This window comes from Pseudomonas sp. 910_21, assembly GCF_052850735.1.
Genome location: NZ_VXCY01000003.1, coordinates 338081 through 393343, shown reverse-complemented (window position 1 = coordinate 393343; position 55263 = coordinate 338081). Strand labels below are relative to the sequence as shown.

General features: G+C 61.5%; 52 protein-coding genes, 1 other RNA gene and 1 pseudogene (1 of these 54 running past the window's edge). 29 read left to right on the top strand and 25 right to left on the bottom strand.

Going from position 1 to position 55263, the window contains the following annotated elements:
- From rbbA to FW796_RS11795, 3 genes are all read right to left on the bottom strand, one after another.
- A protein-coding gene (gene rbbA / locus FW796_RS11805; protein WP_446439386.1) for a ribosome-associated ATPase/putative transporter RbbA crosses the window boundary here: on the bottom strand, positions 1-2113 show its 5' portion. 605 nt of this gene lie to the left of the window's left edge; 2113 of the gene's 2718 nt are visible here — the first part of the coding sequence; the start codon lies at positions 2111-2113; the stop codon falls past the left edge of the window.
- Positions 2110-3075, bottom strand: coding sequence for an HlyD family secretion protein (locus tag FW796_RS11800; RefSeq protein WP_446439385.1), 966 nt, complete (start codon positions 3073-3075; stop codon positions 2110-2112). The genes rbbA and FW796_RS11800 overlap by 4 nt, the downstream gene beginning before the upstream one ends.
- 184 nt (positions 3076-3259) lie before the next feature.
- Positions 3260-3709, bottom strand: a complete 450-nt coding sequence (locus FW796_RS11795; RefSeq protein WP_346633335.1) for an EVE domain-containing protein — start codon at positions 3707-3709, stop codon at positions 3260-3262.
- A gap of 47 nt (positions 3710-3756) precedes the next feature.
- Between FW796_RS11795 and FW796_RS11790 the strand changes: the two genes are divergently transcribed.
- On the top strand, positions 3757-4053 hold the full coding sequence (locus tag FW796_RS11790) for a hypothetical protein (protein ID WP_446439468.1): 297 nt from the start codon (positions 3757-3759) through the stop codon (positions 4051-4053).
- A gap of 33 nt (positions 4054-4086) precedes the next feature.
- On the opposite strand, the gene FW796_RS11785 is transcribed toward FW796_RS11790, so the two are convergent.
- From FW796_RS11785 to FW796_RS11770, 4 genes are all read right to left on the bottom strand, one after another.
- Positions 4087-4692: a 5-formyltetrahydrofolate cyclo-ligase gene (locus tag FW796_RS11785; RefSeq protein WP_446439384.1), complete on the bottom strand. Its 606-nt coding sequence runs from the start codon at positions 4690-4692 to the stop codon at positions 4087-4089.
- Between the two features lie 89 nt (positions 4693-4781).
- A non-coding RNA gene (gene ssrS, locus FW796_RS11780) (6S RNA) lies at positions 4782-4960 on the bottom strand.
- A gap of 23 nt (positions 4961-4983) precedes the next feature.
- Positions 4984-5307 carry a cell division protein ZapA gene (locus FW796_RS11775; protein WP_016962902.1) on the bottom strand — a complete coding sequence of 108 codons (324 nt, stop codon included), beginning with the start codon at positions 5305-5307 and terminating at the stop codon, positions 4984-4986.
- A complete protein-coding gene (locus FW796_RS11770) occupies positions 5304-5513 on the bottom strand; it encodes a TIGR02449 family protein (protein WP_011064144.1) in 210 nt (69 codons plus the stop codon). Before FW796_RS11770 ends, FW796_RS11775 begins: the two co-directional genes overlap by 4 nt.
- A 235-nt stretch (positions 5514-5748) precedes the next feature.
- Between FW796_RS11770 and FW796_RS11765 the strand changes: the two genes are divergently transcribed.
- From FW796_RS11765 to gcvH, 9 genes are all read left to right on the top strand, one after another.
- Complete coding sequence (locus FW796_RS11765) at positions 5749-6306, top strand: YecA/YgfB family protein (RefSeq protein ID WP_123726759.1); 558 nt, start codon at positions 5749-5751, stop codon at positions 6304-6306.
- Positions 6307-6329: 23 nt separating this feature from the next.
- On the top strand, positions 6330-7664 hold the full coding sequence (pepP, locus tag FW796_RS11760; protein WP_346633333.1) for a Xaa-Pro aminopeptidase: 1335 nt from the start codon (positions 6330-6332) through the stop codon (positions 7662-7664).
- Positions 7661-8848, top strand: a complete 1188-nt coding sequence (gene ubiH / locus FW796_RS11755; RefSeq protein WP_446439383.1) for a 2-octaprenyl-6-methoxyphenyl hydroxylase — start codon at positions 7661-7663, stop codon at positions 8846-8848. Before pepP ends, ubiH begins: the two co-directional genes overlap by 4 nt.
- Positions 8841-9326, top strand: coding sequence for a DUF4442 domain-containing protein (locus FW796_RS11750; RefSeq protein WP_346633331.1), 486 nt, complete (start codon positions 8841-8843; stop codon positions 9324-9326). Before ubiH ends, FW796_RS11750 begins: the two co-directional genes overlap by 8 nt.
- Positions 9327-9335: 9 nt before the next feature.
- The gene (locus tag FW796_RS11745) at positions 9336-10553 is read left to right on the top strand and encodes a 2-octaprenyl-3-methyl-6-methoxy-1,4-benzoquinol hydroxylase (RefSeq protein WP_346633433.1); all 1218 of its coding nucleotides are present in this window, start codon (positions 9336-9338) and stop codon (positions 10551-10553) included.
- A 137-nt stretch (positions 10554-10690) separates the two neighbouring features.
- The gene (locus FW796_RS11740) at positions 10691-11692 is read left to right on the top strand and encodes an extracellular solute-binding protein (protein ID WP_346633330.1); all 1002 of its coding nucleotides are present in this window, start codon (positions 10691-10693) and stop codon (positions 11690-11692) included.
- A gap of 110 nt (positions 11693-11802) precedes the next feature.
- The gene (locus FW796_RS11735) at positions 11803-13419 is read left to right on the top strand and encodes an ABC transporter permease (RefSeq protein WP_346633329.1); all 1617 of its coding nucleotides are present in this window, start codon (positions 11803-11805) and stop codon (positions 13417-13419) included.
- A 154-nt stretch (positions 13420-13573) separates the two neighbouring features.
- Complete coding sequence (gcvT, locus tag FW796_RS11730) at positions 13574-14656, top strand: glycine cleavage system aminomethyltransferase GcvT (protein ID WP_346633328.1); 1083 nt, start codon at positions 13574-13576, stop codon at positions 14654-14656.
- Between the two features lie 51 nt (positions 14657-14707).
- Complete coding sequence (gene gcvH / locus FW796_RS11725) at positions 14708-15091, top strand: glycine cleavage system protein GcvH (protein WP_346633327.1); 384 nt, start codon at positions 14708-14710, stop codon at positions 15089-15091.
- Positions 15092-15151: 60 nt separating this feature from the next.
- Here gcvH and FW796_RS11720 read toward each other — a convergent pair whose 3' ends face one another.
- Positions 15152-16291, bottom strand: coding sequence for a DegT/DnrJ/EryC1/StrS family aminotransferase (locus FW796_RS11720; RefSeq protein WP_346633326.1), 1140 nt, complete (start codon positions 16289-16291; stop codon positions 15152-15154).
- A 191-nt stretch (positions 16292-16482) separates the two neighbouring features.
- Between FW796_RS11720 and gcvP the strand changes: the two genes are divergently transcribed.
- Positions 16483-19356 carry an aminomethyl-transferring glycine dehydrogenase gene (gene gcvP, locus FW796_RS11715; protein WP_346633325.1) on the top strand — a complete coding sequence of 958 codons (2874 nt, stop codon included), beginning with the start codon at positions 16483-16485 and terminating at the stop codon, positions 19354-19356.
- Between the two features lie 7 nt (positions 19357-19363).
- Here the strand turns inward: gcvP and FW796_RS11710 are convergent, their stop codons facing one another.
- The 6 genes from FW796_RS11710 to FW796_RS11685 all read right to left on the bottom strand — a co-directional run bounded on the left by FW796_RS11710 (position 19364) and on the right by FW796_RS11685 (position 25718).
- Complete coding sequence (locus FW796_RS11710) at positions 19364-20296, bottom strand: fumarylacetoacetate hydrolase (RefSeq protein ID WP_346633324.1); 933 nt, start codon at positions 20294-20296, stop codon at positions 19364-19366.
- Positions 20297-20302: 6 nt separating this feature from the next.
- Complete coding sequence (locus FW796_RS11705; RefSeq protein ID WP_346633323.1) at positions 20303-21580, bottom strand: MFS transporter; 1278 nt, start codon at positions 21578-21580, stop codon at positions 20303-20305.
- 112 nt (positions 21581-21692) lie between these two features.
- Entirely contained in the window at positions 21693-22742 is a 1050-nt protein-coding gene (locus tag FW796_RS11700; protein ID WP_346633322.1) for a type III polyketide synthase, read from the bottom strand.
- A gap of 208 nt (positions 22743-22950) precedes the next feature.
- Positions 22951-23391, bottom strand: coding sequence for a Zn-ribbon domain-containing OB-fold protein (locus FW796_RS11695; RefSeq protein ID WP_446439382.1), 441 nt, complete (start codon positions 23389-23391; stop codon positions 22951-22953).
- 12 nt (positions 23392-23403) lie between these two features.
- Entirely contained in the window at positions 23404-24600 is a 1197-nt protein-coding gene (locus FW796_RS11690) for a thiolase family protein (RefSeq protein ID WP_346633321.1), read from the bottom strand.
- Between the two features lie 29 nt (positions 24601-24629).
- A complete protein-coding gene (locus FW796_RS11685) occupies positions 24630-25718 on the bottom strand; it encodes a hydroxymethylglutaryl-CoA synthase (protein WP_404937875.1) in 1089 nt (362 codons plus the stop codon).
- Between the two features lie 461 nt (positions 25719-26179).
- On the opposite strand from FW796_RS11685, the gene FW796_RS11680 reads away from it, so the two are divergent.
- A complete protein-coding gene (locus tag FW796_RS11680) occupies positions 26180-26782 on the top strand; it encodes a TetR/AcrR family transcriptional regulator (protein ID WP_346633319.1) in 603 nt (200 codons plus the stop codon).
- 52 nt (positions 26783-26834) lie between these two features.
- Here FW796_RS11680 and phlG read toward each other — a convergent pair whose 3' ends face one another.
- Entirely contained in the window at positions 26835-27719 is an 885-nt protein-coding gene (gene phlG / locus FW796_RS11675) for a 2,4-diacetylphloroglucinol hydrolase (protein ID WP_346633318.1), read from the bottom strand.
- Between the two features lie 142 nt (positions 27720-27861).
- Here phlG and FW796_RS11670 point away from each other — a divergent pair, with 142 nt between their 5' ends.
- Positions 27862-28536 carry a TetR/AcrR family transcriptional regulator gene (locus FW796_RS11670; RefSeq protein ID WP_346633317.1) on the top strand — a complete coding sequence of 225 codons (675 nt, stop codon included), beginning with the start codon at positions 27862-27864 and terminating at the stop codon, positions 28534-28536.
- Positions 28537-28610: 74 nt separating this feature from the next.
- Here the strand turns inward: FW796_RS11670 and FW796_RS11665 are convergent, their stop codons facing one another.
- The 7 genes and pseudogenes from FW796_RS11665 to FW796_RS11635 form a co-directional block, all read right to left on the bottom strand.
- A complete protein-coding gene (locus tag FW796_RS11665; RefSeq protein WP_016966055.1) occupies positions 28611-28928 on the bottom strand; it encodes a DUF2388 domain-containing protein in 318 nt (105 codons plus the stop codon).
- Positions 28929-28999: 71 nt separating this feature from the next.
- Positions 29000-29449, bottom strand: coding sequence for an NfeD family protein (locus tag FW796_RS11660; protein WP_346633316.1), 450 nt, complete (start codon positions 29447-29449; stop codon positions 29000-29002).
- A 10-nt stretch (positions 29450-29459) separates the two neighbouring features.
- Complete coding sequence (locus FW796_RS11655) at positions 29460-30380, bottom strand: SPFH domain-containing protein (RefSeq protein WP_102862164.1); 921 nt, start codon at positions 30378-30380, stop codon at positions 29460-29462.
- A gap of 130 nt (positions 30381-30510) precedes the next feature.
- Complete coding sequence (locus FW796_RS11650; protein WP_430962719.1) at positions 30511-31224, bottom strand: methyl-accepting chemotaxis protein; 714 nt, start codon at positions 31222-31224, stop codon at positions 30511-30513.
- Between the two features lie 141 nt (positions 31225-31365).
- Positions 31366-31692 (bottom strand): annotated as a pseudogene (locus tag FW796_RS11645) (HAMP domain-containing protein); the annotation flags it as partial.
- 506 nt (positions 31693-32198) lie between these two features.
- Positions 32199-33977, bottom strand: coding sequence for a GspE/PulE family protein (locus FW796_RS11640; protein WP_446439381.1), 1779 nt, complete (start codon positions 33975-33977; stop codon positions 32199-32201).
- A 111-nt stretch (positions 33978-34088) separates the two neighbouring features.
- On the bottom strand, positions 34089-34418 hold the full coding sequence (locus FW796_RS11635) for a hypothetical protein (RefSeq protein ID WP_346633313.1): 330 nt from the start codon (positions 34416-34418) through the stop codon (positions 34089-34091).
- A 124-nt stretch (positions 34419-34542) separates the two neighbouring features.
- On the opposite strand from FW796_RS11635, the gene FW796_RS11630 reads away from it, so the two are divergent.
- Positions 34543-35013: an Lrp/AsnC family transcriptional regulator gene (locus FW796_RS11630; protein WP_065902318.1), complete on the top strand. Its 471-nt coding sequence runs from the start codon at positions 34543-34545 to the stop codon at positions 35011-35013.
- Positions 35014-35022: 9 nt separating this feature from the next.
- Here the strand turns inward: FW796_RS11630 and FW796_RS11625 are convergent, their stop codons facing one another.
- The gene (locus tag FW796_RS11625) at positions 35023-36390 is read right to left on the bottom strand and encodes a CYTH domain-containing protein (protein WP_346633312.1); all 1368 of its coding nucleotides are present in this window, start codon (positions 36388-36390) and stop codon (positions 35023-35025) included.
- A 159-nt stretch (positions 36391-36549) separates the two neighbouring features.
- Between FW796_RS11625 and argE the strand changes: the two genes are divergently transcribed.
- The 11 genes from argE (at position 36550) to coaA (ending at position 47942) form a co-directional block, all read left to right on the top strand.
- The gene (argE, locus tag FW796_RS11620; protein WP_346633311.1) at positions 36550-37707 is read left to right on the top strand and encodes an acetylornithine deacetylase; all 1158 of its coding nucleotides are present in this window, start codon (positions 36550-36552) and stop codon (positions 37705-37707) included.
- 136 nt (positions 37708-37843) lie between these two features.
- Positions 37844-39142 (top strand): amino-acid N-acetyltransferase, encoded by a 1299-nt coding sequence (gene argA / locus FW796_RS11615; RefSeq protein WP_123726743.1) that lies wholly within the window; start codon positions 37844-37846, stop codon positions 39140-39142.
- A gap of 499 nt (positions 39143-39641) precedes the next feature.
- The gene (locus FW796_RS11610) at positions 39642-41003 is read left to right on the top strand and encodes an OprD family porin (protein ID WP_346633310.1); all 1362 of its coding nucleotides are present in this window, start codon (positions 39642-39644) and stop codon (positions 41001-41003) included.
- Between the two features lie 274 nt (positions 41004-41277).
- Positions 41278-41916, top strand: coding sequence for a peroxiredoxin (locus FW796_RS11605; protein WP_161753053.1), 639 nt, complete (start codon positions 41278-41280; stop codon positions 41914-41916).
- 313 nt (positions 41917-42229) lie between these two features.
- Positions 42230-42823: an NADPH-dependent FMN reductase gene (gene ssuE / locus FW796_RS11600; protein ID WP_123726740.1), complete on the top strand. Its 594-nt coding sequence runs from the start codon at positions 42230-42232 to the stop codon at positions 42821-42823.
- Positions 42824-42914: 91 nt separating this feature from the next.
- Positions 42915-43880 (top strand): sulfonate ABC transporter substrate-binding protein, encoded by a 966-nt coding sequence (locus FW796_RS11595; RefSeq protein WP_346633309.1) that lies wholly within the window; start codon positions 42915-42917, stop codon positions 43878-43880.
- Between the two features lie 24 nt (positions 43881-43904).
- Positions 43905-45053: an FMNH2-dependent alkanesulfonate monooxygenase gene (gene ssuD, locus FW796_RS11590; RefSeq protein ID WP_446439380.1), complete on the top strand. Its 1149-nt coding sequence runs from the start codon at positions 43905-43907 to the stop codon at positions 45051-45053.
- Between the two features lie 9 nt (positions 45054-45062).
- Positions 45063-45851 (top strand): aliphatic sulfonate ABC transporter permease SsuC, encoded by a 789-nt coding sequence (gene ssuC / locus FW796_RS11585; RefSeq protein ID WP_346633307.1) that lies wholly within the window; start codon positions 45063-45065, stop codon positions 45849-45851.
- A complete protein-coding gene (gene ssuB / locus FW796_RS11580) occupies positions 45848-46654 on the top strand; it encodes an aliphatic sulfonates ABC transporter ATP-binding protein (RefSeq protein ID WP_346633306.1) in 807 nt (268 codons plus the stop codon). Before ssuC ends, ssuB begins: the two co-directional genes overlap by 4 nt.
- Before the next feature lie 34 nt (positions 46655-46688).
- Positions 46689-46904: a TOBE domain-containing protein gene (locus FW796_RS11575; protein ID WP_011064106.1), complete on the top strand. Its 216-nt coding sequence runs from the start codon at positions 46689-46691 to the stop codon at positions 46902-46904.
- A gap of 120 nt (positions 46905-47024) precedes the next feature.
- Positions 47025-47942, top strand: a complete 918-nt coding sequence (gene coaA / locus FW796_RS11570) for a type I pantothenate kinase (RefSeq protein ID WP_346633305.1) — start codon at positions 47025-47027, stop codon at positions 47940-47942.
- 4 nt (positions 47943-47946) lie between these two features.
- Here coaA and FW796_RS11565 read toward each other — a convergent pair whose 3' ends face one another.
- Complete coding sequence (locus FW796_RS11565; protein WP_346633304.1) at positions 47947-48585, bottom strand: TetR/AcrR family transcriptional regulator; 639 nt, start codon at positions 48583-48585, stop codon at positions 47947-47949.
- A 136-nt stretch (positions 48586-48721) separates the two neighbouring features.
- Positions 48722-50098: a glutamine synthetase family protein gene (locus tag FW796_RS11560; RefSeq protein ID WP_346633303.1), complete on the bottom strand. Its 1377-nt coding sequence runs from the start codon at positions 50096-50098 to the stop codon at positions 48722-48724.
- 278 nt (positions 50099-50376) lie between these two features.
- Between FW796_RS11560 and FW796_RS11555 the strand changes: the two genes are divergently transcribed.
- The 4 genes from FW796_RS11555 (at position 50377) to FW796_RS11540 (ending at position 55260) form a co-directional block, all read left to right on the top strand.
- Positions 50377-51159, top strand: coding sequence for a gamma-glutamyl-gamma-aminobutyrate hydrolase family protein (locus FW796_RS11555; protein WP_446439379.1), 783 nt, complete (start codon positions 50377-50379; stop codon positions 51157-51159).
- 38 nt (positions 51160-51197) lie between these two features.
- Entirely contained in the window at positions 51198-52556 is a 1359-nt protein-coding gene (locus FW796_RS11550; RefSeq protein ID WP_346633301.1) for a glutamine synthetase family protein, read from the top strand.
- Between the two features lie 56 nt (positions 52557-52612).
- Entirely contained in the window at positions 52613-53977 is a 1365-nt protein-coding gene (locus FW796_RS11545) for an aspartate aminotransferase family protein (protein WP_346633300.1), read from the top strand.
- 185 nt (positions 53978-54162) lie between these two features.
- Entirely contained in the window at positions 54163-55260 is a 1098-nt protein-coding gene (locus FW796_RS11540) for a polyamine ABC transporter substrate-binding protein (protein WP_102862145.1), read from the top strand.
- Positions 55261-55263: the final 3 nt, after the last annotated feature.

Genomic DNA, 55263 nt, shown 5'->3' with positions numbered 1-55263 from the left:
CGTCCTGGTTGTAGCGAAAGCGTGTTTCCAGCTTGGCTGCGGGCCTTGAGTTAAGTGCCGGACTGCTTTGTTCAGCCAGGCGCTCGAGGTTGGCCTGGTGCACTGCCTCGACGTAGTTGCGGCTGGTTTCCGCGCGAAACGGCATGCCGCCATCCAGCCAGGCCGCCACCGCCGGTTGGCGGCCGGCATACAGGTCACGGCCAAAGCCGGGAGGGATTTCCAGGGCCAGCTTGATCTCCGAACGCTGCAGGCGCCGATGCAGTTCGGCGGAGCTGCGGATGGTGGGTTTTTCCTCGAAGTAGCGTGAGCTGCGGAAGGCCTCCAGGTAGGCGCGGCTTTGCGGCGTCTGGTCCTGGTCGTAGACGGCGAAGGCGAGTTTTTCCACATCCAGGGAAATGCCGTAGCCAAAGATCACCATCATGAAGATCGCCCCTAGCAGGGCAAAGCCCAGGCGCACTTTGTCCCGCAGTAGTTCCTTGCCCTCCCGGGTCGCCACCGCCAGCAGTCGGGCCAGGCTCAGGCCCGAGCGCGGAGGCGCGATGGTGCTGCCGGCGGCTGCGGGTTGCGGAGGCGGCGGTGTGTCCGCAGGCCCTTGGGCCTCTTCCAGGCAGCGGACGAAAGCCGCCTCCAGCGTTTCACCGGCAAATTGCTGTTGTAGCGCCGCCGGAGTGTCGCAGGCCAGTACCTTGCCGGCGTGCATCAGCGAGATGCGGTCGCAGCGCTGGGCCTCGTTCATGAAGTGGGTGGAGAGGAAGATCGTCACCCCCTGATCTCGGGACAACTCGATCAGCAGGCGCCAGAAATCGTCACGGGCCGCCGGGTCGACCCCGGAGGTGGGTTCGTCAAGGATCAGCACTTCCGGGCGATGCAGCACCGCCACCGCCAGGGACAGGCGCTGGCGCAGGCCCAGGGGCAGGGCGCCGGATTGCTGCTCGGCGATTGCGCCCAGGTCGAAGCGCTGGATCAGTTCCTCGATGCGTGGGCCGCTCTCGGTTTTCGGCAGGTCGAACAGGCGGGCATGCAGCTCCAGGTTCTGGCGCACGCTGAGTTCGCCATAAAGAGAAAAACTCTGGGACATGAAGCCGACCCGCTTGCGGGTGGCCAGGTCCTTGGCGTCCACCGGATTGCCCAGCAGTTTGGCGCTGCCTTCAGTGGCGGGCATCAGCCCAGTGAGGACTTTCATGGTGGTGGTCTTGCCGCAGCCGTTGGAGCCGAGGAAGCCGAAGATCTCTCCGCGACCAATGGCGAAGCTCACCTTGTTGACTGCGGTGAAGTCACCGAAGCGCAAGGTCAGTTCGTGGGCTTCGATGGCGATGTCCTGAGCGTCGCCGGAGCGGGGCGGGATCACCAGGGGCTGGTTGTCGTGGCCGCTGTCACCCTGGAAATGGGTGAAGGCATCGTCCAGCTTGCCGCTGCCCGTCACCTGCGCCAGCTCTCGGCTCAGGCCCTGGGCGATCAATTTGCCCTGGTCGAGCATCAGGCAATGCTCGAACTGTTCGGCTTCTTCCATGTAGGCGGTGGCCACCAACAGGGTCAGTTGTGGCCGTTGCTGGCGCACATCCTCCACCAGTTCCCAGAAGCGTCGGCGGGAAAGCGGATCGACCCCGGTGGTGGGTTCGTCGAGGATCAACAGATCCGGTTCGTGGATCAGCGCGCAGCACAGACCGAGTTTCTGCTTCATCCCACCGGACAGCTTGCCCGCCGGGCGTTCGGCAAAACGCAGCAGGTCGGTGGCCAGCAGCAGGCTGTGCATGCGCTGGTCGCATTCGTCACGGGGCAGACCGAACAGGGTGGCGAAGAAGCGGATGTTTTCGCTGATGGACAGCTCGGGATACAGGTTGCCCCCCAGCCCCTGGGGCATGAAGGCGATACGCGGGTAGAGGCTGCTGCGGTGGCGGCGCTGGGAGATGGCTCCGCCGAGTACCTCGAGCTCGCCTTGCTGAAGCTTCTTGACCCCGGCAATCAGCCCGAGAAGGCTCGACTTGCCGGCACCGTCAGGACCGATCAGGCCGCAGCGCGTGCCTGCCGGGAGGCTGAAGCTGATGTCGATCAGGGCCTGTTGGGCGCCGTAGCGATGGCTGATGCCGGTGGCGTGCAGCGCCAGGGCACTCATTGCAGGTTAGCCGGCCAGTCCACGGGGGCGGTGCGCACATAACCGGCACCGGGCATGCCCGGTTTGGCCTGGGGCACGGCGGTGGGTTGAGTCAGGCGCACCTTGACCCGGAATACCAGTTTCTGGCGTTCGTCCCGGGTTTCCACTTCTTTGGGGGTGAATTGCGACTTGGCCGCGACGAAGCTGATCTTCGCCGGCAGTGGCTGGTTGGGCAGGGCGTCGAGAACAATCCGCGACTCATCGCCCACCGTCAGGCGTCCGGTGACCGAGGCTGGCAGGTAAAGGTTCATGTATTGGTCGTTGGGATCGATCAACAGCAGTACTCGGCCGCCGGCCCCCAGTACTTCGCCAGGTTCGGCCAGACGCAGTTGGATGATGCCGTCGATGGGGGCTCGCAGGCTGCTGTCGTCGATCTCGCTGGTGAGCTGGGCAACCTGGGCCAGGGCGGCGCCGATAGCGGCCTTGACCGCTGCAACCTGAGCCTGGGCCGCCAGCACGGCTGCATTTCCGGTGTTCAGCCGAGCCTGTTGCTGATCGATGATCTGTTGGCTGGCGAAGCCGCGCCTGAACAGTTCCTGGGAGCGCTTGAGTTCCTGATTGGCCAGGAGCAACTCGCTCTGGCGCAGTTGCACGTTGGCTTCTGCGGCGGAGAGGTTTTCCCGGGCGCGCAGCACTTCGGCTTCGGCCTGGCTGCGCTGGGCCTCCAGGGTGCGGGTGTCCATGCGGGCCAGCAGTTGGCCCTGGAGCACTTTGTCGCCTTCATTGACCCGCACTTCCGCCAGCCGCCCGGGAATCTTGCTGGCGATCTGCACCTCGGTGGCTTCGAGGCGGCCATTGCCCATGCTCAACCCTTCCGGCAGACGGTCCTGGAGGGATTTCCAGTAACCGAAGCCACCAGCGGCGAGCAACAGAATCAAGAGGGAAACAGCGAAAAGGCGGGAAGAACGGTGGTTCGTCGACATGTGTTCTGCGTCCTGCGGCTATAGCGTCCTAGTCTGACGGATCAAGGCTTTTACCCGCTTGATGCTCGTCAAATGAAAGGGCCAAGCCTAAACCTATTGTTCGCAGGCTGCATGGCGATCGGGGCAAAAAACTGGAGCGAGTGCCGTGGCGCTTGCCAGGCCACGGCACGCCGGGGTGGGTGGGTCAGCGTAGAGAGAGCACGGTTGCCCATTGTTCTGTGGTCACTGGCATGACGGACAGGCGACTGCCTTTTTGCACCAGGGGCATTTCAGCGAGGGCTGTCTGCTGCTTGAGATAGTCCAGGCGCAGGACCTTGTTGAAGGTTTCCACGTGGGCTACGTCGATTGCGCTCCAGGCATTTTTCTCGGCGCTGGACTTGGGGTCGAAGTAGACGCTGTCCGACTCCAGGGCCGTGGGGTCCGGGTAGGCCGTCTTGATGATTCGGCCGATGCCGGCGATGCCCGGCTCCGGACAACTGGAGTGGTAGAAGAAGAACTCATCGCCGACGGCCATGGCGCGCAGAAAGTTGCGTGCCTGGTAGTTGCGCACCCCGTCCCAACGAGCCTGGCCAAGCTTGTTCAGGTCCTGGATCGAGAGTTCGTCTGGCTCGGATTTCATCAGCCAATAGGCCATCTTTCTTACCCTCCAAAGGGTGGTTGGGCAGGTTGTCGGAGGATTTTATGACAAACCGACAGTCGGTTGACGCCAGCATTTGCGTGTCGGTTCACGTTATCGCAGAATGCCGGGATTTTAAGCTTGACGCTGCTGCACGGCCTGTTATGGAAACCGTTGCTGTCATCGTGTGTGACTTGCCCGAGGGGGGGCAATCGATGAAACGCCAACCGGATTTACTATGGGTTTTGGTTATTTTGTTCGGTTTGGGCGTCGTGACCACCGGTTATGCGCAGAGCTTGTGGGCCAACAAGACCGATGCCCCGATCGAGATTGCCCAACAGCCGCAACCCTTCAAGCGCTGAATCTGTCCCGGCGTCGCTGAGCGAACGCGACGTCTATCGGGCGCAGTACCATCCCTGATCAGTCACGGTGCCCTGTAGCGGCACATCCCAACTGGCCTGATCCAGTCTCGCGACTTTCTGACATTCATGGGCCAGCCCCAGCAGCTTCGGCTTGCGCCAGCTCTTGCGCCGCGCCAGGTAGGCCAGGCTGCGGTCGTAGAAGCCGCCGCCCATTCCCAGGCGCCCACCGTCTTCGTCGAATCCCACCAAGGGCAGGAGCACCAGATCCAGCGCCCAGACTTTGCGTTGGCATGCGACGTTGATCCTGGGTTCGAGGATACGAAAGCGGTTAGGGCGTAGTTTTTCTCCGGGGCGCACGCGCTGGAAGACCATTTTGGTCCGCGGCCAGGCACTGAGCACAGGCAAATAGGTGGCCTTGCCCCGACGTTGCGCGGCACGCAGCAGCAGGCGCGGATCGATTTCTCCGTCAGTGGGCAGGTACAGGGACAGGTGTCGGGCTCGGCGAAATACCGGATTCTGCGCCAGTTGGCGGTACAGCCCGCAGGCGGCCTGGCGTTGCTGGGCAGGTGTCAGAGCACGACGGGCTTTACGCAGCATGCGTCGAAGTTGCGGGCGGGAAAGCGGCGCAGGTTCGGTCATGGAAGAGGCTATGGAAGGTCGGACATGGCAGAACAGCCTACCCGGAAAAACCAATGCCAGCATGGATAACTGGCATTGGGTGACAATTCAGGCTCCCCAGGTGAACCGCTGTCGACTTAGCCCTTGAACCCGAAAGTTCAAGGCGGAAGATGCAGCAGGCTTTAAGGCTTTCCGTCTAGCGGACATGCACACCAGCCCAACGTGCAACTTCCAGGGTAGTGCGAATCGGCTCAGGGACATCGCCAACTGGCAAGCACCCCAGGGAGTGGCGCAAGTATACCGCAAGCGTTATCAGGAATCAGCCTTGCTTGCGTCCGAATCGGTGGCCAGGACCAGATCAACACGTTCCAGCAGATCTCGTACCTGTTCGCGGGTGGTGGCACTGGCCTGCACATCTGGACGTTCCTGGCGATGCAGCAGGTCGTGGGTGATGTTCAAGGCGGCCATGACGGCGATGCGATCGGCGCCTATGACTTTGCCGCTGCTGCGGATCTCGCGCATCTTGCCGTCCAGGTAACGGGCGGCGCTCACCAGATTGCTGCGTTCTTCCTGGGGGCAGATGATCGAATATTCTTTGTCGAGGATCTGCACGGTAACGCTATTGCTTGAACTCATGAGTCTTGCTCCAGGGCCTTGAGGCGCGAAATCATCGATTCGACCTTACGCCGGGCGATTTCGTTTTTTTCAATGAGGTGCGCGCGTTCCTCGCGCCAGGTCTTTTCCTGAGCTAATAAGAGTGCGTTTTGACTCTTTAGTTGCTCGACCCGGGTAATAAGCAGTTCGAGTCTGGCCATCAGTGCGTGCAGGTCGGTGTCTTCCATTGTGTCCCACTGAAGTTGGTCTAATGAGTGGCAACTGGCTGGGCAGCGCCTGGACGGCCTGAACGGTCCTGGCGCATCGGGTGCTGTCCGGTCGGCAATCTGTCCGTCGCCCAAGGCCCCGCGGACCGCTGTAACGGGGCGCAAGGCGCAACGCGGCGCTGGCAATGAATGATGACACGCCCTACGATACAAGGCCTTCATTCTAGACATTGCGCCGCTTGGCGCCTAGCTGCCCATGCCCATTCAGAATTCCCCGTACAACGCCTTCGCCACCCTGCTCAGCAGCAGCGGTCATCCTGTTTCTCCTGCCGAATTGCACGGCCTGTTGCTGGGCCGTAGCTGCGCCGGCGCCGGCTTCGAGGTCGACGGCTGGCTGGTGGACGCTTCCGAGCTGCTCGAAGGCGAGCCACAAGACAACGTGCGCAATGCCTTGATCGGCCTGCAGGAAATGGTCAAGGGCGAGCTCACCAGCGACGACATGACCGTGGTCCTGCTGCTGCCCAGCGACGACGCGCCATTGACCGAACGTGCCGCGGCCCTGGGCCAGTGGTGCCAGGGTTTCCTCGCCGGTTTCGGCCTCAACTCCCGTGACAGCAGCGCCCTGAGCGTCGAGGCCACGGAAGTGTTGCAGGACCTTGCAGCCATCGCTCAGGTACAGGATGCGCTGGAAGAGTCCGACGATGGTGAAAGCGACTACATGGAAGTGATGGAATACCTGCGGGTCGCGCCATTGCTGCTGTTCACCGAAACCAACAAGACCGTTGCACCGGCTGCCAAGCCTTCTCTGCACTGACTGACAGGGAACTGCATCTGCCCATGATTCATATCCCTAGAGCGGAATACAGCCGTCGCCGCAAGGCGCTCATGGCGCAGATGGAGCCCAACAGCATTGCGATCCTGCCGGCGGCGGCCGTGGCCATTCGCAACCGCGATGTGGAGCACGTCTACCGTCAGGACAGTGATTTCCAATACCTCAGCGGTTTTCCCGAGCCCCAGGCCGTGATCGTGCTGATGCCCGGTCGCGAGCATGGCGAGTACGTGCTGTTCTGTCGTGAGCGCAATGCCGAACGGGAACTGTGGGATGGCCTGCGGGCCGGCCAGGAAGGCGCGATCCGTGACTACGGCGCGGACGATGCATTTCCCATCACCGATATCGACGACATTCTCCCGGGCCTGATCGAAGGTCGTGACCGGGTCTATTCGGCCATGGGCAGCAACCCGGAATTTGATCGCCACCTGATGGACTGGATCAACGTGATCCGCTCTAAAGCGCACCTTGGCGCCCAGCCGCCGAACGAATTTGTTGCCCTGGATCATCTGCTGCACGACATGCGTCTGTATAAATCGGCGGCAGAAGTGAAGGTGATGCGCGAGGCTGCGCGGATTTCCGCCCAGGCCCATATCCGGGCCATGCAGGCCAGTCGCGCCGGGCTGTACGAATTCAGCCTGGAAGCCGAACTGGACTACGAGTTCCGCAAGGGGGGAGCGAAGATGCCGGCCTATGGCTCCATCGTCGCGGCGGGGCGCAACAGCTGCATCCTGCACTACCAACAGAATGACGCCCTGCTCAAGGACGGTGATCTGGTGTTGATCGACGCCGGTTGTGAAATCGACTGCTACGCCAGCGATATCACCCGTACCTGGCCGGTCAATGGCAAGTTCTCTCCCGAGCAGAAGGCGATCTACGAGTTGGTGCTGGCGTCCCAGGAAGCGGCATTTGCCGAGATCGCCCCGAACAAGCACTGGAACCAGGCCCATGAGGCGACGGTTCGGGTGATCACAGCCGGCCTGGTGAGACTGGGCCTGCTGGAAGGCGAGGTCGACGAACTGATCGCCAGCGAGGCCTACAAGGCGTTTTACATGCACCGCGCCGGGCACTGGCTGGGCATGGATGTACACGATGTCGGCGAATACAAGGTCGGCGGCGAGTGGCGGGTGTTGGAGGTCGGCATGGCGCTGACCGTGGAGCCGGGCATCTACATCTCCCCGGACAACCAGCAAGTGGCGAAGAAGTGGCGCGGCATTGGCGTGCGCATCGAGGACGACGTGGTAGTGACCAAGCAGGGCTGTGAAATTCTGACAGGTGGCGTGCCGAAAAGCGTCGCCGAGATCGAGGCGCTGATGGCTGCTGCCCAGGTCCAGGCCTCATGAGCCGGGTCAATCTGGCAATCATCGGCGGCGGCCTGGTCGGCGCCAGCCTGGCCCTGGCCCTGCAGGCCGGAGCCAAAGCCCGGGGCTGGAAGATCGTGCTGATCGAACCCTTTGCCCCCGGCGACAGTTTCCAGCCCAGCTACGATGCCCGCTCCTCGGCCCTGTCCTTTGGCGCCCGGCAGATCTATCAGCGCCTGGGCCTGTGGCAGGCGATTTCCCGGCGCGCCGAGCCGATCAAGCAGATTCACGTGTCCGACCGCGGGCGGTTTTCCACCGCGCGCCTGTCGGCCATGGAAGAAGGGGTTCCGGCCCTGGGTTATGTGGTGGAAAACGCCTGGCTCGGCCAGTGCCTGTGGCAAGGTCTGGACAAGGACGTGATCAGTTGGCGCTGCCCGGCGGAAGTCACCCGCCTGGAACCTCTGGAAGGCGGCTATCGCCTGACCCTGAATGACGAAACCACGCTGGAATGCGACCTCGCGGTGCTCGCCGACGGTGGCCGCTCCGGCCTGCGTGAACAGTTGGGTATCGGGGTCAAGAATCGCCCCTATAACCAGAGTGCGCTGATTGCCAACATCACCCCCAGCGAAGCCCACAATGGCATGGCCTTCGAGCGCTTCACCGATGACGGGCCGATGGCGTTGCTGCCATTGCCGGAAAATCGCTGCGCGTTGATCTGGACCCGCCAGGGCATGGACGCTCAGCGTCTGGCCGACCTGGATGACCGTAGTTTCCTCAGCGAATTGCAGGGCGTATTCGGTTATCGCCTGGGCACCTTGAAGCAAGTGGGGGCGCGGCATCTGTATCCGCTGTCTCTGGTAGAAGCCGAAGAGCAGGTACGCCCCCATCTGGTGGTGCTGGGCAATGCCGCCCACAGCCTGCATCCGATTGCCGGGCAGGGTTTCAACCTGTCGTTGCGTGATGCCCAGGCCCTGGCGGATGCCTTGTTGGCCAGCGAGCAGCAGCCGGGCGACTTTGCCGTGCTGCAGGCTTATCGCGAGCGCCAGCGCCTGGACCAGAACCTGACCGTGGGTTTCTCCGATCAGGTTACGCGGCTGTTCGGTAGCAAGCTGCCGCTGCTGTCGGTGGGGCGCAATCTTGGTTTGCTCGGGCTGGACCTGTTGCCCCCGGCCAAGCGCTGGTTCGCGCGCCAGGCCATGGGTCTGGGCACTCGTCCGGATGCGTGAGTGGTTGACCCGACGCGTCGGTAAGGCGCGTCTTTTGCGCTGGGTGTTGAACCTGTATCCACCCTACCTTGGGGCCGGTGTACGGATTCGCCAGATCAGTGCGGATTTCCGCGAAGTCCAGGTCTCCATGGGCCTGGGCTGGTACAACCGCAACTATGTCGGCACCCAGTTCGGTGGCAGCCTGTATTCGATGGTGGACCCGTTCTTCATGCTGATGCTCATGGAGAACCTGGGGCGCGACTACATCGTCTGGGACAAGGCCGCAGCCATCGATTTCATCGCTCCGGGCAAGGGCCCGGTGTTTGCTCGGTTCAGCATCGACCAGGCGTTGCTCGACGAGGTTTGTCGGCAGACTGCCAGTGGCGAGAAGTACCTGCCGCAGTTGCAGGTCGAGATTCATGACGGCTCCGGCACCCTGGTGGCGCGGGTCGATAAAACCCTTTATGTGCGGCTCAAGCCGCAAGCGAGACAGGCCTAAAGCATGGAAATGCGCGCAGATGTGCTGATTGTCGGAGCCGGAATGGTCGGCAGTGCCTTGGCGTTGGCATTGCAGGGCAGTGGCCTGGAAGTGCTGCTGCTCGATGGCGGCTCCCTGAGTGTCAAACCCTTCGACGCCGAGTCGCCGTTCGAACCGCGGGTCAGTGCCTTGTCGGCCGCCAGCCAGCGGATTCTGCAGCGCCTTGGCGCCTGGGACGGTATTGCCGGACGGCGCAGCAGCCCCTACTGCGACATGCAGGTCTGGGACGGCAGCGGCACCGGGCAGATCCATTTCTCGGCCTCCAGCGTGCATGCCGAGGTGCTGGGGCATATCGTCGAGAACCGCGTGGTGCAGGACGCCTTGCTCGAGCGTTTGCACGAATGCGACATCGGTTTGTTGGCCAACGCCCGCCTGGAGCAGATGCGCCGCTCAGGTGATGACTGGTTGCTGACCCTGGCGGACGGCCGAGTGCTGCGCGCGCCGTTGGTGATCGCCGCGGATGGTGCCAATTCGGCCGTACGTCGCCTGACCGGCTGCGCCACCCGCGAGTGGGATTACCTGCACCACGCCATTGTTACCAGCGTGCGTAGCAGTCAGCCGCATCAACTGACGGCCTGGCAACGTTTCACCGATACCGGCCCACTGGCGTTTTTGCCGCTGGTACGGGATGGGCAGCACGATTGGTGCTCCATTGTCTGGTCCACCACGCCCACCGAGGCCGAACGCCTGATGGCTCTGGATGACACGGCGTTTTGCGCTGAGCTGGAGCGCGCCTTCGAAGGCCGTTTAGGCAAGGTGCTCGGTGCCGACCCGCGGCTCTGTGTACCGCTGCGCCAGCGCCACGCCAAGCGTTACGTGGCCGAAGGCCTGGCGCTGATCGGCGATGCTGCCCACACCATTCATCCGCTGGCGGGGCAGGGGGTCAATCTGGGCTTCCTCGATGCTGCGGTGCTGGCCGAAGTGCTGCTGCAAGCGGCCAGCCGTGGCGAGCGCTTGGCCGAGGTCAAGGTGCTGAGCCGTTTCGAGCGCCGGCGCATGCCTCACAACCTGGCGCTGATGGCTGCCATGGAGGGCTTCGAACGGTTGTTCCAGGCCGACCCGCTGCCCATGCGCTGGCTGCGCAACACCGGCCTCAAGGTGATCGACCAGATGCCCGAGGCCAAAGCGCTGTTCGTGCGTCAGGCACTGGGCCTGAGCGGCGATCTCCCGGAACTGGCCAGAGCGTAGGAGCCGGCTGGCCGGCGAAGCGTCTGAGAGGACGACCCTACGCAACATCTGGTAACTCCTCGGCGCCGGGTTCGGTTGAGATGGCAAATGGGAGTCCTTATCATTTCGCCTCATTTTGAAATCGAGAGACTGCTCCCATGTTGGCACCGAAGCGTCTACTGACCGCCCTGGCACTCACACTCATCGGCGGCACCGCCCATGCTGCCGATGAAGTCGTGGTCTACTCCTCGCGTATCGATGAGCTGATCAAGCCGGTGTTCGATGCCTACACCCAGAAGACCGGGGTGAAGATCAAGTTCATCACCGACAAGGAAGCGCCGCTGATGCAGCGGATCAAGGCCGAAGGCGAAAACGCCACCGCCGACCTGCTGCTCACCGTGGACGCCGGCAACCTCTGGCAAGCCGAGCAGATGGGCATCTTGCAACCGTTCACCTCCAAGGTCATCGACAGCAACATTCCCCTGCAATATCGCTCTTCCAACCACGCCTGGACCGGCCTGAGCCTGCGGGCGCGGACCCTGGCCTACTCTACGGACCGGGTCAAACCTTCCGAACTGACCACCTATGAAGCCCTGGCCGACAAGCAGTGGGAAGGCCGTCTGTGCCTGCGTACCGCGAAGAAGGTCTACAACCAGTCGCTGACCGCCACCCTGATCGAAACCCATGGTGCCGAGAAAACCGAAGAGATCGTCAAGGGCTGGGTCAACAACCTGTCCACCGATGTGTTCTCCGATGACATCGCGGTGCTGGATGCGATCAACGCCGGTCAGTGTGACGTTGGCATCGTCAACACCTACTACTACGGCCGCCTGCACAAGCAGAAGCCAGATCTGGCGGTGAAGCTGTTCTGGCCGAACCAGGGCGATCGCGGGGTGCACGTCAACCTGTCGGGTATCGGCCTGACCAAGCACGCGCCGCATCCGGAGGCGGCCAAGGCGCTGGTGGAGTGGATGACCACGCCTGAAGCGCAGAAGATCTTCGCCGACGTCAACCAGGAGTTCCCGGCCAACCCGGCGGTGGCGCCTTCTGCGGAAGTGGCCAGCTGGGGCAAGTTCGTCGCCGATACCTTGCCGGTTGAGATCGCCGGCAAGCGCCAGGCCGAAGCCATCCGCTTGATGGACCGCGCTGGCTGGAACTGAGCCTGCCGTTATACTGCGCCCCGCTTTTGCGGGGCGTTTTCTTTAACGGCCCTCGCCACCAACGCTGTCCGCAAGCACGTTTGTCTGTCCCATCTGCCCGAGAGCTTTTTGTGGCCCATCCCGCCCAACGTCGCTGGTATCCCCTGGTCTTCGCCGTAGCGGCCCTGGTCCTGCTGCCGCTCAGCGTGTTGCTGTTGTCCTGGCAGGCCGTCGATCAGCAGATCTGGTCCCACCTGTGGGATACCCAGATGCCGCGTCTGCTGAGCAACACCCTGACCCTGGTGCTTGGGGTGGGTGTGGGCGTGACCCTGCTGGGAGTGAGCCTGGCCTGGCTCACCAGCCTCTGCGAGTTTCCCGGGCGGCGCTGGCTGGATTGGGCGCTGATGCTGCCTTTCGCGATCCCGGCCTATGTACTGGCCTTTGTCTTCGTCGGCCTGCTGGATTTTTCCGGACCGGTGCAAAGCCTGCTGCGGGATTGGTTCGGCACCGGGTTGCGGCTACCGAGAGTGCGCTCCACCGGCGGTGTGATCCTGGTGCTGGTGCTGGTGTTCTATCCCTACGTCTACCTGTTGGCACGCAACGCCTTCCTGGCCCAGGGCAAAGGGTTGATGGAGGCCGCCCGAGTGCTTGGACAGTCGCCCTGGCAGGCCTTTTGGCGTGTGGCGCTGCCCATGGCGCGGCCGGCCATCGGCGCTGGGGTCGCCCTGGCACTGATGGAGACCCTGGCGGATTTCGGCGCGGTGTCGGTGTTCAACTTCGATACCTTCACTACCGCCATCTACAAGACCTGGTACGGCTTTTTCAGTCTCTCCAGCGCCGCACAGCTGGCCAGCCTGTTGCTGCTGGCGGTGATGCTGGTGCTGTACGGCGAACGACGCGCCCGTGGCGCCAGTCGCACCGGCCACGAGCGGCCACGGGGCAAGGCGTTGTACCACCTGTCTGGACTCAAGGCCGTTGCGGCCACGGGCTGGTGTCTGCTGGTATTCGCCTGTGCCTTCGTGATCCCGCTGCTGCAATTGCTGGTGTGGTTCTGGCAGCGCGGGCGCTTCGACCTGGATGAGCGCTATGCCGGGCTGATTGTCCACACCCTGTACCTGGGAGGGATGGCGGCGCTGATCACCGTCAGCGTGGCGTTGCTGTTGGCATTCGCCCGACGCCTGGCGCCGACCCGAGGCATCCGGGCCGGGGTCAGCCTGGCCAATCTCGGTTACGCCTTGCCCGGCTCGGTGCTGGCGGTATCGATCATGCTGGCTTTCAGCTACCTGGACCGGGAACTGGTGATCCCGCTTTCCGGCTGGTTGGGCGGGGCCGGCAAGCCGCTGTTGCTGGGCAGCCTGTCCGCCTTGTTGCTGGCCTATCTGGTGCGTTTTATCGCGGTGGCCTACGGGCCCCTGGAAAACAGCCTGGAGCGGATTCGCCCCTCGTTGCCTGAAGCGGCGCGCAGCCTCGGAGTCAGCGGCCCGCGACTGTTTTTCAAAGTGTATCTGCCGCTGTTGCTGCCCGGGACCTTGAGCGCCGCCTTGCTGGTGTTCGTCGATGTGCTCAAGGAAATGCCCGCCACCTTGCTGATGCGCCCGTTCGGCTGGGACACGCTGGCGGTGCGGATCTTCGAAATGACCAGTGAAGGGGAGTGGGCGCGAGCTTCGTTGCCGGCACTGACCTTGGTGCTGGTGGGGCTGCTGCCGGTGATTGGCCTGATTCGTCGCTCGGCCCATCGAATCGGTTAGGTGCCAGCCTTCCACCTTGCGGCTACAATGCGCGGCATTCGGTGCGGCCTGTTGTTTGGCCGGGACGCTGAAATCGGCTGTAAGCCATCTATTTCAAGGCTTTCACCCTAGCAGCGCCAGTCCGCACCCTCGCCACGCCCGGAAGGAGAAACCCATGGGACAGCGTACGCCTCTGTATGACCTGCATCTCGCCCTCGGCGCGAAAATGGTCGATTTTGGCGGTTGGGATATGCCTTTGCATTACGGCTCGCAGGTCGAGGAGCACCATCAGGTGCGACGTGATTGCGGTGTGTTCGATGTATCCCACATGACCGTGATCGATGTCAGCGGTGCCCAGGCCAAGGCCTGGCTTCAGCAGTTGCTGGCCAATGATGTCGAGCGTCTGCAAAGACCCGGCCAGGCTCTGTACAGCACCATGCTCAACGAACATGGCGGCATCGTCGACGACATGATCGTCTATCGCCTCGAAGACGCTTATCGCCTGGCGCTCAACGCCGCGACCCGTGACCAGGACCTGGCCTGGATGCAGGCGCAGCTGGGGGATTTCCAGGTGCAGTTACGTGAGCGCCCGGAGCTGGCGATGCTGGCGATCCAGGGCCCACAGGCGCGCAACAAGATTGCCGAACTGGTGACCCAGTCGCGCGGTACGCTGATCCAGCAGCTCAAGCCATTCGAAGCCGGTTTCGACGGTGACTGGTTCATTGCCCGCACCGGCTACACCGGTGAGGACGGTCTGGAGATCGTCCTGCCCGCCGACCAGGCACCGGCCTTTTTCAACGATCTGGTGGGGGCGGGGATCTCGCCCATCGGTCTGGGCGCTCGGGATACCCTGCGTCTGGAAGCCGGCATGAACCTCTATGGCCAGGACATTCACCAGGACGTCTCGCCCCTGGCGGCGAACATGGCCTGGAGCATTGCTTGGGAACCGGCCTCGCGCAAATTCATCGGCCGCACCGCCCTGGAGGCCGAGCGAGCATCTGGGATAAAGCAGAAATTGGTGGGCCTGGTCCTGGAAGAGCGCGGGGTTTTGCGCGCACATCAGGTGGTTCGCATCGCCGATGTTGGCGAAGGTGAGATCACCAGTGGTAGTTTCTCCCCTACGCTGAGTAAATCGATCGCACTGGCGCGGGTGCCGATGGCCACCGCCGACCGTGCTGAAGTGGAAATCCGTGGCAAGTGGTACCCGGTTCGGGTGGTCAAACCGACTTTCGTGCGCCATGGCAAAACCTTGATCTAACTTTTTGCACCGGCATTGCGCCGCTGACATTTCTTCTTGAGGACACTGAACATGAGCGATATCCCTGCCCACCTGCGTTTTGCCGATAGTCACGAATGGGCCCGTCTGGAAGCCGACGGCAGTGTGACCGTGGGTATTAGCGACCACGCCCAGGAAGCCCTGGGCGATGTGGTATTCGTCGAGCTGACGGAAGTTGGCAACGTGTTTGGCGCAGGGGACCAGGCGGGTGTGGTGGAGTCGGTCAAGGCCGCTTCCGACATCTATGCCCCGGTGGCTGGTGAAGTGATCGCCGTCAACGAAGAGTTGAGCGCCAGCCCCGAGCTGCTCAACAGCGACCCCTACGGTGCCTGGATCTTCAAGCTCAAGCCAAGCAACCCGGCCGATCTGGACAAGCTGCTGGACGCTGCCGGCTACAAGGCTGCCATCGGCGAGTAAGCCGTTCCTGCAAGCAGGCCCGCTCCCGTTCTGCAGGAGCGAGCTTGCTCGCGAAGATGCTTAAGCCTGCAACACCTCTTTCACTGCCGCCACCGCACGTTCCACGTCGGCCTTGCTCATGGCAGTGAACATTGGCAACGAGACGATCAGACGACCGACCCGTTCCGCCACCGGGAACATTCCCTCCTTGAAACCGCGCTCGCGGTACAGGCTCAGCAAGTGGATCGGCGGGTAGTGATAGCCGATGCCGATGCCCCGTTCCTGCATCTGCTCCATGAAGGTGGCGCGAGCCGGCTTGCCGTCCTTGCGCTCCGGCAGCACCAGTTGGAACAGGTGCCAGTTACTGTTGCTGAAATCCGCCGGCGGTAGCTGGGCGCCATAGCGGGCCTCGAAGTCGCTGCCGAAGCATTCGAAGTAGTGCCGGGCCAGCTCACGGCGGTGGGCGGTGATCGCCTCGATATGGGCGAACTGGCCCAGGCCGATGGCAGCGGCGACGTCGGTCATGTTGAACTTGCCCCCCAGCACATCCACATCCAAGCCGTCGAAGCCGTTGCGGGTCACGCCTTGCAGGCGGTACTTCTCGGCCAGGCGCACTTCCTCCGGTGTGTTGAGTACCAGGCAGCCGCCCTCTGAAGAGGTGACGTTCTTGTTGGCCTGGAAGCTGAAGGACACGAAGTCGCCACCGGCGCCGATGCGTTGGCCATCCCAGCTGGAGCCCAGGGCCTGGGCGGCATCTTCGACCACCCGCAGGCCGTGCTTCTTGGCCAGGGCATAGAGGCGGCTCATGTCCACCGGCAGGCCGGCGAGGTACACCGGGATGATGGCCTTGGTACGCGGGGTGATGGCGGCTTCGACTTGATCCAGGTCGATATTGCGGGTGATTGGATCGATATCGGCGAACACCGGCGTGGCTCCGACTTCGAGGATCACGTTGGCGGTGGCCACCCAGGAAATCGGCGTGGTGATGACTTCATCTCCAGGGCCGATGCCGGCAATGCGCAAGGCGATCTCCATGGTGCAGGTGCCGGAGTTGAAGGTGCGTACCGTGCGTCCGCCGAAGAACTCCGAGAGCTGGGCCTCGAAAGCCTGGACCTTGGGGCCACTGGTGATCCAGCCCGAACGCAGCACTTCGCCGACGGCGGCGATGGTGGATTCATCGATGGTGGGTTTGGAGAACGGCAGGAAAGGCTGTTGGTTCATGACGATGGGGCACCCGATAAGCGGACGATGAGAGCAGGGGTTGAGGCGCACCGGGGCCGGCGCGCGAACGCTGTGCATGATGGTACCGATTGCCTCGGGATGCCAGCGCGTCGACGCGGGGAATCGGCTGCTATGCTGCTTGGCACCCTGTTGCATCGACGCTGAGCGCCGCTTATCGGAGAGAGCCTGCCATGTCCCCGTCGCCATCCCTGAGCCAGTTACGCGAGCCCAACGCATTTCTCCACCGGCACCTGGGGCCCGATGCCGAGGAGCAGCAGGCGATGCTCGCCAGTCTCGGGCTGGGCAGTCGGATCGAGCTGATCGAGCAGACGGTGCCGCCGGGAATCCGCCTCAACCGCGCCCTGGACCTGCCGCCGGCACTGGACGAGCAGGCGGCCCTGGCCAAGCTCAAGGGTTATGCCTCGCAGAACCAGGTCTGGACCAGCCTGATCGGCATGGGTTACCACGGCACCCTGACGCCGACGGTCATCCTGCGCAACGTGTTGGAAAACCCCGGTTGGTACACCGCCTACACGCCCTACCAACCGGAAATCGCCCAGGGCCGGCTCGAAGCCCTGCTGAACTTCCAGCAGATGACCATCGACCTCACCGGCCTCGATCTGGCCAATGCCTCTTTGCTGGACGAGGCCACCGCAGCGGCCGAGGCCATGGCGCTGGCCAAGCGCGTGGCCAAGTCCAGGAGCAATCTGTTTTTTGTCGATGAACACTGCCATCCCCAGACTATCTCCGTGGTGCGCACCCGGGCCGAGGGTTTCGGTTTCGAGGTGATCGTCGACGCTGTGGATAACTTGTCTACGCATCAGGTGTTTGGCGCGCTGTTGCAGTACCCGGATACCCACGGCGAGATCCGCGACCTGCGGCCGTTGATCGATCAATTGCATGCCCAGCAGGCCCTGGCCTGTGTGGCCGCCGATCTGCTCAGTCTGCTGGTACTGACCCCGCCCGGCGAGCTGGGGGCCGATGTGGTCCTGGGTTCCTCCCAGCGCTTTGGCGTGCCCATGGGCTACGGCGGTCCTCACGCAGCGTTTTTCGCTTGTCGCGACGAGTACAAGCGGGCGATGCCCGGGCGCATCATCGGCGTGTCCAAGGATGCCCGGGGACAGGTGGCCTTGCGCATGGCCCTGCAAACCCGCGAGCAACATATCCGCCGCGAGAAGGCCAACTCCAATATCTGCACCGCCCAGGTGTTGTTGGCCAACATCGCCAGCTTCTATGCGGTCTATCACGGTCCGGCCGGCCTCAAGCGCATTGCCCAGCGGGTGCATCGCTTGACTTGCATCCTCGCTGCGGGCCTCGAACGTCACGGCATAGCGCGGGTCAACCGGCACTTTTTCGACACCTTGACCCTGGAGGTGGGCGGTAGCCAGACCGCGATCATCGAGAGCGCCAAGGCGCTGCAGATCAACCTGCGGATTCTCGGTCGTGGCCAGTTGGGCCTGAGCCTTGATGAGACCTGTGACGAAACCACCGTGGCCCGGCTGCTGGACGTGTTTCTCGGCGCGGACCATGGGTTGGACGTCGCCGAACTGGATGCCGAGTCGCTGGCCTCGGGTCTTCCTGACAGCTTGTTGCGCCGCAGCCCCTACCTGACCCATCCAGTGTTCAGCGCCCATCACAGCGAAACCGAGATGCTGCGCTACCTCAAGCAACTGGAGAACAAGGACCTGGCGCTCAACCAGTCGATGATCCCCCTGGGCTCCTGCACCATGAAGCTCAATGCCAGCAGCGAGATGATCCCCATCACCTGGCCGGAGTTCGCCAATCTGCACCCCTTCGCCCCCCGGGAACAGGCCGCTGGTTACACCTTGATGATCGAGGAACTGGAGCGTTGGTTGTGCGCGATCACCGGCTTCGATGCCATCTGCATGCAGCCCAATTCCGGTGCCCAGGGCGAGTACGCGGGGTTACTGGCCATTCGTCGTTACCACGAGAGCCGCCAGCAAGGCGGGCGGCACATTTGCCTGATACCGGCCTCGGCCCATGGCACCAATCCGGCTTCGGCGCAGATGGCCGGGATGCAGGTGGTGATCGTCGAGTGCGATGAGGCCGGCAACGTCGACCTGGAGGATCTGACGGTCAAGGCCCAGGCCGCCGGCGATCGGCTGTCCTGCCTGATGGCCACTTACCCCTCGACCCATGGCGTCTATGAAGAGGGCATCAGCCAGATCTGTGAAGTTATCCACAGCCACGGCGGCCAGGTGTACATGGACGGCGCCAATCTCAATGCCCAGGTGGGCCTGGCCCGACCTGCGGACATCGGCGCCGATGTCTCGCACATGAACCTGCACAAGACGTTCTGCATTCCCCATGGCGGCGGCGGGCCGGGGATGGGACCCATCGGCGTGCGCGCCCATCTGGCGCCCTTTGTCGCCAATCATCCGGTGGTGCCGATCGACGGGCCGCTTGCAGAGAATGGCGCGGTCAGCGCGGCGCCCTGGGGCAGCGCCAGTATCCTGCCAATCAGCTGGATGTACATCGCCCTGATGGGGCCGCAACTGGCGGATGCCAGCGAGGTGGCGATCCTCGCCGCCAATTACCTGGCCGCCCAGCTCAGTGGTGCCTTCCCGGTGCTCTATAGCGGGCGCAATGGCCGAGTGGCCCACGAATGCATTCTCGACCTGCGGCCGCTCAAGGCCCTGACCGGGATTACCGAGGAGGATGTGGCCAAGCGTCTGATGGACTACGGTTTCCATGCCCCGACCATGTCGTTCCCGGTGCCGGGCACGCTGATGGTGGAACCCACAGAAAGCGAGTCCAAGGCCGAGCTGGACCGCTTTGTCGAGGCCATGCTGAGCATTCGTGCCGAGATCGCCCAGGTCCAGGAGGGCAATTGGCCGGCCGAAGACAATCCGCTCAAGGGCGCGCCCCATACCCTGGCGGACATCACCGGGATCTGGGAGCGGCCCTACAGCATCGAGCAGGCGGTGCTGCCCAGCGCCCACGCCCGGGCCCACAAGTACTGGCCGGCGGTGAACCGGGTGGACAACGTCTACGGCGATCGCAATCTGTTCTGCGCCTGTGTTCCGGTGGAGGCCTATCGCTGAATTCGCCTCAGTAGGGGGGGTGTAGCCGCGTCGGACGACTGCCTTGGGTGTTGCGCCGTAATGGTTGAGTTTCCAGGGGATAGAGGTGCAGCAGTTCTTCTTCGATGACCTGGTTGCTCAGGCCCAGTTCCAGTTCCGGGCAGTCCAGGTCCAGCCAGTCGCCGTGTTGCAACTGCAGTTCGCTCTCGCGCCGGCAGGCACTGTGAAACACGTAGTGGACCATGCCCGGTTGCAGGAACTGCTCATGCTGTTCGAGGAACGCCTGGGAGTATTTGCGGATCGCCCACCAGTTCTGCAGATCGAGGCGATAGCTGAGGTAGGACAGCTGCACACCCTGGCGTTCAACCCGTACATTGAGTGACAGGCTGCTCTGCAGCTCGCCGAGGATCAGCGCCGGAGTGATGGCGCACTGGCGCAGGCGTGATTGTGCGCAGGAACTGGCGTCCTGGCGGCTGAGCAGCGGGTCATGGATGTCATGACCCAGGCTGAAGCCGACAAAGCGCAGTTGCTTGAAGTGGTCCACCAGATACACGCACATCACGCCTGGCTGACTGCAAATACTCAGGGCGTGATACGGGATCATCAGCGCCTCGCCGTCGGTCTTGAGCAGGCTGCCGTTGCCCTTGTAGAACCAGCCCTGGCGGGTGTTCGGGGTGTTCAGGGTGACCTCGCTGACCTGGGCCAGCAGGCTGTCGCTGGGCTTGAGTGGCGGACGCAGCGGCCCTTGCGGGTGTCCCTCGGGAGGCTGTTGCGGATGGGTTGGCAGGCTGCGCAGGTACTCGCCCCAATCCAGGTGCCGGCGGGCGCAGAAATGCAGGGTTTCGTATAACCCACCGTGTTCGGACAGGGCGTGCATGCTGCGACCATTGTGAAAGTCGAACAGCCCGATGGTGCGCTGTTCCTTGTGGCAGACATCCAGCAACAGCAGGTAATCGTCCATGATTCTCTAGTCCTTCAGGGGCAAGGGGGCGGGGAGGATGGGCAGCGGCTCGGGGGCTCGCGTCCGGCGAGGTTCGAGCGCACTTTCCTTGAGCAGAAATGACATCAGCAAGCCGATCAGGCTGCCGCTCAGGGCCACGTACAGGATCGACGGCAGGCCGAAATGGCTGGCGGCAAACCCGGCCACGGCCGGGGACAGCCCGCCCCCGAGAATTTCGCCGAAACCCACGACAATCCCGGTCGCCGTCGGCAGCAGGGCCGGGGCCACGGATTCACTGGTCAGCGGGCCGACCGTCATGCAGATCAGACTGAAATTGAAAAACGACAGCAGGAACAACAGCAGAAACAGCAGCCAGGGAATCGCCGGGCTGACGATCAGCAGGCCCACCAGGGTGCTGCTGGTCATGAAACAGGCCGATACCACCGGTTTGCGTCCGAGGCGGTCGGACATTCCGGGAATGATCAATTGGCCGATGAAACCGCCCAGGCCAATGGCCGAAATGACAAAGGCCATTGACAGGGTTTCCAGGTGCAGGTGGTCGGTCAGGTAACTGGGCAGCATGGCGCATAGCACGAACTGGCAAGTCAGGATGCAGAACATCATGAGGATGTTCAGGCGAACATTGCCGCTCTTGAAGGCCGCTAGCCAGTGGCTTCTGGCAGTACCGGCGAGTTGCACGCAGGGCGCCGCGGGCAGCGGTCGGTAGACCTTCCACAGGTAGCCGGCCAACAGCAGGCCGGGCAGGGCGATGATCGCGAAGACCGCACGCCAGGAGCCGGTAAGTTGCAGCAGGCTGGCGGCGATCAGCGGTCCCAGGCATAGGCCGAGAATCGGAAACAGCGCCTGCTGGATGCCCAGGTTCTGTCCGCGTCGGTCGGGGCGCGAGACTTCGTTAGTGACAATGATGCTCGTCGGCGTGAAGGCACCTTCGCAGATGCCCATCAGTCCCCGTAGAGTCACCAGCCCCAGTACTCCGGTGGCCAGTGCGGAGAAACCGGACAGCAACGACAGGACCGCGATGGAAACCACCAGTACGCGACGGGTTCCCAGGCGGTCAATCACGCTGCCCATGCCCAGAGCGGATAGTCCCCAGGTGAAGGCCAGCGCGGCCGACAGGTAGCCCAGGTCCTGATAGTCCAGTTGCAGGTCGTGCATGATCACCGGAAACAGCGGCAGGATGATGAAGCGATCCAGCCCCACCAGCCCGAAACTCAGTGACAGCAACACCACCATGGATCTTTCGTAACGGCTGTCGGCAGCCGTGGTTGGTATTCCAGCGTTCATCGCTCAGCTTCCTTGTGAAAACCATGAACCCGGCGCGGTGCGCCGTGAGGGTGCGGCCCGACGTTGCCTTGCAGCCTGGCAACGTCAGGTCGGACTGGCGCAGGGTTTCCCTTCAGGCGGTCCACTCTCCGACGGCCATTTCCGCGGTGAAGCCCGGGCCGAAGGCTGCCAGCAGGCCGATATCGCCTCGATTCAGGTTGGAATCGAACTGCCGCTTGAGTACGTCGAACACCACTACGCTGGCGATGTTGCCGGCTTCCGAGAGGCTGCTGCGTGATTGCGAGACCCGGTTCGAGGCCAGGTCCAGGTGCATCACCAACTCGTCGAGGATCTTGCGTCCCCCGGTGTGAAAGATGAAGAAGTCGTTGTGCGCGCAGTTCTGTTCGAAGCTGTCGTAGTTGAGCTTCTCCATGACCGGTGCCACGTCCTTGATGGAGTTCATTACCGCCTTGTCGAGGGTGAAGTGGAAGCCGGTATCCTTCACGTCATACTTGATGTAGTGCTCACTCTTGGGCAGGAAGAACGACTCAGTCTTCTTGATCTTGAAGCCGCCGGCCTGGTCATCGGCGCGCAGCACGCAGGCCGACACCGCATCGCCGAACAGCGCCGCGGAGATGAAGGCGTGCAGCTTGGTATCGTCCGGCTGATAGCACAGCGAAGAGAACTCCAGGGACACGATCAGCACGTGGTTGCGCGCATCGAGCCGGGCGAAATCGTTGGCCCGGTTGATGGCCGCGGCACCGGCCACGCAGCCCAGTTGGGCGATCGGCAGTTGCACGGTGGAATTGGGCAGGCCGAGATCGTTGATCAGGTGCGCGGTCAGCGACGGCATCATGAAGCCGGTGCAGGAGGTGACGATCACCATGCGGATGTCGCTGATCTGCAACCCGGCATTCTCGATGGCCTGGCGCGCCGCCGCCGACGACATCTGCCGGGCTTCACGCTCATAGACGATGCTGCGGTGGGTAAAGCCGGTGTGTACCGCCAGTTCGTCGATCGGCAGTACCAGATGGCGCTCATTGACTTCAGTGTTGGCGATCATGCGTTTGGCCAGGGCCATGCGCGGATGGTCGGCGTGGAGGTTTTCCAGGTGATCAACCATCTGCTGTTGGGTGATCTTGTGTTGCGGAAACATGACGTGTGGAAGGCAAAGAGTAGACATGATGGGTCCTTGGCGCTAAGTAAGCCAATAAGTTAAGGGTTGGGGATAGTCCCCGTTCATAGGCACAGGAATCTGTAGGCCCTAAAGGAAATCAGGGCCTTAAGGCAACTTCGAGGCGTGAAGCGGCCGTTGATGTAACTTTTAAGTTGGATTTTATTTTAATGGCTAACTTCAAGGTGCCTTATATAAAGGCACCTTGAATAACAACTTATATATCCAGTACGAACTTATAAGCGTATTGCCAGGCCAGGTTGCTTTCGCGCACATGCTTGCGAATCACCATGCGCACTGGCGTGCCGACTTTCAGCTGCTGTGGATCGCAGACGTCGACGATCTCCGAGGCAATCACCAGGCCGTCATCCAGGCGCACCATGGCCATGACGCGCGGCACGGTTTCGCCATAACCCATGGCGGCCAGGACTGGGTTCTCGGCGTGGGCCATGACTTCGATCTTGCCCGTGCGCTTGCAGCGGTAAGGTTTCACGCTCAGGGAGTTGCAGGCGCCGCAGACGGTACGCCGGGGGAAGAAGATCTCGTTGCATTCTTCGCACTGGCTGCCTTCGAGGCGGTACTTGCCGCCATGCTCGCGCCATTCGCGAAGCATGCTGGCGGTGGTCATTCTGTGGATCTGCTCTGGGTACATGGACATGGTCCGGGCTCCTTAGTCGTTCGAGAGGACAATCACTGAGTTGTGGGCCGCATAACCGCCAAGGTTCTGCGACACGCCGATGCGTGCGCCCTTGACCTGGTTGTCGGATTCCCCTCTCAGCTGCCGGAACAGCTCGGTGATATGCAGAATGCCGTCGCATCCCGAGGCGTGGCCGCGGCCGATATTGCCGCCGTCGGTGTTCAGTGGCAGTTGGCCGTCCAGGGCGATGCCGCCCTCGAGTACGAAGTCGCCGGCCTGGCCCTTGCCGCAGATGCCCATGGATTCCATCTGGATCAGCCCGGCGCCGAGCAGGTCGTAGACCTGTGCCACGTCGATGTCCTTGGCGGTGATCCCGGCCTTTTTATAGGCAATTTCCGCACAGGCGATGGAGTTGGCCGAGACGGCCATGCCCACGTCCTTGGGCAGGCCCGGATGGTGCAGGGTCGGATTGTGGAAGCGCGTGCCGAAGTAGTGCGAGACCCCGGTGTAGGCACAGCCGCGCACGAACACGGGTTTGTCGGTGTACTTGTGGGCCAGGTGCTCGGCCACCAGGATTGCGCAGCCACTGGCTTCGCCCCAGGCCAGCATCGAACCGCAGGCTTCGCTGTTTTTCAGCGCTTCGATGGATGGGATTGGCTGGCCATAGCGGGTGGCGGTCGGCGTGTTCTGGGCGTAGATGCGCATCTGCCGACCGAAGGTGGCAAGTACATCGGCCTCGCGACCGGCATAACCGAACTTCTGGAAGTACTCGGCAGTGGCCAGGGCGAAGGCGTCGGTGTGGGAGATGCCGAGGAAGTAGTCGTATTCACATTCAGTGCTGGAGCCGATGTATTCGGCGTAGTTGAAGTGATCGGTCATCTTCTCGAAACCGCCGCACAGGACGATGTCGTATTCCCCGGACGCCACCATCTGGTGACCCATCTGGAACGACACCGAGCTACTGGTGCAGTTGGCGGTGCTCATGAAGGTTGGTGCCGGGCTGATGCCCAGGGCGTCGGAAATGGTCGGGCCCAGGCCGCCATATTCAGAGATGCCTTCACCGTGATAGCCGTAGGCGACACCCTGGATTTCCCGAGGATGCATCTTGGCGTCCTTGAGCGCCTTGTAGGCGGATTCGACGATCATTTCCTTGAACGTCTGCCGAACTCGTGAACTTCCGGGCTTCGGCGTATAGGCGGCCGAAACTATTGCAACACGACGTGCGCACATGTGCATGCTCCTTGCGTAGACAGGCGTAATCAGAGATAGGCGGTCAGGGCGTAATCCGCCCGCAGGTACTTGAACTCGTACTTGATGGAGGTGCCGTAATCGACATAGGTCTTGGTTTCGAGCAGTTCGCGCAGGGGCTTGTTGTGCTTCTGGTACTGCTCGATGGCGTCGGTGACGGTCAGGGCGATGGCGTCACTGCCGGCCCCGAAACCATAGGACACCATGAGGATCTTCTGCCCCGGACGGGCCTGGTCCAGCACGTTGATCAGGCCGAGCAGCGGGCTGGCGGCGCCAGTGTCACCCACATCGCCGGCGTAGATTCCCGGTTCGATCTGCTTGGTGTTGAAGCCCAGGTGCTTGCCCAGAGAGTAGGGCGTGGACACCAGGTTCTGCTGGAACACCACGTAGTCATAGTCGGCGGCGCTGGTACGCAGCTTGGCCATCAGGCCCTCGGCAGCGCGGCGGGTCTGATCTTCCAGGCCGATGCTGTTCTTGTCCGAGCCCAGGCCCATCCCGGAACGAATGTAGCGATCGCCCTGGGGGCGGATGTTGTCGGCGATATCCGCAGCGCAGGAAAAACTGCCGTCGAACTCGGCGATGACGTTCTGATTGCCGATCAGCAGGGCGGCGGCGCCGGCTCCAGCATAGGACTCGGTCAAATCACCCGGCGCGGTATTGCGGTTGATGGTGTCGGCGCCGATGGCCAGGGCACTGCCGGTCATGCCGGAGGCCACCAGGGCCTGGCAGATCTGCAGGGCGGAGGTGCCGGACTTGCCAGCAAACTGCACGTCGGCGCAATAGGCGTCGTAACCGCTGCCGAGCATTTCCAGGATGATCGAAGCCGAGGCCCGTGAGTCGTAGGGGTTGGTGCAGGTGCCCAGGTACAGGGCTTCGAGCTCGTGGCCGGGGACTTTATCCAGGGCCCGTTGCGCCGCCAGCACACCGAGGGTGATGACATCTTCGTCCGGCTGCAGTACGGCTCTTTCAGTGACGCCGAGGTTTTCCTCGACCAACTTGAGCTCGGTGTTTTTCCAGACGTTGATCACGTCCTGAACTTTGAGGCGGCATACCGGAATACCCGCGCCATAGCTGACAATGCCTACTTTTTTCACGTTCATTTTCCTCTTGATTCCATTCTTTTTGAGAAAACTGGGTCGTGCCTGCTCAGAAGCACCCTTGAACATACGGAAAACAATTTTGCTGCCTGTCTCGTGGCGACACCGCATAAACCGGCGGCCCAGAGGAGGGGGACAGCAGACTCCGAATAGGGGAAAACCCACTCGAAAGCTGTTTTTCTTAACCTCTCTATGCTATGATACGGAACGTTTCGTTTAGTAATAATTTAAGACGATCTAGTCTCTTTTTGGGAAGCGGGCCGCAGCCTCGAATCCGAGGAACTCGCAGTTGCAGGGCCTGATTTACTCAACCCTAAAGAGATACTTTAAAAACTAGATAGATCGGTACAAGAAGTTCATGATTCTTTCAAGAATGAAACGAAACGGACCGTTTCATTTCAATTCGGAGGAATCCTATACCCTGCGTTGCGTTTGTCAAGCGCCCTGCCTGGAGATTTTTTATTGTGGCTCGTACCCCATCTCGCAGCTCCATCGGCTCGTTGCGAAGTCCCCATACCCATAAAGCCATCCTCAGTTCCACCATCGAAATCCTTAAGGAATGCGGTTATTCCGGGCTCAGTATCGAGTCCGTCGCCCGCCGGGCGGGTGCCAGCAAGCCAACGATTTATCGGTGGTGGTCGAACAAGGCGGCATTGATCGCGGAAGTTTATGAAAACGAGAGTGAGCAGGTCAGAAAATTTCCTGATCTCGGCTCGTTCAAGGCGGATCTCGACTTTTTGCTCCACAATCTCTGGAAAGTCTGGCGAGAAACCATTTGCGGAGAGGCTTTCCGCTGTGTCATCGCTGAAGCGCAGTTGGATCCAGCAACATTGACCCAGCTCAAGGATCAATTCATGGAGCGCAGAAGGGAGTTGCCGAAAAAGCTGGTGGAAAATGCCATCAGCAATGGCGAGCTACCCAAGGACACCAACCGTGAATTGCTGCTGGATATGATTTTTGGTTTTTGCTGGTATCGGTTACTGACCGAGCAGTTGACGGCGGAACAGGACATTGAGGAGTTCACTTCTCTGCTGATCAACGGTGTTTGTCCTGATACGCAACGTTGATCCATTGTCAGCCATTAAGCCCTTGAGTTGCGCGGGCTTAATGGCTGTTGTTTCAGGCTGAAGTCGCGCCGAACTCCCGATACAGGTCCGGCAGGAAGCTGGCCAGATGATTGAACTCGCACATATCGTGCACGGCAAATTCATAGGCCAGGGTTTCCAGCTCGGCTTCGCCAAAGCCACTTTCCTTAAGCAGCGCCGATGCTTTTTCAGCTCCGGGAAAGCGGGCCATCGATGGGTGCGATCCGACCCAGTAACGGCTGGTAAGGTACATGCCGCCCGGCACCTCCTTGAACAGATGCACCATCAATGACACCGGCACCTGTGGGTGATCGGCCAGGCTCATCAAGGCACTGACGCTGCCGTCGATTTTCGCTTCGCGATACAGATCAGGGTCAAGGCCCAGGCTGGCCGGTTCCTGAAAATCGATGTGCAAGTGCATCAGGCGATCGCCGACGTACTCCGATGCGCAGAAAGTGTTGCCATACAGCCGCTCCTCGAAGCTCAAGGATTCGTCGCTCAGGCGCTGATGGTTCATGCAGGGGTTGCTGACATGGGCGTAGGGAAACCACAGGGTATAGCGCTCCGATTCTGCCGGGTGCCACATGAACCACCACTTGAACATCTGTGCGGTGCAGCCGGGGAAGAACTTGCGGCTTTGTACATAAGCCATCGGCCCCGGTAGCAGGGCGTAGCCGGACTCCTCACTGACGAAGTCCGGGTCGAGCAGGCGATTGATGTCTTCGACGCTTGGGGTCAGGGTGTCTTTCAGGTCCATCGGGCCTTGCTGGATCTTGCGTACGGCGGACAGCGGCACGCGCATCTCCGAACGGAAATACTTGGCGTAGGGCTTGTTCCGGATTGCCGCCTGGTTGCGCAGGAAGAGCTTCTGCATGGGCAGTGAGAAGTAGGTGAAGGGAGTCATGATGCGCGCTTCCATGCTGATATCCTTTGGCGTGAATTGACGAGTAGCCGCCACGTTCGTGCAATCCGCTCGCGGAGTTGAACGAGAAACTGGCGCTTTGTAGCTAAGCAGTCCATAAACAAAAGTCAAATTTGAATTTAACTTAGTGAGAGCGTCTATGGCCGTTTCCGCTTCCCCGCCGCCTGCTGCGGCCCGTGCGCCGCGTCAGGATGGCCAGGCAACTCGCCAGCAGATCCTGGAAACGGCTGGCCAGCTCTTTGCCGAGCTGGGGTACGCCAACACCACCAGCAAGCAGATTTGCGAAAACTCCAAGGCCAACAACGCCTCGGTCAACTATCACTTCGAGAACAAGGACGGCCTGTACCGGGCGGTGCTGCGCGAGGCCCATGACCGCCTGGTGCGGATCGAGACCATGATCAGCCTGAGCGAGAGCCAGGACAGCGCCGAAGATAAGCTGCGGGCGATCATCACTGTGCTGATCGAGGGGCTGAACAATCAGCGCGAGGGCTGGGCACTGAAAGTGCTGACCCGCGAGCTGCTGTCGCCCTCGTCTGTGCTGCCGGTGGTCCTGGAGGAGCAGGCGTTCCCCAAGGCGAAGATCGTGCGCGTCATTCTCGGCCAGATCATGCACCTGTCGCCGGAAGACCCAGCCACGTTACGCAGTGCCGTCAGTGTGTTTGCGCCCTGCCTGTTCCTGCTGATCGCCCATCAGCCACTGGCGCGCAACGTACTGCCTGGCCTTGAGCTGGACCCGCCGGCCCTGATCGAGCACATGATGGATTATGCCCTGGCCGGCCTGGCGGCGGTGGCTCGGACTTCCGGCAGGGCCTAGCGCGTTATTTTCGGGCACAAAAAAACGCCGACCCTGAGGTCGGCGTTTTCTGTCAGCCATCCCTGGGACGATCCTTACTCCTGCGCGACGGCGTTCTTCGCCAGGATCGCGTTGGCCAGCTCCATGTCGGTAGCCTTGAGGCCGGGATTGTCGGCGCGGACTTTCTGCATGGCGGCTTCCAGGTACGGGCCGCGAATGCTGCCTTCGCTGGCGACGAAGCTGCCCGCGTCGTCCTGCGCGGCGACGATCAGCTTGTGGTCCTTGAAGGTCAGGTAGGTGGAACCGGTGGTGGCACCGGAGGAAATGACGTTACGCCAGAAGGTGTCGGCCATTGCCGAACCAACAGGGAGAGAAAGCAGGGCAAGGGTGGCGACAGCTATTTTCAGACGCATGATGGGTGACTCCAACTGGGGGTTATCTGCACAGTTTGATTCTAGATACCCCAGCGGAGTTCCGTGACCCATCAGTCAAGGTTTTCGACCAGCAGAATGGCGCCTTCCTGGCCGATCACGCGCACCCGGGCGCCCACAGGCGCGTCGGCGCCCTTGGCGATCCATACCCCATCGGCGACCTTGATCCGGCCCCGGCCGTCAACTATCGCCTGATGCACCACAAAGGTCTTGCCCATCAGTTCCTGGCCCCGCAGGTTCAGGTTCGGCTGGTCGCTGGGGCGCACCACATTGCGCTGGCGACGCCACCAGTACAGGGCTGTCAGCACCGATAGCAGGCCGAACAGGAGGAACTGCACCTCCCAGGTCAGGCCGGGAATCACAAAGGTCAGGACCCCTACGGCGGCAGCCGCCAGGCCGATCCACAGTAGATAGCCGCCGGCGCCGAACACTTCGAAAATCAGCAGTACAGTGCCCAGGGCCAACCAGTCCCAGAACGATAGCGCGTGCAAGAATGCCAGCATGGATCGAGCCTCAGACCTTCTTGCCGTCGAACGTGGCCTTGACGATTTCGCCAATGCCGCCCACGGCGCCTATTACCTGGCTGGCCTCCAGTGGCATCAGGATCACCTTGCTGTTGTTGGCCGACGCGAGCTTGCCCAGGGCATCGATGTATTTTTGCGCGACGAAGTAGTTGATCGCCTGGACGTTGCCGCTGGCGATCGCCTCGGATACCACTTGGGTCGCCCGGGCCTCGGCTTCGGCCTGGCGCTCCCGGGCTTCGGATTCAAGGAAGGCCGCCTGACGTTCACCCTCGGCTTCCAGAATCTGCGCCTGCTTCTTGCCTTCGGCGGTCAGAATGGCCGCTGCCCGCAGGCCTTCGGCTTCGAGGATCTGGGCGCGCTTGACCCGTTCGGCCTTCATCTGCCCGGACATGGCCGCCATCAGGTCGGCAGGCGGGCTGATGTCCTTGATCTCGATACGGGTGATCTTGATCCCCCAGGGGGCGGTGGCTTCGTCAACGGTTCGCAGTAGTTTTTCGTTGATGCCGTCACGTTGGCTGAGCATCGCGTCCAGTTCCATGGAACCGAGCACGGTACGGATATTGGTCTGCAGCAGGTTGCGGATGGCGTGCTCAAGGTTGTTGACCTCGTAGGCCGCCTGGGCGGTGTTGACCACCTGGAAGAAGCACACGGCGTCGATCTGCACCGTGGCGTTGTCGGCGGTGATGACTTCCTGGGGGGGAATGTCCAGCACGCTTTCCATGACGTTGATCTTGCGGCCGATGCGGTCCATCACCGGAATGATGATGTTCAGCCCTGGCTTGAGGGTGTTGGTGTAGCGGCCAAAGCGCTCCACTGTCCACTGGTAGCCTTGGGGCACGACCTTGAACCCCATGAATACCAGGGCTACCGCGAGGCCGACAAAAAGTAACAGTACGCTTCCGATCTGCATAACATTCACCTGTTCAGTCATTGCTCAAGGGGCACGAGTGTACGGCGGTGCCCGGCCCCCCGCCGGGATACCTTCGTCCTTGCATCATCAGGACACACATCACCGGCGCGACTCAGGCACGCCGCGAGGTTCAAAGCTGGAAGCGGGTGACCGAGGTTTGCAGGGTCGCCACAGAGTTTTCCATCTGCTCCACCGTTTGCGTCAGTTCACGCATGGCCTGACTGTTGCGCCGGGCCACCTGGCTGATCATCTCCACCCGTTGCGCCACTTCGCTGCTGGCCTTGGACTGCTCGCCGATAGTGTGGGAAATCTCTTCCACCATCAGCGCCGACCGCTGGGCACCCTGGCGAATCTCGTTGATCGAAGTCCCCGCCTGCTGGGCCATGTTCACCCCGTCGTTGACCCGGCTGACCCCGGTTTGCATGCTGCTCACCGCCTGCCCGGTGGTTTCGCGGATGCGCTCGATCATGCCAGTGATTTCCCGGGTGGATTGCGCGGTGCGCGCCGCCAGGTTGCGCACCTCGTCGGCGACCACGGCGAATCCGCGTCCGGCCTCGCCGGCCCGGGCCGCTTCGATGGCGGCATTCAGGGCCAGCAGGTTGGTCTGCTCGGCGATGCCATTGATCACCTGGATGATCGAATGGATCTCCTCCGAGGACTGGCCCAGGGCGGTGATGCTCTGGGACGACTGGTTCACCGCCTCGGCGATGTGGCTCATGCCGTCCACCACCCCGAGTATCACCTGGCCGCCGCTGCCGGCCAGGGACTCGGATTGGGCAGCAATGCTCTGGGCATTGCGGGCGTGCTCGGCGACCTGGGCAATGTTGCTGATCATCTGTTCCATGGCCGCCGCCATGTTGGTGGCGCCGTCGGCCTGCTCGGTGGCGCCGTCGGCGATGCCCAGCGAGGTGTCGCTGAGGCTGTGGGAGCGCCCCCGCAACTCTTCGCTTTCATGGCGGATGGTGGTGATCATCTGCCGCAGGTTGTCCTGCATCTCGCCAAGGGCCTGTTGCAACTGACCGGCTTCGTCCCGGCTGTCGATACTGATGACCGTGGTCAGGTTGCCCTGGGCGATGGCCCGGGCCGTGGCGACGGATTTTTCCAGGGGCTTGAGGACCCGGATGAGCAACTGGCGGGTCAGCAGGCACAGGGCCAGGGCGGCAATCAGGCTGCCGCCGATCAGCCACCAGGCGGCTTGGCGTACGGCAGTTTCACTGCCTTCGCGGGTCTGGGCGGTACTGGCTTCGATCTTGCTGCTCAGGGCCGTATTGCGGGCTTCCACTTCACTGAAACGCTGGGAAAACTCCGGCATCTGCAAGCGCGCGGCCTGAGGATCCTTGAGGGCCTGTTCGGCGATGCTTTCGGCCGCATGAATGTAGTTTTCCAGGACCGGCTGCAACTCGCTGATGGCATCGCGGATATCCGGCGCCAGGGGCAGCCGGGCGTTTTCCGCCAGGGCCTTGCGGAACCAATCGCCGTGTTCGCGCAGACTGTTGCGCACCTCCTCGCCGGCCGCGCTGTCGCCGGGCTCACTGCTCAGGGCCTCCAGCACATCGGCCCGCAGGGCGTCGTGCATCATGTCGGCTTCCAGGTGATTGCGCAGTGCGCTGGCATTGAGTTCATTGTCATGCAGGGCACTGGCCAGGCGTGACTGTCCCCAGAGACCGAGGCCGGCCACCAGGGCAATGGCCAGCAGGCTGAGAACCCCGGAGGCGATCATGTTGTGACGAATATTCATGCCTGGCTTCCTGCTTTTCTTGGCGGTGGTTAGAGCGTAGTCCAGCACTTGGGGTTCGCCTTCGGGCAAGCAGGGCCTGGTTACTGGTTTTCGCTTTGAGGTGTCACCCGCAGCACTTCCTCCAGGCTGGTCAGGCCATCGGCAAGCTTTTGTGCGGCGGCCAGGCGCAGGCTGCGCATGCCGTCCTCGCAAGCCTGGCGACGCAGGCCGGCGAGGTCGAGGTCGCCATGCACAAGAGCCTTGAGCGGGGTACTTAAGGGCATGATTTCGTAGATCCCGGTACGCCCGTGATAGCCGGTGCCACGGCACTCTGCGCAGCCCACGGCCCTTTTGCTCAGGGGCGGAAGCGGCAGTTGTCGGGGGTGGGTCAGGCTCTGCCAGTCATCCAGGGCGAGGGCCGCGGGAGCCTTGCAATGGGGGCACAGGGTACGCAGCAAGCGCTGGGCCATGACGCCGATCAGGGTGGCCTTGATCAGGTAGTGAGGCACTCCCAGTTCCAGTAGGCGGCTGATGGCTCCGGGGGCATCGTTGGTATGCAGGGTGGAGAGCACCAGGTGCCCGGTGAGTGCAGCCTGGATAGCCATTTCGGCGGTCTCCAGGTCGCGGATCTCGCCGATCATGATGATGTCCGGGTCCTGGCGCATCAGCGCACGCACGCCGCTGGAAAAGCTCAGGTCGATATTGTGCTGCACCTGCATCTGGTTGAACGCCGGCTCGATCATCTCGATCGGGTCTTCGATGGTGCACAGGTTGATCTCGGGGCTCGCGAGCTTTTTCAAGGTGGTGTAGAGGGTGCTGGTCTTGCCCGAACCTGTGGGGCCGGTCACCAGGATGATGCCGTGAGCCTGTGCGGTCATGGCTTGCCAACGGTTCAGGTCGTCGGCGCCGAAGCCCAGTTGGTCGAAATCCTTGAGCAGCACCTGTGGGTCGAAGATACGCATCACCAACTTCTCGCCGAAGGCCGTGGGCAGGGTCGAGAGCCGCAACTCGATCTCGCTGCCTTCCGGAGTACGGGTCTTGACCCGGCCATCCTGGGGTTTGCGTTTTTCCGCGACGTTCATCCGTCCCAGGCTCTTGAGGCGGCTGACGATGGCCAGAGTCACCTGGGGCGGGAACTGGTAAACGTTGTGCAGCACCCCGTCGATGCGAAAGCGCAGGGTGCCGTGCTCGCGGCGGGGTTCGATATGGATATCGCTGGCCCGTTGCTGGAAGGCGTACTGAAACAGCCAGTCGACGATGTTGATGATGTGGGCGTCGTCGGCATCCGGCTCCTGGTCGCTGGCCCCGAGCTTGAGCAGTTGTTCGAGGTTGCCCGGGCCGCTGGCCCTCTGTTCGCTGCTGGCCCCGCTGACCGACTTGGCCAGGCGATAGAACTCCAGGGTCAGGCGCTGGATATCCACCGGGCTGGCCACCACCCGTTGGATCGAGCGCTTGAGGACATGGGCCAGATCGGCTTCCCAGGCGCTGACGTAGGGTTGGGCGCTGGCCACGGTGACGCTTTGGGCATCCACTGCTACGGCGAGGATCTTGTGCCGCTGGGCGAAGGCGCAGGACATCAGCGGGGTGATGCTCGCGACGTCGATCTGCAGCGGGTCGATGCGCAGGTAGGGCTGGCCGGCTCGCCGGGCCAGCCAGGCGGTGAGACTGTCCAGATCCAGGTGCTGGCCGGGACGCTGCAAGTCCGGCAGATGCTGACTGGCGATCAGTTCCAGGGGGTGCACGGGGTTGCTGGTGCCGTGAGGGCGGGCGCTGATGGCCTGTTCGGCGGCATCCTGGCTGATGCGGCCCTGGGCCAGCAGTTCATGCAGCAGCTCGCTGAGCTCCAGCCAGTGATCCTGGGGCGTTTGCGTGGCAGCCATGGGGGCTCCTTGGGGCTGTTGTCCAGAGGCGGGTCTCTGACCACAAATGGCCAAGAATAGCCCCGCCAGGCCGGGCCACCGGCTACCAAGGGTTGCAGGATTTTTCCGACCTCAGCCGGCGGCCTGCAGCTGCGCCGGCTCTGCCAGTTCCAGTTCTACCGAGCAGACGCTGATCAGGTTGCGCAACTTGTCGCCGATCACCCGGGCCCGATGCCAGCTCAGGCCGTCGAGTTGCACGTCGATGTGCAGCGTGGTGTCTTGCTGGATCACCGTGACCCGCTGGGGTACCAGAAATTGCAGGGCGAAGTGGTTGAGCACCCGGCACAGGACATCAGCTTCGGCCTCGGCGGTCATCTGGTAGTGCACGCGACAGTGGGCATTGTCCTGGTTCCAGACATCGGCGCGGGATGATTGGCCAGGGGCAGGTTCGAGATGGGGCATGGCAGTCTCCAGATCAGTGGAGAAATTTTTACATTCGGTTCCGGGTATTTCTTATCTAAGATTGAGCAGAATTCATAAAAATCGAATAGTTTGATTCAAAATTTTATAGATAAGGGGATTTGTTATGCATAGCGAACTGGACGCCTACGACCGCCGGATACTCGCGTTGCTGCAAGAGGACGCGTCACTTTCCAGCGCGCAGATTGCCGAACAGGTGGGCTTGTCCCAGTCGCCGTGCTGGCGGCGGATTCAACGCTTGAAGGAGGAGGGGGTGATCCGTGGCCAGGTGACCCTGCTCGATCGCAAGAAGATCGGCCTCAACACGCAGATTTTTGCCGAGATCAAGCTCAACGCCCACGGACGCTCCAACTTCACCGAGTTCACCGAGGCGATTCGCGGCTTTCCGGAGGTGCTGGAGTGTTATGTGCTGATGGGGGCCGTGGATTTCCTGTTGCGCATCGTGACGGCGGACATCGAAGCCTATGAGCGGTTTTTCTTCGAGAAACTGTCCATGGTGCCGGGCATTCAGGAGGTGAACTCGATCGTTGCCCTGTCGGAGATCAAGTCCACCACCAGCCTGCCGGTACTGCGCTGAGGGAGCGGCTTACATGCGCAGCAGGGTTTTCCAGGCGCGGTTCTGGTACACCGCGATGGCCTGCTGTTTGCGGGCATCGAGGGCTTCGTCGGTGATGGGTTCGTTGGCCAGTTGTGCCAGCTTGTTCAGTTCACCGTATAGACGATCCAGTTCAGGGATCTCCAGCACGGCACGGGCATGATGCAGCCAGGCTTGGATGCGCTCGATACGCGGCAGCTGCTCGGCCAGGTCTTCGGGTTGCTGCTGGTAGCGCGGCAACTGCAGGGCGGTGGCTTCCTCGGCCAGCAGACGTGGCAGCCAGCTACCCAGTTGCGCTGCGCCCTGGCGGTTGCCACGGGTGTTGCGCTCGGCGGTCCAGGCGCGGGCCAGCAGCCAGCGAGAGGTGTTCAGGGAGAACAGGCCCCAGCGCACGTCCTGCAACTCTTCGAGGTATTGCTCCGGCGCGGCCTTGCGCACGTCTTCATCGTCGAGGCCGGCTTGTACCAGCGGACGCCAGTCTTCCAGCAGGGCATCCAGGGCGCTGCGCAGTTCAGCGGTGGACTGGCGTGGCGCAGCCTGGCCCAGGCTGCTGGCCAGAGCTCGCAGTTCGGCGAGGTTATCCACCCAGTCCTGCAGCAGGCGCCAGTGGCCGTTGAAGCGATACTGTTCGGCCAGGCGCTGGCTGCTGCCCAGCAGGTGCCAGGCCAGGGCAGCGAAGGCGTCGTCCAGTGGGGTTTCGGCACTCAGTTGTGGCGCCGGCAGGCTCAAGGAGTAGCTACCGGCATCGAACAGGCGATAGCCACGCTCGGCCTTGCTGATGTCGCAGGGCATCAGGGGCAGGGTGAGGGCCAGCTCTGCCGCCAGTTCCAGCAGGGCGGCGGGCTCGCCTTCGCGCAGCTCCAGCTCCAGCTCGCAGATTTCTTCCTTGTGCTTGCCGGCGATCACCTGGCCCAGGTCCAGGGCCGCTTCGATCACCACCTTGGCCTTGCCGCGGCCCCAGGCGATTTCCGCGCGTTCACGGACAAAGTCGGTGGTGAACAGTGGCTTGAGGGTCTTTTTGTCCAGCTCGGCCAGGGCTTCGGGCCAGCATTCGCCGTCGAGTTTTTTCACGTCGAGCTTGGCTTTGGCCAAGGACCAGTCGTATTCGTTGCGCTCGGACAGGCCGGCAACGCTCTGGCCGCTGGTCTTGAGGGTCTGAATCACTGCGTCACCGTCACGACGCAGGCGTAGGGCAACTTTGGCCCGGGCCAGATCGCGCTCTGGGGTGTCGAAGTACTGGTTCATCAGCTCACGGCGTTCCCAGCCACTTTTGTTGCGTTTTTTCAGTAGCGGGTGCTCGCGCAGGGCGGCGAGGGTTTCGCGGCTGACGCGGAGTTTGATTTCGGTTTCTTTCTGCATGGCCGGAAAATCCAGGATCGGGAGTGCAGCCGGGGGAAGAGTTGGCTGCCAAGGCCGTGCAGTGTACAGGACCAGGCGCCCGGAGGCGCCACGACGGTTCCTTCCTCTCACGAGATGCCTCTATGATGGTCCCCATCTTGGGATTTCCGGAGCCAGCTCATGCCATTGCCGTCCATGAAGGATCAGTTTGCCGCACTGATCGCCGCGCCGTCGGTGAGCTGTACTCAACCTGCGCTGGACCAGTCCAACCGTTCGGTCATCGACTTGCTGGCCAGTTGGCTCGGCGACCTCGGTTTTGCCTGCGATATCCAGCAGGTCAGCCCTGGCAAGTTCAATCTGCTGGCCAGCTTCGGCAGCGGTCCTGGCGGCCTGGTACTGGCCGGACACAGTGACACGGTGCCGTTTGATGCCGCTCTGTGGCAGACCGATCCGCTGAAGTTGACCGAGGTCGACGGCCGCTGGGTCGGTTTGGGCAGTTGCGACATGAAGGGCTTTTTCGCCTTGATCATCGAAGCGGTGCGACCGTTGCTGGAGCAGCCATTCAAGCAGCCGCTGCTGATCCTGGCGACCTGTGATGAAGAAAGCTCCATGGCCGGGGCCCGGGCCCTGGCGGAAGCCGGGCGGCCGCTGGGGCGCGCGGCGGTGATCGGCGAGCCCACGGGCCTCAAGCCGATCCGTCTGCACAAGGGGGTGATGATGGAGCGCATTGATATCCTCGGGCGCAGCGGCCATTCCTCAGACCCGAGCCTGGGCCGCAGCGCTCTGGAGGCCATGCACGATGCCATCGGCGAATTGCGGGGGCTGCGGCTGCTGTGGCAGCGCGAATACCGCAATCCGCAGTTCAGCGTGCCGCAACCAACCTTGAACTTCGGTTGCATCCACGGTGGTGACAATCCCAACCGCATCTGTGGCCAGTGCTCCCTGGAGTTCGACCTGCGTCCCTTGCCGGGCATGGACCCGCAAGTGCTGCGCGAGGCGATCCGGCAGAAGCTCCAACCGATTGCCGAGCGGCATGAAGTGCAGATCGACTATGCGCCGCTGTTCCCTGCGGTGCCGCCGTTCGAGCAGTCCGAGGACGCGGAGCTGGTGCGGGTGGCGGAACGGCTTACCGGGCATCGTGCCGAAGCAGTAGCGTTTGGCACTGAAGCGCCTTATCTTCAGCGCCTTGGCTGCGAGACTCTGGTGCTTGGCCCGGGTGACATTGCCTGTGCCCACCAGCCCGGGGAGTACCTCGAAATGTCACGCTTGCAGCCTACTGTGCAGTTGCTACGAGAGTTGATTGAACATTACTGCCTGACACCGGCCCAATTTCAGTAAATTACCGGCGTCCCGATCCGTACCCATGAGGAGAGTAAGCGTGTTGCCAAGCCTGTTCCGACGATAACCATCAGCCCGTTGTGCGTTTTCCGTTTCGTCCTTTTATAGGCTGCTTTTTATTTACAGGCTCAGGTTCATGCCCGAATACGTCAATTGGCTCCGCCACGCGTCTCCCTATATCAACGCCCACCGTGACTGCACCTTCGTGGTCATGCTCCCCGGTGACGGCGTTGAACACCCCAACTTCGGCAATATCGTCCACGACCTGGTGCTGCTCCACAGCCTGGGGGTTCGCCTGGTGCTGGTGCACGGTTCGCGCCCACAGATCGAAGCCCGCCTGGCGGCTCGCGGTCTGGCGCCCCATTACCATCACGGTCTGCGGATTACCGATGCAGCGACCCTGGAATGCGTGATCGACGCCGTGGGCCAATTGCGCATTGCCATTGAAGCGCGCCTGTCCATGGACATGGCTTCTTCGCCCATGCAGGGTTCGCGCTTGCGGGTCGCCAGCGGCAACCTGGTGACGGCCCGTCCGATCGGGGTGCTGGAAGGTGTCGACTACCACCACACCGGCGAAGTGCGTCGGGTCGATCGCAAGGGCATCAATCGCCTGCTGGACGAGCGCTCCATCGTGCTGCTGTCGCCCTTGGGGTATTCGCCCACTGGCGAGACCTTCAATCTGGCTTGTGAAGATGTGGCCACTCGCGCGGCCATCGATCTGGGGGCCGACAAGCTGCTGCTGTTTGGTGCCGATCCCGGTCTGCTGGATGAAAACGGCAAACTGGTTCGCGAGTTGCGTCCGCAGCAGGTTCCGGCGCACTTGCAGCGTCTGGGTGGCAACTATCAGGCCGAACTGCTGGACGCCGCTGCCGAGGCTTGTCGTGGTGGTGTGGGACGTAGCCATATCGTCAGTTATGCCGAAGATGGCGCCCTGCTGACGGAGCTCTTTACCCGTGACGGCGGCGGTACCCTGGTGGCCCAGGAGCAATTCGAGCGGGTGCGCGAGGCGGCGATTGAAGACGTCGGCGGGTTGTTGGATCTGATCAGCCCGCTGGAAGAACAGGGCATCCTGGTGCGGCGCTCCCGGGAGGTACTGGAGCGTGAAATCGAGCAGTTCAGCGTGGTCGAGCGCGAGGGCATGATCATTGCCTGCGCTGCCTTGTACCAGATTGCCGACTCCGATGCCGGCGAGCTGGCCTGCCTTGCGGTGAACCCTGAGTATCGTCATGGCAAGCGCGGCGACGAACTGTTGGAAAGGATTGAAGCCCGGGCCCGGGCTCAGGGGCTGAAGACCTTGTTCGTGCTCACTACCCGCACGGCCCACTGGTTTCGCGAGCGGGGTTTTGTGCCCAGCAGCGTCGAACGTCTGCCTTCGGCCAGGGCCTCGTTGTACAACTACCAGCGCAATTCGAAGATCTTCGAAAAGGCCCTCTGAGTCTTTTTCTCGTCGTGCAATAGGCAACGCCTCGATCCCTGGATCGAGGCGTTGCCGTTTTCTGCACATGTCAGAAAAATTTCATTTCGATACAAAAACTGTAACAAATTGACGGGAGGATAGGCTCTTAGCCATGATTGCGTCGCTTTTTTGATCCTCCATGACGTTTTACGCCTCTGGCGCGGGGGATCTTGGGGGCTGGATCGGGGAAATATTTTTCAGAAATAAGCTTGCGAGTGTCTAGGCTGGGATTCTCGGCTTTACCGTGGCGAGCTTTATTCCTGAAAGGTATGAAAAAGAATTAAACAATTCTTTTTGGGTTTATGAGTAATTCATTACCCTGCATGGACCAAATCACTGCGATTAGACCATGGTCGTAGACACAGTCCGTTACGATTGACTTATCAGTCACGGTCTGGCGCTAATCGCGCATCTGTGGCACCCGGGCGTTCGATCTGGGGCCAGGAACCACAAGAATTAGAAACGAGAGGAGCGAAACATGAACAAGTCCACCTTGGCCCTGGCTGTGGCCGTAGGGGTTTTGGCGCAGCAGGCAGGCGCCGCCGGTTTCATCGAAGACAGCAAGGCTACCTTGGGGCTGCGCAACTTCTATATCAATACTGATAACCGTGACCATGCGGCAGCAACCGCCAGCAATGTTCAGAGCAAGAACGAAGAGTGGGGCCAAGGCTTTCAGCTCAACTTCACCTCTGGCTACACCCAGGGCACCGTAGGTTTCGGTCTCGACGCGATCGGCCTGCTGGGTATCAAGCTGGACTCGGGGGGCGGCACCAACGGCGCTACTCCTAGCTCCTACGGCGGTACCGTATTTCCAAGCAAATCCAATGGCGAAGCCGTTGACAACTACTCCAGCCTGGGCCTGACTGCCAAAGCCAAGATCTCGCAAACCGAGCTGAAGCTGGGCACCCTGCAGCCAAAACTGCCGGTTATCGTGACCAACGATGGTCGTATGCTGCCGCAAACCTTCCAGGGCGGTCAGATCACTACCAACGACATCAAGGATCTGACCCTGATCGGTGGTCAGATCGAGCACGCCAAGGGCCGTAACTCCAGCAACAACGAACAACTCTCCATCGCTGGCGCCAACAGCCGCGGTGCAAGCTTTCGTGATAGCAACAAGTTCATCTACGGTGGTGGCGACTACAAGATCACCAAGGACCTCACCGCTCAGTACTACTACGGCAACCTGGAAGACTTCTACAAGCAGCACTTCCTGGGCCTGACTCATAACTGGGCAATCGGCCCGGGCGTATTGAAGTCCGACCTGCGTTACTTCAACAGCCGCGACGATGGTGCTAATGGTCATGACTCCACCTACTTCACCACTGGCAACTACTCTGGTGTAGCAAGTGGTAAAGGCAAGGTTGACAACAACCTTTATAGCGGCCTGTTCCTGTACTCGGTTGCCGGTCATACCTTTGGTGGCGGCTACCAGGTCAGCAACGGCAGCAGCGATTTCCCTTGGCTGAACCAGGGTGATGGCTCGTCGGCCTACATCATCACCGACATGCAGATCCAGAAGTTCGCCCGTGCCGGCGAGCGTACCTGGCAAGCGCGCTACTCCTATGACTTCGCCAAACTGGGCGCCCCTGGCCTGACTGCCGGTGTGGTTTACCTGCGCGGTGACAACATCGACACCGTAACCGCTAAAGGTGCTGTAGCTGGTAGCGGCCGTTCCGAGTGGGAACGCGACCTGACCGTCGCTTACGTTGTTCCGGAAGGCCCGCTGAAGAACCTGGGCTTCACTTGGAAAAACGCCATGTGGCGCAACGACATCCCGAGCCAGCGCGATCAGGACGAAAACCGTCTGATCGTCAGCTACTCGATCCCGCTGTTGTAATAGCGCGATAAAGCCTCGCCCGGCGCAATGCCGGGCGAGGTATTGCTTCAAGTCAGGCCCACCCCCGTGAGCCCTTCCTGAATCCCCCTCTTTGTACAGCTACTCAAGGCCTTCTCGAACCTTGTTGAGAAGGGTGGTCTTCGCCTGCGCGCGCGTCCAGTGAAGAGATTTTTAATATTCAATTCAGTTATTAATAAATCGATATTTATTCTTTTTAAATAAGCTCCGGTGCAGGCAGAGTAGCTCCATCACGCACTCACAGGAGCAGCACCCCATGAGCCTCAGACTGGGCGACATCGCCCCCGACTTCGAACAGGATTCCAGTGCCGGCAAGATTCGTTTCCACGAGTGGCTGGGCGATAGCTGGGGCGTGCTGTTTTCCCACCCCGCAGACTTCACGCCGGTGTGCACCACCGAGCTGGGTTTCACCGCCAAGCTCAAGGACGAGTTCGCTCAGCGCGGAGTCAAAGCCATTGCCCTGTCGGTGGACCCGGTGGATTCCCATCACCGCTGGATCGAGGACATCAACGAAACCCAGCACACCATCGTCAATTTTCCGATCCTGGCGGACGCCGATCGCAAAGTGTCGGACCTCTATGACCTGATTCACCCCAATGCCAACGACACGCTGACCGTGCGTTCGCTGTTCGTCATCGACCCGAACAAGAAGATTCGCCTGACCATCACCTATCCCGCCAGTACCGGGCGCAATTTCCACGAAATTCTCCGGGTGATTGACTCGTTGCAACTCACCGACAACTACAAAGTGGCTACTCCGGCTAACTGGCAGGATGGTGACGAGGTGGTGATCGTGCCCTCGCTCAAGGACGAGGAAGAGATCAAGCGCCGCTTTCCCAAAGGTTATCGCGCAGTGAAGCCTTACCTGCGCCTGACGCCGCAACCCAACCGTTGATACACGAGCCGCTGTAGGAGCCGGCTTGCCGGCGAAGGCGGTCGTGAGGCCGATGCAAGGTTTTGCGGGCTTTTTCGCGGGCAAGCCCGCTCCTACGGAGAGTTCAGGGGTAACAGATCCATAAAGCAGGGGTTTTAAGGCCGTTTCGACGGCCTATTTTTTTGCCTGCGAGAAATACTTCCTTATATGCATATAAGGAATAAACAAATGAATAAATAAGATTTATGGATATAAAAATAGACTGTTAAGGTCTGTCCAGTCCGGCGAGATCGCATCCCGCGAATCGCTTTATCTTGTTCAAGGAATCCCCTGCATGCTGGTGGTCTCTCTCGGTGGCAGTCCCAGCCAACGCTCCCGTTCCGGGGTGCTGCTGGAGTTGGCCAAGCGCTGGTTGCAGCAGCAAGGCGTGGAAGTGGTCAGTTACCAGGTGCGGGACTTCCCGGCCGAAGATCTGCTTCACGCCCGCTTCGACAGCCCCATGGTCATCGATCTGCTGCAACACATTGAGCAGGCCGACGGCCTGCTGATTGCCACGCCGGTGTACAAGGCGTCTTTTTCCGGGGCCCTGAAAACCCTGCTCGACCTGCTGCCGGAACGTGCCCTGAGCCACAAGGTGGTGCTGCCCATGGCCACGGGCGGCAGCATCGCCCACATGCTGGCGGTGGATTACGCCCTCAAGCCTGTGCTCTCGGCACTCAAGGCCCAGGAAATGCTCCAGGGCATCTTTGCCGAGGACAGCCAGATCGCTTATGGCGAAGGCAGTGTCCAGCCGCAGCTGGCGCAGGCTCTGGAGCAACGCTTGAGCGAAGCCCTGGAGCAGTTCCACAGCGCGATGGCACGTCGTCCCAAACCGCTGGACCCGCATGTGTTGAATGAACGTCTGTTGAGTGCTCGCTGGAGCATTTGAGTCACACCCCTGATTTGAAGTACTGGCCTTACTCGCCCGCCAACGGGCAAGCAGGTGCAGCCACAACCCCCACAGCAAAAAGGAGAGCGCCATGCGCCCTGTCATTTTGCGTCGCGGTCTGGTCGCTCTGTTTGCTGCGGCTGTGTCCTTCGGCGCCATTGTTCAAGCTCAAGCCGAGACCTTGCGTATCGGTTATCAGAAATACGGCACCCTGGTGCTGCTCAAGGCCAAGGGCTCCCTGGAAAAGCGCCTGGCGCAGCAGGGCGTAGACGTGCAATGGACCGAGTTCCCGGGCGGCCCGCAGCTGCTGGAGGGGCTGAATGTCGGCTCCATCGACTTCGGTGTGACCGGCGAAACTCCACCGGTATTTGCCCAGGCTGCCGGTGCCGATCTGCTCTACGTGGCCTATGAACCGCCGGCGCCCCATAGCGAAGCGATCCTGGTGCCCAAGGACTCGCCGATCAAATCGGTGCAGGACCTCAAGGGCAAGAAGGTGGTGCTGAACAAGGGCTCCAACGTCCATTACCTGCTGGTCCGCGCCCTGGAAGACGCCGGCCTCAAGTACAGCGATATCCAGACTGTGTTCCTGCCCCCGGCCGATGCCCGCGCAGCGTTCGAGCGTGGCAGTGTCGACGCCTGGGTGATCTGGGACCCTTACCAGGCGGCGGCCGAGCAGCAACTGCAGGCACGCACTCTGCGTGACGGCAGTGGCATCGTCGACAACCACCAGTTCTACCTGGCGACCAAACCCTACGCACAGCAGCACCCCGAGGTGATCAAGGCCCTGGTGGAGGAAGTGCGGGCCGTGGGCGAGTGGTCCAAGGCCAACCCGCAGGAGGTCACCCAGCAGGTGGCGCCGCTGTTGGGCCTGTCTACCGACATCACCCTGACCTCGGTGAAACGCCAGGGCTACGGTGCGGCCTTCCTGACTCCGGAAGTGATCGCCGCGCAGCAGAAAATCGCCGACAGCTTCTATCAGCTCAAGCTGATTCCCAAGCCGCTGAGCATCAAAGACGTGATCTGGACGCCCACTGCCGCCGTGGCCAAAGCGCCGTAATTCGACCCCTTAGGAGACAACTCCATGAGCCTCAACATCTTCTGGTTTCTGCCCACCCACGGCGACGGCCATTACCTTGGCACCGCCGAAGGCGCTCGCGCCGTCGATCATGCATACCTGCAACAGATCGCCCAGGCTGCCGACCGCCTTGGTTTTGGCGGGGTGCTGATTCCCACCGGGCGGTCCTGCGAGGATTCCTGGTTGGTGGCGGCCTCGCTGATTCCGGTGACCCAGCGTCTGAAGTTTCTGGTAGCCCTGCGTCCCGGGATCATTTCCCCGACGGTGGCGGCGCGTCAGGCTGCGACCCTGGATCGCTTGTCCGGTGGTCGGGCGCTGTTCAACCTGGTGACCGGTGGTGATCCGGACGAGTTGGCCGGCGATGGCCTGTTCCTCGACCATGAAGAGCGTTACCAGGCCTCCGTGGAATTCACCCGTATCTGGCGGCGGGTGCTGGAAGGCGAAACCGTGGATTACGACGGCCAGCACATCAGCGTGAAGGGCGCCAAGCTGCTCTATCCGCCGCTGCAGCAACCCCGTCCACCGCTGTATTTCGGCGGCTCTTCGGAAGCCGCCCAGGACCTGGCCGCCGAGCAGGTGGAGATGGTCCTGACCTGGGGCGAACCACCGGCCGCCGTGGCCGAGAAGATCCAGCAGGTGCGGGACAAGGCCGCCAAGCTGGGGCGCACCGTGCGTTTTGGCATCCGCCTGCATGTGATTGTGCGAGAAACCAATGCCGAGGCCTGGCAGGCCGCCGAGCGCCTGATTTCCCATCTGGACGACGACACCATCGCTCGGGCCCAGGCGTCCCTGGCCCGCTTCGATTCCGTCGGCCAGCAGCGCATGGCGGCCCTGCATGGAGGGCGCCGCGACAAACTGGAAGTGAGCCCGAACCTCTGGGCCGGGGTAGGCCTGGTGCGTGGTGGCGCCGGCACGGCCCTGGTGGGCGACGGTCCTACGGTGGCAGCGCGGATGCAAGAGTACGCAGACCTGGGCATCGACACCTTTATCTTCTCCGGTTATCCACACCTGGAAGAGTCCTACCGGGTGGCCGAACTGCTGTTTCCGCATCTGGACATCGAGCGCCCCAAGCTGCCTGAAGCTGCAGGTTATGTCAGTCCGTTCGGGGAAATGGTCGCCAACGACATCATCCCCAAAGCTGCGTCCCAGAGCTGAGGTGCGGTCATGAGTGGACAACGCATAGTGCATCGGCTGGCGCCCTGGGGGCTGCCGTTGCTGCTGCTCGCGGTGTGGCAGCTGTCGGTGTCGGCGGGTTGGCTGTCGACCCGTATCCTGCCGGCCCCCAGCGCGGTGATCGAGGCCGGGGTCAGCCTGGTACGCAGTGGCGATATCTGGACTCACCTGGCCATCAGTGGCTGGCGTGCGGGGCTGGGTTTTGTCATCGGCGGCGGTATCGGTCTGGCGCTGGGCTTCATCACCGGTTTGTCGAAATGGGGCGAGCGCTTGCTGGACAGCTCGGTGCAGATGATCCGCAACGTACCGCACCTGGCGCTGATTCCCCTGGTGATCCTGTGGTTCGGTATCGACGAGTCGGCGAAGATCTTTCTGGTAGCCCTGGGCACTCTGTTCCCGATCTACCTCAACACTTACCACGGCATTCGCAACGTTGATCCGGCGCTGGTGGAGATGGCCCGTAGCTACGGACTGTCGGGGTTCGCGCTGTTTCGCCAAGTGATCCTGCCGGGAGCCTTGCCCTCGATCCTGGTGGGGGTGCGTTTTGCCCTGGGCTTCATGTGGCTGACGCTGATCGTTGCTGAAACCATCTCCGCCAGCTCCGGCATCGGCTATCTGGCCATGAATGCCCGTGAGTTCCTGCAGACCGACGTGGTGGTGCTGGCCATTGTCATGTACGCGGTGCTCGGCAAGCTCGCCGACCTCGCAGCGCGGGGCCTGGAGCGGGTCTGGCTGCGCTGGCATCCGGCCTACCAAGTGGCCAGGGGAGATGCTCAATGACGGCTCAACAACCTCCACGGCTGCTGCGGGGCATTCCCCTGGCCGTGCGCAAATTGCAAAAGACCTTCGGTTCGCGGCAGGTGCTGCGGGAAGTCGATCTGCACATTCCTGCCGGTCAGTTCGTGGCGGTAGTGGGGCGCAGCGGTTGCGGCAAAAGCACCTTGCTGCGCCTGCTGGCCGGTCTCGATCAGCCCACGGGCGGCGAGTTGCTGGCAGGCTCCGCGCCCTTGAGCGCAGCCATCGAAGACACCCGGTTGATGTTCCAGGAGGCACGTTTGCTGCCCTGGAAGAAAGTCATCGACAACGTCGGGCTCGGCCTCAAGGGCAACTGGCGGCCTCAGGCCCTGGAAGCCCTTGAAGCGGTGGGCCTGGCGGATCGCGCCAATGAATGGCCGGCGGCGCTGTCAGGTGGCCAGAAACAGCGGGTGGCCCTGGCTCGTGCCCTGATTCATCAGCCGCGACTGTTACTGCTGGACGAGCCGCTGGGGGCACTGGATGCCCTGACCCGGATCGAGATGCAGCAGTTGATCGAACGTTTGTGGCAGCAGCATGGCTTCACCGTATTGCTGGTCACCCACGATGTCAGTGAGGCCGTGGCGATTGCCGATCGGGTGATCCTGATCGAAGACGGCGAGGTGGGGCTTGACCTGCACGTCGAGCTGCCACGCCCGCGGGTGCGAGGTTCCCATCGCCTGGCGGCCCTGGAAACCGAAGTCCTCAATCGCGTGCTGGCACTGCCAGGTTCACCACCGGAACCGGAACCCGTTTCACCCTTGCCCACGCAGTTGCGCTGGGCACTTTAAAACAGCGAATCATTTCGATCCCAGGAGAAATACCATGACCATTAAAGCCATCAACGTTCGCAATCAGTTCAAGGGCACCATCAAGGAAATCGTCGAGGGTGACGTGCTGTCGGAAATCGACGTGCAGACCGCGTCCGGGATTGTCACTTCGGTGATCACCACCCGTTCGGTCAAGGAGCTGGAACTGTCCATCGGCAGCGAGGTGATTGCCTTCGTGAAATCCACCGAGGTGTCGATCGCCAAGTTGTGAGCAATGCAGTGCAACAGCCCCGAAGGGTGCGAGTCCTTCGGGGCTTTTTTCATGGACGCTGTAAATAACGGTCAGATTTGATACTTTCCCTGCTTTCGGCAAGGCCTGAACAGTACAAACATGACAACAGAGCAGGGTCCAAACGTAGGGTATCTGGAGTTTGATCGCGATCGCTGGTCAGCTCTGCGGGCCGCAGAACCCATGAGTCTGTCACCGTCCGAGATGGAGACGCTGACCAGTCCGACCCAGCCCATGGCGTCCGAGGAGGTGAGGCAGATCCTGCTCCCGCTGTCGCGGCTGCTGCATTTGCATGCGGCCCAGGTGCAGTCGCTCAAGGCCCCCCAGGCAGGTTTCAAGGCACCTTATGTCATAGGTGTATCCGGCAGTGTCGCGGTGGGCAAAAGCAGTTTTGCCAGGGTCCTGGCGGCCCTTCTGGCCTATTGGCCGGACAAGCCCAATGTGCATCTGGTGACTACAGACTCCTTTCTTTTCCCACTGGCGACCCTCCAGGAAAAAAATATTCTGCACCGCAAGGGGTTTCCCGAATCCTACGATGAGCCGTTGTTCGTGGATTTTCTGCAGTCGGTGTGCAGGAAGGGCGAGGCCGTCAGGATTCCCATCTATTCCCACGTCCGCTACGACATCCTGGCCGATGAGGCGCAGTCGGTGGAGGCTCCGGATATCATCATCCTCGAAGGCCTGAATGTGCTGCAGGGCGAGCAGGGGCAAGGCTTGAACCCCCTGGACTTCATCGACTTCTCCATTTACGTCGATGCGTCCGAGGAGGCGATCAAGGCCTGGTACCTGGAGCGCTTTGTCTACTTGAAGAACACCGCGTTCCAGGCGGCAGATTCCTACTTCAACAAGTACAAGGGGCTTTCGGACCTTGAAGCCCTGTCGGTGGCATCCGATACCTGGGATCGGGTCAACCTGAAGAATCTCGTCGAAAACATCCTGCCGACCCGGGAACGGGCGAATCTGATCATTCACAAATCAGCGGATCACAGCATCGACAGGTTGCTGTTGCGGCAGGCTTGAGCGCTCAGAGAGACGCTGGACGCTTGGGCAGGTAGGGCGGCAAGTAGAGGCTCAGGTAGGCATCGAAGACCCGCATGCCTTCCTCCGCCATGCGCGGGGTGATTTGCCCGTGCTGTTGCACCGAACGGGCGTACACCCGATCTCCCAGCTCCATGGCCAGGGCGAATACATCCACATCCCGGGGCAGGGTCGGCAGCTCGAAGTGGTGATCGAACAGCTTGTGCATCAGGTCACCCAGCTCGATGTCGTGCTGGCGATCGGCCTGGGTGACTTCCGTCAAGCCGTGTTGGGCGAGGATCAACTGGCGGGCCGCCGCGTCCTCGCCGTAGATGTCGAGCATGCGTTGTTCAACCAGGCGTGACAGGTCCCGCCAGCTGTCGAGCCGGTCGTGGTCGATGGGAGCTTGCAGGCAGGCGCGAAACCCGGCGTGGACATCAGCGGTCAGGGCTTCCAGCAGGGCAGGGACACTGGCGAAGAAGTGATAGACCGAGGACGGTGGAATCTGCGCTCGTTCCGCCACGCTGTAGATCGACAGGCTGGCCACCCCCTCGCTGGCCAGCAGGGTCCGGGCGGCGTCGAGTATCGAGTCGATCCGGGCCTGGCTGCGTGCACGGGGTTTGCGAAGAGGGGCGGTGCGCGTCATCGGTGTCTCCTACTGGGCAGCGGGCATTGTACGCGAGAGCGCCAGGATTCCTGTATCCGCCGGCCATAACGGCGAGGCACAAAAAAACGCCGCGGGCTGTGTGAGCTCCGCGGCGTTGTTTTTTTGCAACAACCGCTTAGACGGTGTGCAGGTACCAGTTGTACTCGAGGTCGGAGATGGAGTGTTCGAACTCCTCCAGCTCGCTCTCTTTGCAGGCCACGAAGATGTCGATGTATTTCGGATCGATGTACTTGGCCATCACCTCACTGTCGTCCAGCTCGCGCAGGGCATCGCGCAAGTTGTTCGGCAGGCTCTGCTCGTTCTGCTCGTAGCTGTTGCCTTCGGTCGGCGCAGGCGGCTCGATCTTGTTGGTCAAGCCGTGATGCACGCCCGCCAGGACCGAAGCCATCAACAGGTAAGGGTTGGCGTCGGCGCCGGCGACCCGGTGTTCCAGGCGCACGGCATCGGCCGAACCGGTAGGCACCCGCAGGGCCACGGTACGGTTGTCCAGGCCCCAGCTCGGCGAGTTCGGCACATAGAACTGTGCGCCGAAACGACGGTAGGAGTTGACGTTCGGGCAGAGGAAAGCCATCTGCGCCGGTAGGGTCTCGAGCACACCGCCGATCGCGTGACGCAGTGCGGCGTTCTGCTCGGGATCCTCGCTGGCAAAGATGTTCTTGCCATCTTTATCCAGAATCGAAATGTGGACGTGCAGACCGTTGCCCGCCTGGCCCGGGTAAGGCTTGGCCATGAAGGTGGTGTCCATCTCATGGTCGTAGGCGATGTTCTTGATCAGGCGTTTGAGCAGTACCGCGTAATCGCAGGCCTTGATCGGGTCGGCGACGTGGTGCAGGTTCACTTCGAACTGCGCCGGGGCACTTTCCTTGACGATGGCGTCTGCGGGGATGCCTTGCTCTTTGGCACCTTCGAGAATGTCCTGGAGGCAGTCGACGTATTCGTCGAGATCGTCGATCAGGTAGACCTGGGTGGAATGCGGGCGTTTGCCGGAGATCGGCGAACGTGGCGGTTGTGGGCGGCCGTTCACGTTCTCCTGGTCGATCAGGTAGAACTCCAGTTCGAAGGCGGCGCAGATGGTCAGTCCCAGTTCGTCGAACTTGGCCACGACCTGGCGCAGTACTTCTCGTGGATCGGCGAAGAACGGATCGCCTTCAAGCTCGTGCATGGTCATCAGCAGTTGCGCGGTAGGACGCTTCTGCCAGGGCTCGTTGCACAGGGTATCGGGGATTGGATAGCAGATTCGGTCAGCATCGCCGATGTCCAGGCCCAGGCCGGTGCTTTCCACCGTAGAACCATTGATATCCAGGGCAAACAGGGAGGCCGGCAGGTTGATGCCTTTCTCGTAAACCTTGTGGAGGCTGGTGCGTTCGATGCGCTTGCCGCGCACCACACCATTCATATCCGCAATCAGAAGGTCAACGTACAGAACCTCAGGATGTTCCTTAAGGAACGCGTTCGCTTCGTTGAGCTGAACGGCACGCGGGGGTACCGACATGATGCAACACCTTTGTTGTTAAAAATATCAATCATTGATCTTTTCTGGTTTCAGTCAACCCGAACGGCATGCCGAAGTCAAGTAAGGCCTTTTATGCCCTAATAAAGGGATGGCGAGGCTCTTTTGAGGCAAAACAGGGCGTTTTTTGGGCTTCGACTACCTTGGGTACCGCAGGCTTGAGCGGGCCGTGTTGTATTTTTTACGGGGGTGTTGTGTAAAAAAATGAACAACGCTAAGCTCGAATCAAACCCATAACAGCAATAATACCGGGGTGTTTCATGTCTCGCCTGCCGTTAATCGGCGTGACCGCCTGCTCCAGGCAGATCGGTCTGCATGCATATCACATCAGTGGCGACGAGTATGTACAGGCGGTAGCCAGCGCAGCCCAGGGCGTGCCGGTGATTCTTCCGTCCATGGCGCAGTGGCTTTCCCCGTCCGATATTCTGGACGGCCTGGACGGCATCCTCTTTACCGGTTCTCCTTCCAATATCGAACCTTTCCATTATCAGGGGCCTGCCAGCGCGCCGGGCACTGCTCATGATTCTGCACGGGACGCGGCCACTCTGCCGCTGTTGAATGCCGCCGTCGAAGCCGGTGTTCCGGTGCTGGGTATCTGTCGCGGATTTCAGGAAATGAATGTGGCCCTGGGCGGCAGCCTTCATCAGAACGTGCATGAAGTGCAGCCGTTCATGGACCACCGCCATGATGAAGAGCCCGATCAGCCACTGGATGCCTGGTACGCGCCCGCCCATGATCTGCACGTTCAAACGGGCGGGATCCTGGCGAATCTGGGCCTGCCGCAGAAGATTCAAGTCAACTCGATTCATGCGCAAGGTATTGAACGTCTGGCGCCGGGCCTGCGGGTCGAGGCGCTGGCGCCTGACGGTCTGGTGGAGGCCATCTCGGTCGAGGGAGGCAAGGCATTTGCTTTAGGGGTGCAATGGCACCCCGAATGGCAGGTAAGCTGCAATCCTCACTATCTGGCCATCTTCCAGGCTTTTGGTGATGCCTGCCGCAAGCGGGCAAAACAACGCGACGCCGAAGCGTCACACAAGGCCTGACTTAATAGAGAGTCAGGAAACTCAGCCTAGAGGCATTTATGAGTAACAACCTCGACCAGCTCACCGATTGGTTGAAAGACCACAAGATCACAGAAGTCGAATGCATGATCGGCGACTTGACCGGTATCACCCGGGGCAAGATCTCGCCGACCAACAAGTTCATTGCCGAAAAAGGCATGCGCCTGCCCGAGAGCGTGCTGTTGCAGACCGTGACCGGCGACTATGTCGAAGACGACATCTATTACGAGCTGCTGGACCCGGCGGACATCGACATGGTCTGCCGTCCCGACCAGAACGCGGTGTATCTCGTGCCCTGGGCCATCGAACCCACTGCCCAGGTGATCCACGACACCTACGACAAGCAGGGCAACCCCATCGAGCTGTCGCCACGCAACGTCTTGAAGAAGGTCCTCAAGCTCTACGCCGACCACGGCTGGCAGCCCATCGTGGCGCCGGAGATGGAGTTCTACCTGACCAAGCGCAGTGACGACCCCGACTATCCCCTGCAGCCGCCCATCGGCCGTTCCGGCCGTCCTGAAACCGGGCGCCAGTCGTTCTCCATTGAAGCGGCCAACGAATTCGATCCGCTGTTCGAAGATGTCTACGACTGGTGCGAACTGCAGGAGCTGGACCTGGACACCCTGATCCATGAGGACGGCACGGCGCAGATGGAGATCAACTTCCGTCACGGTGACGCCTTGTCCCTGGCTGACCAGATCCTGGTGTTCAAGCGCACCATGCGCGAAGCCGCACTCAAGCATGACGTGGCCGCAACCTTCATGGCCAAGCCCATGACCGGCGAGCCTGGCAGCGCCATGCACTTGCACCAGAGCGTCATCGACATCAACACCGGCAAGAACGTCTTCTCCAACGAAGACGGGACCATGAGCCAGCTGTTCCTCAACCACATTGGCGGTTTGCAGAAGTTCATCCCCGAGCTGCTGCCGCTGTTCGCCCCCAACGTCAACTCGTTCCGCCGCTTCCTGCCCGATACCTCGGCGCCAGTGAACGTCGAGTGGGGCGAAGAAAACCGCACCGTGGGCCTGCGGGTGCCGGATGCCGGGCCGCAGAACCGTCGGGTGGAAAACCGCCTGCCGGGCGCCGACGCCAACCCTTACCTGGCCATTGCTGCCAGCCTGCTGTGCGGCTTCATTGGTATGGTCGAAGGCCACAACCCGAGCGCGCCAGTGGTCGGTCGTGGTTATGAACGACGCAACCTGCGCCTGCCGTTGACCATCGAGGACGCCCTGGAGCGAATGGAAAACAGCAAGACCATCGAGAAGTACCTGGGCCAGAAGTTCATCACCGGCTACGTCGCGGTGAAGCGGGCCGAGCACGAAAACTTCAAGCGCGTGATCAGTTCGTGGGAGCGGGAATTCCTGCTGTTCGCCGTCTGATTCGCCGGGCGCCGCTGCCCCCCAGCGGCGCCTTCACTGACACTTAGGAGAGATTGATGACTCATAAAAACCCGCAAACCCGCGAGTGGCAAACCCTCAGCAGTGATCACCACCTGGCGCCTTTCAGCGACTTCAAGCAATTGAAGGAGAAGGGGCCGCGGATCATCACCCATGCCAAGGGTGTGTACCTCTGGGACAGTGAAGGCAATCAGATTCTCGACGGTATGGCTGGCCTGTGGTGCGTAGCCATCGGCTATGGTCGTGATGAATTGGCGGAAGCCGCCAGCAAGCAAATGCGTGAACTGCCCTATTACAACCTGTTCTTCCAGACCGCCCACCCGCCGGTGCTGGAGCTGTCCAAGGCAATCGCCGATGTCGCACCGGAAGGCATGAATCACGTGTTCTTCACCGGCTCCGGCTCCGAAGGCAACGACACCATGCTGCGCATGGTCCGCCATTACTGGGCGATCAAGGGCCAGCCGAACAAGAAGACCATCATCAGCCGGGTTAACGGCTACCACGGCTCCACCGTGGCGGGCGCCAGCCTCGGCGGCATGACTTACATGCACGAACAGGGCGACCTGCCGATTCCGGGCATTGTCCACATCCCGCAACCGTACTGGTTCGGCGAAGGCGGCGACATGAGCCCAGAAGAGTTCGGCATCTGGGCGGCCAACCAGCTGGAAGAGAAGATCCTGGAGCTGGGCGTGGATAACGTCGGTGCCTTTATCGCCGAGCCGATCCAGGGCGCTGGCGGCGTGATTGTGCCGCCGGACAGCTACTGGCCGCGGATCAAGGAAATCCTCGCCAAGTACGACATCCTCTTCGTCGCCGACGAAGTGATCTGTGGCTTCGGCCGCACCGGTGAGTGGTTCGGTAGCGATTTCTACGATCTCAAGCCCGACATGATGACCATCGCCAAGGGCCTGACCTCCGGCTACATCCCCATGGGCGGCCTGATTGTCCGTGACGAAGTGGTGGCGGTGCTCAACGAGGGCGGTGATTTCAACCACGGTTTCACCTACTCCGGCCATCCGGTGGCCGCTGCCGTGGCCCTGGAAAACATCCGCATCATGCGCGATGAAAAAATTATCCAGCGCGCCCACGAAAAAGCGGCACCCTATTTGCAGAAACGTCTGCGTGAGCTGAGTGATCACCCGTTGGTGGGCGAAGTTCGCGGGGTAGGCCTGCTGGGGGCGATCGAGCTGGTCAAGGACAAGGCCACCCGGGCACGTTACGAAGGTCGTGGCGTAGGCATGATCTGCCGACAGTTCTGCTTCGATAACGGTCTGATCATGCGTGCCGTCGGCGACACCATGATCATTGCGCCACCGCTGGTGATCAGCGAGGCGGAGATCGACGAACTGGTGGCCAAGGCGCGCAAGTGCCTGGATCTGACCTTGAGTGTGCTGCAGAGCTGAGTGCTAGGCTTTGAGCGCGGTGCTTGCGGGCACGGCGCTCGAAGCAGATATAAAGGATGGGTCTTTCCTTGAAAGCCGGCCTTGGATCTTGCCAGACTACCCGCCGTTTTGGTCGCCCCGAGACTGGCCGCTGAGCGAGTGGTTAAAAAAGAATAATTGGAGCATTACGCATGAAGGCATTAGGTATGAAGTTAGCTGGCAAGACCCTCCTCGCCATGTCCCTGATGGGCGTGATGGCGGCGGCAGCGCAGGCGGACGATAAAGTGCTGCACGTTTACAACTGGTCCGATTACATTGCCCCGGACACCATCAAGAAATTTGAAGCCGAGTCGGGCATCAAAGTGGTCTATGACGTGTTCGACAGCAACGAAACCCTGGAAGCCAAGTTGCTCGCCGGCAAATCCGGCTACGACGTGGTAGTGCCTTCCAACAACTTCCTGGCCAAGCAGATCAAGGCCGGTGTCTATCAGGAACTGGACAAGTCCAAGTTGCCGAACTGGAAGAACCTCAACGAATCGCTGCTCAAGGCAGTATCGGTGAGCGACCCGGGCAACAAGCACGCCTTCCCTTACATGTGGGGTTCGATCGGCATCGGTTTCAACGCCGAGAAGGTCAAGGCCGTATTGGGCGCCGACGCACCCACCAACTCCTGGGACCTGCTGTTCAAGCCGGAAAACGCCGAGAAGTTGAAGGCGTGCGGCGTCAGTTTCCTCGACTCGCCAACCGAGATGATTCCGGTGGCGCTGCACTACCTGGGCTACCCGACCGACAGCCAGGACAAAAAGCAACTGGCTGAAGCCGAAGCGCTGTTCCTCAAGATCCGTCCTTCGATCGCCTACTTCCACTCGTCCAAGTACATCTCCGACCTGGCTAACGGCAACATCTGCGTCGCCGTGGGTTACTCGGGCGACATCTATCAGGCCAAGGCTCGTGCCGCCGAAGCCGGTGACAAGGTCAAGGTCAGCTACAACATTCCCAAAGAGGGTGCTGGCAGCTTCTACGACATGGTCGCCATCCCTAAAGACGCGGAAAACGTCGACGGCGCCTACAAGTTCATGACCTTCCTGCAAAAGCCTGAAGTCATGGCCGAAATCACCAACGCCGTGCGTTTCCCCAACGGTAACGCGGCTGCAACCCCGTTGGTCGATAAAGACATCACCAGCGACCCGGGCGTTTACCCGCCGGCTGATGTACAGGCCAAGCTGTATGCGATCGCCGACTTGCCGGCCGCGACCCAGCGCATCCTGACCCGCAGCTGGACCAAGATCAAATCCGGTAAATAAGCC

What these genes read in the sequence shown, in the direction of transcription:
- FW796_RS11800 (WP_446439385.1), bottom strand. Translation starts at nt 3,075, where the DNA reads ATGTCGACGAACCACCGTTCTTCCCGCCTTTTCGCTGTTTCCCTCTTG.
- FW796_RS11795 (WP_346633335.1), bottom strand. Translation starts at nt 3,709, where the DNA reads ATGGCCTATTGGCTGATGAAATCCGAGCCAGACGAACTCTCGATCCAG.
- FW796_RS11790 (WP_446439468.1), top strand. Translation starts at nt 3,757, where the DNA reads ATGACAAACCGACAGTCGGTTGACGCCAGCATTTGCGTGTCGGTTCAC.
- FW796_RS11785 (WP_446439384.1), bottom strand. Translation starts at nt 4,692, where the DNA reads ATGACCGAACCTGCGCCGCTTTCCCGCCCGCAACTTCGACGCATGCTG.
- FW796_RS11775 (WP_016962902.1), bottom strand. Translation starts at nt 5,307, where the DNA reads ATGAGTTCAAGCAATAGCGTTACCGTGCAGATCCTCGACAAAGAATAT.
- FW796_RS11770 (WP_011064144.1), bottom strand. Translation starts at nt 5,513, where the DNA reads ATGGAAGACACCGACCTGCACGCACTGATGGCCAGACTCGAACTGCTT.
- FW796_RS11765 (WP_123726759.1), top strand. Translation starts at nt 5,749, where the DNA reads ATGCCCATTCAGAATTCCCCGTACAACGCCTTCGCCACCCTGCTCAGC.
- pepP (WP_346633333.1), top strand. Translation starts at nt 6,330, where the DNA reads ATGATTCATATCCCTAGAGCGGAATACAGCCGTCGCCGCAAGGCGCTC.
- ubiH (WP_446439383.1), top strand. Translation starts at nt 7,661, where the DNA reads ATGAGCCGGGTCAATCTGGCAATCATCGGCGGCGGCCTGGTCGGCGCC.
- FW796_RS11750 (WP_346633331.1), top strand. Translation starts at nt 8,841, where the DNA reads ATGCGTGAGTGGTTGACCCGACGCGTCGGTAAGGCGCGTCTTTTGCGC.
- FW796_RS11745 (WP_346633433.1), top strand. Translation starts at nt 9,336, where the DNA reads ATGCGCGCAGATGTGCTGATTGTCGGAGCCGGAATGGTCGGCAGTGCC.
- FW796_RS11740 (WP_346633330.1), top strand. Translation starts at nt 10,691, where the DNA reads ATGTTGGCACCGAAGCGTCTACTGACCGCCCTGGCACTCACACTCATC.
- gcvT (WP_346633328.1), top strand. Translation starts at nt 13,574, where the DNA reads ATGGGACAGCGTACGCCTCTGTATGACCTGCATCTCGCCCTCGGCGCG.
- gcvH (WP_346633327.1), top strand. Translation starts at nt 14,708, where the DNA reads ATGAGCGATATCCCTGCCCACCTGCGTTTTGCCGATAGTCACGAATGG.
- FW796_RS11720 (WP_346633326.1), bottom strand. Translation starts at nt 16,291, where the DNA reads ATGAACCAACAGCCTTTCCTGCCGTTCTCCAAACCCACCATCGATGAA.
- gcvP (WP_346633325.1), top strand. Translation starts at nt 16,483, where the DNA reads ATGTCCCCGTCGCCATCCCTGAGCCAGTTACGCGAGCCCAACGCATTT.
- FW796_RS11710 (WP_346633324.1), bottom strand. Translation starts at nt 20,296, where the DNA reads ATGGACGATTACCTGCTGTTGCTGGATGTCTGCCACAAGGAACAGCGC.
- FW796_RS11705 (WP_346633323.1), bottom strand. Translation starts at nt 21,580, where the DNA reads ATGAACGCTGGAATACCAACCACGGCTGCCGACAGCCGTTACGAAAGA.
- FW796_RS11700 (WP_346633322.1), bottom strand. Translation starts at nt 22,742, where the DNA reads ATGTCTACTCTTTGCCTTCCACACGTCATGTTTCCGCAACACAAGATC.
- FW796_RS11695 (WP_446439382.1), bottom strand. Translation starts at nt 23,391, where the DNA reads ATGTCCATGTACCCAGAGCAGATCCACAGAATGACCACCGCCAGCATG.
- FW796_RS11690 (WP_346633321.1), bottom strand. Translation starts at nt 24,600, where the DNA reads ATGTGCGCACGTCGTGTTGCAATAGTTTCGGCCGCCTATACGCCGAAG.
- FW796_RS11685 (WP_404937875.1), bottom strand. Translation starts at nt 25,718, where the DNA reads ATGAACGTGAAAAAAGTAGGCATTGTCAGCTATGGCGCGGGTATTCCG.
- phlG (WP_346633318.1), bottom strand. Translation starts at nt 27,719, where the DNA reads ATGGAAGCGCGCATCATGACTCCCTTCACCTACTTCTCACTGCCCATG.
- FW796_RS11670 (WP_346633317.1), top strand. Translation starts at nt 27,862, where the DNA reads ATGGCCGTTTCCGCTTCCCCGCCGCCTGCTGCGGCCCGTGCGCCGCGT.
- FW796_RS11665 (WP_016966055.1), bottom strand. Translation starts at nt 28,928, where the DNA reads ATGCGTCTGAAAATAGCTGTCGCCACCCTTGCCCTGCTTTCTCTCCCT.
- FW796_RS11660 (WP_346633316.1), bottom strand. Translation starts at nt 29,449, where the DNA reads ATGCTGGCATTCTTGCACGCGCTATCGTTCTGGGACTGGTTGGCCCTG.
- FW796_RS11655 (WP_102862164.1), bottom strand. Translation starts at nt 30,380, where the DNA reads ATGCAGATCGGAAGCGTACTGTTACTTTTTGTCGGCCTCGCGGTAGCC.
- FW796_RS11650 (WP_430962719.1), bottom strand. Translation starts at nt 31,224, where the DNA reads ATGGAACAGATGATCAGCAACATTGCCCAGGTCGCCGAGCACGCCCGC.
- FW796_RS11640 (WP_446439381.1), bottom strand. Translation starts at nt 33,977, where the DNA reads ATGGCTGCCACGCAAACGCCCCAGGATCACTGGCTGGAGCTCAGCGAG.
- FW796_RS11635 (WP_346633313.1), bottom strand. Translation starts at nt 34,418, where the DNA reads ATGCCCCATCTCGAACCTGCCCCTGGCCAATCATCCCGCGCCGATGTC.
- FW796_RS11630 (WP_065902318.1), top strand. Translation starts at nt 34,543, where the DNA reads ATGCATAGCGAACTGGACGCCTACGACCGCCGGATACTCGCGTTGCTG.
- FW796_RS11625 (WP_346633312.1), bottom strand. Translation starts at nt 36,390, where the DNA reads ATGCAGAAAGAAACCGAAATCAAACTCCGCGTCAGCCGCGAAACCCTC.
- argE (WP_346633311.1), top strand. Translation starts at nt 36,550, where the DNA reads ATGCCATTGCCGTCCATGAAGGATCAGTTTGCCGCACTGATCGCCGCG.
- argA (WP_123726743.1), top strand. Translation starts at nt 37,844, where the DNA reads ATGCCCGAATACGTCAATTGGCTCCGCCACGCGTCTCCCTATATCAAC.
- FW796_RS11610 (WP_346633310.1), top strand. Translation starts at nt 39,642, where the DNA reads ATGAACAAGTCCACCTTGGCCCTGGCTGTGGCCGTAGGGGTTTTGGCG.
- FW796_RS11605 (WP_161753053.1), top strand. Translation starts at nt 41,278, where the DNA reads ATGAGCCTCAGACTGGGCGACATCGCCCCCGACTTCGAACAGGATTCC.
- ssuE (WP_123726740.1), top strand. Translation starts at nt 42,230, where the DNA reads ATGCTGGTGGTCTCTCTCGGTGGCAGTCCCAGCCAACGCTCCCGTTCC.
- FW796_RS11595 (WP_346633309.1), top strand. Translation starts at nt 42,915, where the DNA reads ATGCGCCCTGTCATTTTGCGTCGCGGTCTGGTCGCTCTGTTTGCTGCG.
- ssuD (WP_446439380.1), top strand. Translation starts at nt 43,905, where the DNA reads ATGAGCCTCAACATCTTCTGGTTTCTGCCCACCCACGGCGACGGCCAT.
- ssuC (WP_346633307.1), top strand. Translation starts at nt 45,063, where the DNA reads ATGAGTGGACAACGCATAGTGCATCGGCTGGCGCCCTGGGGGCTGCCG.
- ssuB (WP_346633306.1), top strand. Translation starts at nt 45,848, where the DNA reads ATGACGGCTCAACAACCTCCACGGCTGCTGCGGGGCATTCCCCTGGCC.
- FW796_RS11575 (WP_011064106.1), top strand. Translation starts at nt 46,689, where the DNA reads ATGACCATTAAAGCCATCAACGTTCGCAATCAGTTCAAGGGCACCATC.
- coaA (WP_346633305.1), top strand. Translation starts at nt 47,025, where the DNA reads ATGACAACAGAGCAGGGTCCAAACGTAGGGTATCTGGAGTTTGATCGC.
- FW796_RS11565 (WP_346633304.1), bottom strand. Translation starts at nt 48,585, where the DNA reads ATGACGCGCACCGCCCCTCTTCGCAAACCCCGTGCACGCAGCCAGGCC.
- FW796_RS11560 (WP_346633303.1), bottom strand. Translation starts at nt 50,098, where the DNA reads ATGTCGGTACCCCCGCGTGCCGTTCAGCTCAACGAAGCGAACGCGTTC.
- FW796_RS11555 (WP_446439379.1), top strand. Translation starts at nt 50,377, where the DNA reads ATGTCTCGCCTGCCGTTAATCGGCGTGACCGCCTGCTCCAGGCAGATC.
- FW796_RS11550 (WP_346633301.1), top strand. Translation starts at nt 51,198, where the DNA reads ATGAGTAACAACCTCGACCAGCTCACCGATTGGTTGAAAGACCACAAG.
- FW796_RS11545 (WP_346633300.1), top strand. Translation starts at nt 52,613, where the DNA reads ATGACTCATAAAAACCCGCAAACCCGCGAGTGGCAAACCCTCAGCAGT.
- FW796_RS11540 (WP_102862145.1), top strand. Translation starts at nt 54,163, where the DNA reads ATGAAGTTAGCTGGCAAGACCCTCCTCGCCATGTCCCTGATGGGCGTG.